This is a genomic window from Lutibacter oricola, assembly GCF_900106565.1.
In the GTDB taxonomy this organism is placed as follows: domain Bacteria; phylum Bacteroidota; class Bacteroidia; order Flavobacteriales; family Flavobacteriaceae; genus Lutibacter; species Lutibacter oricola.
The window spans coordinates 1-57671 of sequence record NZ_FNNJ01000012.1 but is presented as its reverse complement, the minus strand read 5'-3'; the positions used below and the strand labels follow the sequence as shown (position 1 = coordinate 57671).

Below are 57671 nucleotides of genomic sequence, written 5' to 3'. Positions count from 1 at the left end.
AAGTAACAAATCCTGGGCATCACGGACAAGGTAAAAAACATGGAGAATTAATACCTAAATATACCGCAAAAGATATCCGATTTACTCAAAATGGTAAATACTTATACGCTATTTGTATGGACTGGCCAGGAGAACAGGTTGAAGTTAGAACCCTGGGAAGTAAAGGGAAGTTATACCCTAATGATATTAAATCAATTAAGTTGCTAGGTTCAAAAGAAAAACTAAGTTGGAAACAAACAGAAAAAGGTTTAGTGGTTAAATTTCCAAAGAAAAAACCGTGTGAGTTTGCTTATGTTTTAAAAATTGAGAGAAATTAAAAAGTATACTTTGAGTACTAAAAAGCAAAAGGGACGTAGTTAAAAACTACGCCCCTTTTTAATATAAATATTGATTGATTTAAATACCTAATGCTTGTCCACCACCTATTTGGATAGTTTCAGCAGTTATAAAAGCAGCATCTGTGCTAGCTAAGAAAGATACAACAGAAGCAACTTCTTCTGGCTGTCCTAATCTACCTAACATAATGTTATTTGCCCAAGAAGCAAAAACTTCTGGTTTTGTAGCTTTAATTTGAGCGTGAAAAGGAGTATCAATTGTACCAGGAGATACAGCGTTAACTCTAATTCCATACTCAGCTAAATCTTTTGCCAATGCTCTTGTAATAGCGTGTACACCAGCTTTAGAAGTTCCATAAATTCCAGCTCCAGGTCCACCTGCATTCCACCCAGCATTTGACGTATAGTTAATAATTGTTGGGTTATCTCCTTTTTTAAGGAAAGGAATTGCTGCTCTTGAAGCAAAAAATACAGAATCAAGGTTTAAAGCCATAACAAATCTATAAAATTCAGTTGTCATTTCTTCAAATCTAGATCTTCCACCTAAACCACCTGCATTATTTACAAGTACATCTATTTTCCCATATTTTTCACCAATAGCTTTAATGTTTGAAGTTACTGCATCATCACTTGTTACATCAAATCCAAAGTATTCTGCAGTAATTCCTTCTGCAGTAAGTTCTTCAACTCGTTTAGCTCCTTCTTCGTCTTCAATACCGTTTAAAACTACAGCATACCCGTCTTTACCTAATCTTTTAGCTACCTGGAATCCAATTCCTCCAGTTGCTCCAGTAACTACAGCTACTTTTTTGTTTAAATTACTCATTTTTTTTTATTTTATAATTTTAATACTTTAATCTCTAAATCTTATTTATTGTTTTGGCTTAAGCGCCTCTATTTTTGGTATTAGAACCCAAACACTTGCAAATACAATAAACGCTAACGCTGCACCAATAATAAATGCTGGAGTATAATTACCACCTGCTGTTAACATAGGTACCAATGCTACTAAACCTGCTCCTGTTAATTTGGCTGCCGTACCAGCAAAACCAGAAAGTGTTCCTACTGTTTTCTTACCAAATAAATCACTTGGAAGTGTTTGTACATTACCAATTGCTGTTTGAAATCCGAAAAGTACTGCTGCCATAATTAAAACGGCTGCAATTGGAGATCCTGGATTTGATAAAGCTAATAATGCAGGAAGCATAATAATACAACCTAAAGTTATTACCATTTTACGTGTTTTATTTACATTCCAACCAGCTTTTAACCTGTTTTGAGCTAATAAACCACCAAACCAAGCACCTAACATTGCTCCTACATAAGGAACCCATCCGTAGATACCAATAGATTTAACGTCCATATTATATACTTCAGAAAGGTATAATGGAATCCAGAATACAAATAACCACCATATTGGGTCAATTGCTGCTGATGCTATAATAACACCCCAACTTTGTTTACGAGAAAGTAATTCTTTCACTGGCGGGTTATATTCATCAACATCATCAGTTTCTTCAACTTCTTCTTTTTGACCACATAATATGTAGTTCTTTTCTTCATCAGTTAACCAAGGATGACTTTTTGGTGGAGCTTTTACGATAAATAACCAAGGAACTAACCATAGTAAACCGATAAGTCCAATAATAACAAAAATCATTTGCCAACTAAAATGAACTGTTAAATACGCAATAGTTGGTATGGCAACAATTCCACCAATAGCTGCTCCAGAATTAAATAACCCTTGTGCAAAGGCTCTTTCACTTGCCGGAAACCATTCTGCATTACCTTTAGCTGCTCCAGGCCAGTTTCCTGCTTCTGAAACTCCTAAAATTGCTCTAAAAAACGCAAAACTTAATACACCTTTTGCCAACGCATGTAGCGCCGTAGAAAGAGACCAAAAACCAATTGATAAAACAAATCCAATACGAGTACCAACTTTATCAAATATTTTTCCAAAAATTGATTGTCCGAAAGCATACGAAAACATAAACACTACAGAAATTAGTGCATAGATTTCTTTTCTTTCTGTCATTGTTTTATCTGGGTATAGATCTTCAGATATACTAGGCCATAAAACTACAAGAGCTTGTCTGTCTATATAGTTAATTACGGTTGCTAAAGCTATTAAAGCAATTACCCACCATCTTAATCCTTTTATTTTCATTTATATTATTTTTAAATTATAGGTTCTCTATTAGCGTTAACTAGTTTATAGTTAACCTGTAATACGAATAAATAGTAGTTATTGGTAATATTTAAATTACACAGTAAATGCAGTTTACCGATTACTTCCCTCCTTTATTTTCTTTTTTTAATTTAATAAGGTGCAACTTATTAAACTAAAATTTAGGTATTACTTTTTACTATAACAGTATTGGTATAATACACTAAAATGAACTTTCATCATTTCTTTTGCTTTTTTAGGGTCTTGCTCTTTAATTGCTTCAAAAATATTTTCATGTTCAATAATACCTGCTCTAGCTTGACTTTTATCACATACATGATATGCTTCAAAGTTTGTAATAATTTCAGGTGTTATCATTAACATTAATGTATTTAAAGTACTGTTTCCTGCAGCTTTTGCAATTGCTAAATGAAAGAGTAAATCTTCTTCAACTGCATCTTCACTATTCAATACTTTTTCTTTATAAGCATTTAAAGCTTCTTCAAGTTGAATTAAATCATCTTCACTTCTTCTTAAAGCCGCTAATCTAGCTGTTTTTAATTCTAATAAAATTCTGGTTTCAACTAACGATTTAAAATCAGGATCTTCTAATCTTAAAATGTCATCAACCATACCATTTAAAGCAACCCCACCTATATTAGCTATAAATGTTCCGCTTTGAGGTATTGATTTTAATAAACCATAAAATTCTAATTTTTGAATTGCTTCACGAATGTTGTTTCTAGATACTTCAAACTTTTCAGAAAGCATTCTTTCAGAAGGTAGTTTATCTCCGGGTTCCAAATTTTTGAAATTAATTAGATCTCTTATTTGAGAAATGATTGAATTTTGAACTACTCTATTATCATTTTTTGTTAAAATATCTAATTTCATACTTTATAATATTGGTAAACCAGTTTAATTGGCAAAAATTAACAAATTTTATTTGTAATCAAAGTTTTTTTAAAATTTCCACCAATAATTTTACACTTATTGGCGGAAATTTTCGCTCAATTATTAACTAAACTTCTTTTCATTTTATTAATGTGTTATATTTAAATTATAATAATTTACTTTGGCAAATGCATTTTCGTCTGTTGAAACTAAATAATTACCTGCTTTAAAATAATTTTCAAAAACATTCCACTTCTCTATATGAATATCATCATATACTTTAGATTCGTTTTCATTTAATATAACCTCCATTTTTCCTTCTGAAACTTTAACCTCTAAGGTAAATTTATCATGACCTACATATGTAGGAAACGTATACCCTTCATCATCACCCCAAGCATCCGTATATAAAATTTCAGTTGGTGTTGCATCTAAATCTTTTAAAACCTTTGTTTTAACTCTTACATAACCATACGTCCAATATATTTTTAATATTGGAGGTGCATTATTATCATCTTCTCCTATTAAATCTCGCTGCTCGTTTGTTAACCTTCCATGAATTTGCATTATAATGGTTCTATGAAATTTTCCATCTTCATCTTTAGAAACTTCAGGAACAGATAGTGTTCCTTTCATATAACCTCCTTCAGCAAAAGTCCAATTGGTTGTTCCACCATCTTCAGGATTCATTAATTCTCTTAATTCAGTTCTTGAATATGATGTATTAGCAGTTGTTTCTCCTGGATAGGTATAAAAAACTAAAGCTCCATTAATAGAATCGTTATACATAAACGGCTTTAATGTTTCATTAGTTGCATATTTTAAAATCTCTGGAGGTAAAACTTCTGTTGGTTTCCCAATAGGAAGTGTTACTTTCCAATGACTTAAATCTATGTTAGGTAATTTATAAGTAATTTCCGAAGGCACATCTATTTCCTCTTCAACTTCAACAGCTATAATTTCATCCTTATCATTATCTTGACAACTTACATTTAATGTGAATAATACTAATAAGATTGCTATATGACTTCGGAAATTACTCATTTTATTAACCAAACTTTATTTTATTGTAATCTCCATATCATCTACTCTACTCTCAACTCCTTCATTTGTAATTAATATTCCAACAACACTATTAGATCCTGTATTAAATGGAATTTCAACTTTTACATATGTACTAGAACTATCTTGATTTGTTCCAACATGTGAAGCTAACGTAGCTCCATCTGCTTCATCTAAATCACTTATAGAACCACCTAATACTCTAACTGTTAAGTTACCTGTACCAGAAGTTTTCATAGTGTAATAGTATGTAAGTATATAATCTGTATCTGGAGTAGCTAAAACTTCTTGATGTCCAACTCTATCACCTGCAGAAGGAAATTTAGCTGCTTGAGTTCCACCATTTACAGGGCTACTTGTAATTTGAATTACTCCACCAAAATCATTTCTCCAAGAATCTCTACCATCACCTGTTCCATCAGGAAGCGTGTTATCTTCAAATCCTGCTTCTAAAATTTCTGGTTTAATTACTTGCTTTTCTTCAACTATAACCTCTCCTGTAACAGAACTACTAGCACCAATTTTATCAGTAGCTGTAAGCATTACTGTATAAGTTCCTATTGCATCATATGTATGAGAAGGTTCTTTATCTGTTGATGAATTACCATCTCCAAACTCCCAAACATAATCTGTTGAACTTCCTGATAGGTTTGTAAAATTAATTTTCAAATTATTCTCAGGGCTCACTTTTGATTCAAAACTTGCTGTAGGTGGTGTTAAATCTGCTATACTACCTTCTTCTGGTAAGTCAAATTCAAAATCACAAGATGTCATAACTACTGCCATCACTAAAAGTGAAGCCATAATTACCTGACTCTTTAATTGCTTTATGTTATTTTTAATTTTAATCATTTCTAAATGTTTTAATTTATTACTATTAATAAACTTAGTAACCCGGATTTTGAGTTAACACACCATTACTTAACCCAATCTCAGATTGAGGAATTGGTAATAATAAATCTGTAGCTGAAAATGAATATCCATTTGCACTTGAAAACGCTGACAATACTTCTTGAGCAACCCCAAAACGTATTAAATCAAATAAACGGTGGTTTTCAAAGGCTAATTCTACTCTTCTTTCGTCTAACAATTCTTGTTTTGTAATACTAGTTACTGTATCTGTTAATCCAGCTCTATCTCTTACTTTTTGAAAAGCTTCAATAGCACTTGCATCTAAAGTTGCATCTGCTCCTGCCATTACAGCTTCAACATACATTAACAACACATCTGCATAACGTAAAACTATCCAGTCATTTCCTGCTGAAGTTGGATCTCCTGAAGTTACAGGAATTCCTAAGTCTTCGTCTCCATTTGGTAAGTATTTTACCACTTGATGTTGTGTTACTTGTGCAGGGTCTATTCTATAAGAATACATTGCTCTATTTCCACCCATTGCATCTAATGCTGCAACAGCATCATCAGTTACGTAATTTACACCACTTGTTCTACCAACAGCGTTTAACCATTCTGCAGAAAAATTTTGGCTATTGTAAACATCACTAGCTTCATATCCAATAGCAAAAATAATTTCACTATTGCGCTCTGTATAAAATAAATCTACAAAATTATCTTGCAAAGTAAAACCACTAGACATTACAGATTCTAAAAGTGTTTTAGCATCTCCGTAATTACCTAAAGTTAAATATACTTTAGCCAATAAAGTTTGAGCAGCAGATTTTGATGCTCTATCTTTAGAACCATCAGTTAAACCACTTGCAGCAGTTTGAAGGTCAGCTACTATTAATTCATAAATAGTTGATGTTGCAACCCTTGTAAATGATGTTTCAGTATCTGCTGGGTTAATTAATTTATCAACTAAAGGAACGTCTCCAAATAAACGTACTAAATTAAAGTAAGCATATGCTCTTAAAAATTTAGCTTCAGCTTCAAATTTTACTTTTCCACTATCAGTAGCAGCATCTAAATTTTCTAAAACTGTATTTGCTCTAAAAATAATGTTATAATAACTTCTGTAATAGTTTAATACTATACCATTTGTAGACTCTAAAGTGTAGTTCTCAAATTGAGCTGCTTCACCTTCACTACTTTTTGTACGAGTATTATCACTTCTCATTTCAGTTAAATAATACTCATTTTGAACTCCATAGTTTAAACCTGAACTTGTTAGTTCTAATTGATTAACTCCTTGAACTCCATCATATATATTAACAACTGCTGTTTCAATCTCTGCGTCATTTGCATAATAGGTATCCCCATTTTCTGCAGACACTAACTCTGGCGATAAGAAATCGTCTTCACAAGAAGATATAAATACCGCTAAAATTAGTAATGTTAAAAATTTTATTTGTTTCATAATACTTTAAATTTTTAATTTTATTTATTAAAAGTCAATATTTACACCTAACGACACTGTACTATAAACTGGAGAACCAGCTCTTTGGTAACCATAAGTTGTTGCACTTGTGTCATAAATAGATTCTGGATTGAATCCTGTGTAATCATCAGCTGTTAAATACATTAAGTTTTGACCAGAAGCATACACTCTTAATTTAGTTATTCCTAAATTACTTAATGCAGACTCCTTAAAGTTATACCCAATATTTACGTTTCTTAATGCAATGTATGATGCATCTTGAACTATATCATTTGTAAATATTTTTTGTTTAATAAATTCCTGATCTGGTGTTGAAGAAATAAAATCTTGTGCACTGTTAAAGTGATTGAAAATATATTGGTCTCCCATATTTCTAACCTCAGCACCGTGACTTCCTTGGAACATAAAACTTACATCAAAATTTGAAATTTTAAAGTCATTTGTTACACTCCATACTAATTCTGGGTATGGATTACCAATTATCGTTTTATCATCATCATCAATTAAACCATCACCATTTAAATCTTTTACATATACATCCTGAGCTTCTGCTCCTACTGGATGGTAAGGATTAGAAAGGTATTCTAATGGAATATCTCTATCTACTACCCAACCATAAAATGAAGATATTGGTTGACCTTCTAAGTTAATCCATTCTGCAGCTCTTTTTGCATCTACATTTTGAATTTGACCATTAGAATCAGCAAAATCTGTTAATTCATTTTCGTTTTTAGAAGCAATTAAAGTTGTTGTCCATTTAAAGTTGTCTCTAGAAAAGTTTCTAGTACGTAATTCAACTTCAATACCTCTATTCTGAACTTCACCAATATTAACTAATGCATTGCTAAATCCTGTAGTTGTAGAAACAGGGTTATCTAATAATAATTTATCACTAGTTCTTGTATAAAAATCAATAGAACCAGAAACAACATTATCATAAAAACCAAAGTCAATACCAGGGTTAAATTCAATTGAACGTTCCCAACCTAATTCGCTATTTGCAATATTTAACGGGTTAACCGCATCAGTTACAGTACCATCTACAACTGCTGAAGTATTTACAGTAGTTAATAAAGCTAAGTAAGGGAAGTTATCTTGTAAATCTCCACCTGTCGTTTCGAAACTATTATTACCTGTTACACCATAACTTACTCTTAATTTTAAGTTACTTACAACATCACTATCAGCTAAAAAGTCTTCTTTATAAACATTCCAACCTAATGAACCTGCTAAGAAATTACCATACTTAGTATCTGGACCAAATACAGAACTACCATCACGTCTTGCACTAAATGAAGCTAAATATTTATCAGCATACGCATAATTTACCCTTCCGAAGAAAGACATTAACGTGTTTTCATACTCATATCCTGTAGACTCACTAATTTCAGCTGCTGAAGCTATAATTTGAGATGAATCATCTTCAAACTGACTACCTCTAATAGTTTCATACTCATACTTTGTTTTTTCAGCAGAAGCACCAACTACAGCACTAATATCGTGATCTCCAATATTTTTGTTATACATTAATACATTATCTAATGCTAAGTGAAAAGATCTAATGTTTGTACTATCTAATTGAGAGTTACTTGCTCCATTTCTATGAGCTAAAACACCTTGATATCTAGATTGTCTAGTGTATTGACGGTCTCCAGACGCTGTAGTCTTAAAACTTAAATCGTCGTTAATTTTGTATTTAGCAAATAAGCTACCTACTACTTTATACTTATAATCCATTCTTTTACGCTCTAAAATTTTAGCAGCTGGATTTGTATTTGAAGTATTACTAATATCTGTTCCTGAAGTTACTGGTACTCCATTTACTAAATCATAATCATCAAACATACGTTGAGTTGCATAGTCTCCTATTTTTACATCAGCATATTTTGCATTATCTCTAACTCTATTTACATATTGAATATTATCTTCATTTACATAAACTGGTAACCAAGATGGTTGACGTAAAATATCATGTGCAGAACCATCGAATCTTCTTCTTTTTGTATGTGAAGGAGTTACACTAAGTCCCATAGAAAATCTATCTGTAAACTTATATTCAACTTTAGCTTTTACACTATATTTGTGGTACTCATCTGTTAATAATACACCTTGATCATTTAAATAATTTAAAGCTGTACTAAATTTTAATTTTTCGTTTCCACCACGTGCACTAAATGAATGGTTATTAATAACACCACCGTCAAAAATTACATCTTGCCAGTTAGTTTTAGCATTTATTAATTGTTTGTAGATTGTTTTATCAGATAAAACACCGTTTGCAGCTAACTCTGCAGCAGCTGTTTCTTCTAATGTTAAGTTATAAGCATCACTTTGGTGTGCAGATTTATAACCTATATAAGTACTATAGTTAAACTTTGTTTCTCCATCTTTACCACTTTTAGTAGTAATCATAATAACTCCGTTACCCCCTCTTGATCCATAGATTGCACCAGAAGCAGCATCTTTTAATACTTCAAAAGATTCTACATCATTCATATCTAAAGACCCTAAAAAGTCAGCATCAACTACAACTCCATCCACTACAACTAATGGACTAGAATCTCCTGTAATTGAACCTGTACCTCTAATTCTAATTGTTGGTGCAGAACCAGCTTCACCTTCAGTTGCCTGAATGTTTACCCCTGATACTTGCCCAACTAAGGCATCATCTACCCTAGAAACAGCAACTTGATCTAAATCTTCATTTACTACTTTAGAGATAGCTCCTGTTAAATGAGATTTTTTTGATGTTCCATAACCAATTACAACAACCTCATCTAGCACGTTTTGAGCTTCCGCTAGTGAAATTGAAATGTTTTTTTGGTTTGTAATTGTAATTAATTTAGTTTCAAATCCTATAAATGAAACTTGTAGTACATCACCTTGCTTTACTTGCAACGCAAATACTCCGTCAAAATCTGTAGTAGTTCCCTTTGTAGTGTCTTTAATAATGATACTCGAGCCAGGAATTGGCGAATTATCAGTACTAGAAACCACGGTACCTTTTAGCAAATAGCTACTTTGAGCCATCATAGTAAAATTAAGCAATACTACTGCAATAATGGTTAACTTAAATTTTAAATTCATAATATTAATTTTTGTTCTAAGTGTTAATTTTATTAATACTTCGTGAGGTATTAATTTTAGCATAGATTTTCATCTTAAAAGCGTCTTCACTTCTCAAAAACAATAACTTTAATTAATATATTTTAATTACTATATTTGTAGTTATGAGTTTTTGAGAAATGACTCATTACGTTTTACTTCCCTCTGAAATGAAGTAAACTCTAAAAGGATAGGTGCAACTATCCTTTTTTTTTGTTATTTTTTCATCTAATTCAATAATTAAGGTTTGGTTAAAAAATTACTAATTTGTTCTTTTATTTTGGTTATCCAAACTGGTTCACCAATTTGGTTTACCAAATATATGTTAATTTGTAGTTAAAAAAAAATATTAATCAACTTATTTTCAATCTTTAACACACTTTACTAAAACGTTTTAGTAAAATCACTCAAAAAAGTGGGTTTTCTTCTCCTAAAAACCTAATCTAAGAACTAGATTAGTTTGCAATACTTAACTTAAGATTCCTTATCTCCAAAGTAAGACACTCCATCTCCACTTAAGAAATCTTCTCTTACAGGGCTAAATGTATCAATTAATTGTCCCTCTTCTAAACAAACTGCACTGTGCAATAAATTTGGTTCAATATAAACTCCATCTCCAGCTTCAACAATTTTCTTTTCTCCTTCAATATCAAATTCAAATTTACCTGAAACACAGTAAGTAGCTTGCGTATGAAAATGTTGATGTGGTGCTCCCAGCGCTCCTTTATCAAATTTTACGCTTACCATCATAATTTGGTTGTCGTAACCTAAAAATTTTCTTGATACTCCTCCACCAAGCTCTTCCCATTCCATGTCTTTTGCTATGACATATTTTTCACTAAATCGCTTCATAATTTTTATTTTATTTAATTTCTGTTAGTATAAACGAACCCTTCCAGGCGTATTCTTTATTATTAATTTCTAATTTATGTGCTGTTTCCGAACTATTATCTAGATTCGAAATAATAAATACTTTAGCTGTATTCGTATTCATCACTAGTTTTACAGCTGTATATTTTTCTGAATTGTAAACCACCTCTAATAACTTTACATTACTATAAGCATCTTCAGCTAGTTCAGTTACTGGTGAATATGTTCCGTGTGATTCTATGATTGAAACAAACAATGCATCTTTTGCATTTTTCTTTCTTAAAATTAAAGTAGGCTCATTACGTAAGTTATATGCCGGATCATTGGCTCCTATTCTTCCTAAAATAATTTCATCATTAGTACTAGTTATTGCAGAATATGAATAAAACTTATTGTTTAACAACCATGTTAATTTTATGTTTTCTCCATTTGCTAAAGCACTAGCTTCTTTATATAAATGCTGATAACCATCTGATTTACCTAAAATTTGTGGTGTGCTTAATTTATTATACTCAAAATTTGTTTGCATAATATGACCTAAATAATAAAGTGGTAAATCATATTGATTAGACTTTTCAGATGAAACTCTCATAATATCTAATATATAAGGATTCCTATAATCTTCATCCTTAATAGTTACCATAGTTCTATGAAGTTTAGTGCCAGGATATGCATTCTCTTCTTTAGCACTAGCAACTTGCACATTTTCATTATCTGAACTAAATACATATGTATTAGAATGAAATTTACTTCCTATATCATATTTCCCCTTAAATTGCGATTTTTCGTTTTGGGTAATTGTATTATGAGCAATGGTTTGTTTAGACCACGTTTTATTTTCTTTTAAATAATTACCTCCACCTTTTTGTTCAATGTTTACAAAACGACTCATTCCGTAATCTTGCACTATCTCATCTCCATCTTCAAATAAAGCAAAAGATAATTTATCAAAGTGTCCATGACTTAATCCGTGAGCAGTATATTTATAAACCAATTCTAAATCATCACTTCTTAAAATTCCAACTGCACCTTCATCTCCATCAGCACCATCAGATAATTCAATAGATTTTTTAACAAAAGGTTCTTCTTTACCAGCTTTAATACCAAGTGCTACTGCTAAACCTGCATCATCTAATGTTACTTCGCCTTGCTTTTTTGCTATACTTAACAATCCTGGATTGTTTCCACCAAAATGATAACCTATATCTACTGTAGATATTAAAGAGGAGTTATAATATGACATTCCTTTTTGAGCATCGTTCAATAAAAAGAAATCTCCATCAACATCCGATAAATTCAATAAGGCATTTACACTTTTTAAAAGAACACCATCTTTATATTCAAACACTTTTTGTTCTGGTTGTTTATTCTGAAGTGCTTGCGCAAATATTAAAAACGGATACGAAGCGTAACGTTGATAATAAGGACCTTCTGTAAAATATCCATCAGGAGAAAATGGTTCATTAACATTCGCAAAAAAACCTATTTTTTGTCCATCTTTTCTAATATAACCTCCATCATTATCTTTTTCGTTCGGGTCAAAGTTTTCAACCTTAACTCCGTTTAAAGCTCTATCTAAAAGCTCAGCATCATCCATTGCCAAAGCCATCATTCCAACTGCTGCATTACCCCAAGTTGCATGATTATGAACTCTATTAAAAAACTGAGGGCTTTCTTTTGAAATATGATCAGCAAAAGGTCTAAATAAATCAGTTTCTAAGGTACTTCTCTCTTCTTCAGTTAAATAATTATAAATACAGTCGTAAGCTTGACTTGTATACACTAACCAATTAGAATCATTTAAACATTGCCAAAACACTCTACCTCTAGCGTAAGATCTAGGTTTTGGATGAATAGGCCAAGTAGGATATTTTTTTGCATAATCGAACAACATATCCTTAACAAATTTGGCATATTTTTCATCATCTAAAATTTGGTATAACGCACCTGCTTTTTGCATTAACACATAATTTTTTTTATGTGTTTCGTGTGTATAACCTCCAGAATAATCTTTTGGAGTTGGCACATCAAAACCTTTTTCAATTTCTAAATCAACCTCTTTTTGAGTTGCGGCTAATGTTTTGTCAAAAATTGGAATACTTCCTAAATTTGCTCTAATAGCTGCAACTCCTTGTTGTGTAAGAATTAAACTAGGGTGATTATTTTCTGAAGATGTAGTATTATCAATTGAATTAGATGTTGTTTGTTTACACGAAACAAAACTTATTGCTATAAATAATACTATTAATTTAAACGTAGTTTTCATTCTTATCCTTTTTAAATTACAACAAAACTTAGGCTTTAAAAGACATCGATAACATCTAATATTGGTTAACCAGTTTGGTTTACCAAATATACGAGTATATTTTAACCTAACAATATTTTGTTAATAAAATTAACATAATAAGATGCTATATTGATAATTACATATAAAATAAGCTTAGACTAACTGTAGAAATTATGCAGTGTAAGCAACTTCAAATTATTAAAAAACAACAAACTCATCTCCTAATTTTAAAGATGATCCAGCACGTAAAATTATACCATTACTCTTTATTTTTACGCTTCCTTTTTTAGAAAACTCAACAGTATCACCACCTAAAATTTGGGCTTTAAAAACATCTTTCTCTTTTTGCAATACCAAATCTATTGGTTCAGAAAATTTAATAACACCTTTTGAAGTATTAATTTCTTCTACTAAAAATGCATACAAAGTGTTTTCTTTTGAAAGCACTATAGCATTTTTATTTAAATAAACACCCTCTATAGATTCTTGCTTCCACCCTTTTATACTTGAACTGCTATTTAACTCATCAATTCTATTTAAATAACCTGTATAAGGAAATAATACTGTTACAAAACTAAATTTATTTACCGCTTGTTTGGAAGCAACAGTCCATTGTTTTCCTCTAGCACCACTACTTTCTATAGCATCTATTTTATTCAACTGAAAAATATCTAAACCTTCGGCATTGTCAAAACTAGCTCTTAGTAAATTTGGTGTTTGTTCAGCCGTATAATGCCCTTGCCAAACTTGTTTATAAGTATGTGTATTTTTTGAAGAAAAATTATCTTTTACAATCCAAAAATCATTTTTTAAATAAATTACCTGTCTAGAATATGAGACTCCAATATTTTCAAATCCATTATGACTTCCAGAGTAGGCATCAAACATTTTTGAGGTCTTCCAAAAATTAGTTGTTGGTTGCGGCAATTGTTTAAATTTACCAAAACCACTACCTCCTTTATTAGAAGTATACTTTTTACCTTGCAACTCACTATCTACTAAAGCTACATTTTTAACCATAGAATTTTTAAACAATTCTAAATCTGGTAACGAGTACCTTACTTGGTAATTAGGCAATACTACTTTACCGTTTGCCATTGCTTGTATACCCAACATATCTCCGTGTTGATGATCTGGTTTATCTGCATCTAACCCAGCAGACAGCAACAACATTTGGTCATTAGCTTGCCATCCATTACGCATAATATAATAACCTGTTGTTGGAAACGAAACCGATTCAAATGTTGGTTGTTCTTTTTGAACCTCTTGTAACTTTAACAACTGCTCTTTACTTAAAAACCAATACATTTTACTACTCACTTTTGTAGTTGCAAAATAACCCATTGTTGGATTGTTAAATAACAAATACCCTAAAGTAAGCGCTCCTGAAATATCATTTTTTTCTGCCCAAGGTGTGTCTGTATCATCTTGCAATACAGGTGCTGTTTTATCTGGAAACGCAATTTTAGTTAAACTTGTAAATAACGATGCTAATTTTTCTTCCCAAAACTTAGAAACTGGCAAGTTACTTTTTTGAGCCAACTGAAACACATAATAGTAATTACCTATATCACTTATATGGTAATGTACAGAACGCTCAAACTGAAAACCATCGTTATTAATTTCCTTTTTTAAATGCTCTTCTAATAATTTCATTGCGTGTGCATACCACACATCAGCACCTTCAAAATCTCTTAACAATATCGAAACCATTGCCAATGCAGACAAACCTCTTGTTTGGTGATTTCCTGCATGAAAATTTTGATTTACTTCATATAAGTTTTCTGCGTGTTGTAATAACGTAGCAATTGTTTCTAATTGCTGCTCATTAGTATAAGATTCTTCACCCAAAAACATGGTGTGAATTTGCAACCAATTTAACACTCTATAACCCGCTCTAAAAGCTTCGTAAACTCCATTACCATCTTCAATTTTCTCATAAGTTCCTGAAGCCAATGCCTCATTTAACGAGTGCATTTGAGTTGTAAAATAAGCTACTGCTCCATTCTTTTTTTCTGAATTAAAATAATCAAAAGCTAAATCTACTGTTTTATGCTGACGTGCCAAATGACGCAACGCATAGGCATTTACAGGTTTTCCATTTAAATAATTAAACGGTAACACCCAATTTGTTTTTCCTGCAAACTTTTGTGTATGATCTAACCCTCGCTCTTTATGATATGCTGCTGAAGTTGGATATAACTTTTGATATTCAGTAAATCGTTGCTCAAAGTTGTGCCAATCAAAGAAATAACGTTCAGAAAATTTAGTTCTAAAATAGTCTGCTAATTTAGCATTAGAAATATCCTCACTTTTACTTAACTCTTGTTGAACTTCTTTTTTTAAATAGGTTGAAAGCTGACTAATGTCAATTACTTTTTTTGAAGGGATTTGCTGCGAATACCCCCAACTTACAACTCCTAAAAACAAACAGAAAACAACGATTTTATATTTTATCATACTTTTAAATTATCATTAATACATCAACTTCATTTTCAAGTTTTCTTCAACACGTATTACTCCAGAATTTTGAAGCTTATTATTTAATTCTGTATTGTTTTTAGCACCCCATAAAAGTGCAACTAATTTTATATTATTATTTGTAAACGTATTGTTATTAATAGCTACATTTACAATACCTCGCGTATTTAATAAAATACCATTCTTTTCTTTTGCTCCACAATTTTTAAATGTGCTATTTTTCACCATTAAATTCCCTCCAATTGTAGATTCATCATAACCACCTCTATAATAATCTATTACATTACTTTTAACATTGGTAAACACACAATTATCTATTGTTAAAAACTCTACATTGTAATCTCCTCTATCATTGGTTTCTTCAGAAAGTTCAATTCCGTTTTCACAATTTAAAATACTTGTATTAGTAAAAGCTATTTCTTCTGCAAAAGATTGTTTATAGGCTTTCAATACATAATTAAAATTATTGATTTCGCAACCAGTAACAAACAATCCAAAATGGTTAAACATATTTTCTTTTAAACTGGCAAATGCTGCTTGCTTTCCACTTCCTTCAAGCTTCACATTTTCTATAGTTAATATACCATAAGGGTTTAATTGAAACAATGGCGAGTTTAACGCTTTATCTGCAACAACAATGGCCTTTTCACCATCTTTAGATTTAATAGTAAGTTGTTTATCTATTTTTAATGAGTTTGAAATTGCGTAAGTTCCTGCATTTAATTCTAAAATATCACCCGAGTTTGCAGCAGCAATTTTAGCTTCCAAATCTCCTTTAGCAGCTGTTACTTCATGTTTTTTAGCTTCAACAGTAGCTTTATCTGCAACAAACCAACTAGCTCCATATTTTGTTTTATCTAAAATAACGGGATCTTTAATATTTTCTGAAACCAATGCTCCAATACTATTAGAATTTTCTCGCTTTACCCCAAATAAATCTGTTTTAATTGCTTCAAAACCAAAACCTGTATACGGTGTTATATCTGTTGAAATTCCAACTGGCACAAATAACTCTTCCGAAACTTTTTTCAATTCAAAATTACTAACAATAAATTTATCTTTATTTTTAAAATCAACTCCTTGATTATTTATAGCGTTTGCCATAAACGTAACTCCATCGGCTTTATCATGTTCCACTATTAAATGAGCATCACCTTCAGTATTAAAAATTACATTGTTTACCACTTCTGTTCTTAAAGCTCTTGCCGAACGTATTTCAGACAATGGCAACACTTCTTTTTGGCTTATATTAGTTCCTACTCCAAATTGCCAAGGCGACTTACAGTTTACATACGTATTATATGCTACTACCACATCGGTTACTTGGTTGTATCTATTTAAGGGCGATTTAGGTATACCATTCATTACAGCCAGAGGACTTCTAAAGTTTTCTCCAATTAAATTATAGAAATAATTATTTACAATCCAATGTCCCGTATTTATAATTCTAATTCCACCTACATTTTTATTAACTCCATCACCAATAAAATAATTTCCGTCTATCATAACGTAATTTCCGTGTCTTGTTACTACAGAACCTTCACACTTATAAAACACATTATTTTTAATTACATTAAAATTAGTTTTACTAGATATTACTTCAACCTCTCCATTACACTCTTCGAACAAATTATTTGCTATTAAAGTATTACTTGGAGACATTGATGTATAACTACTTCCTAATTGGATAGTTTCTCCACGCGCACCACCTTTTCTTGGTCTTGGTCCAAAATGATTATTCGTTATTTTATGAAAGTTTCTAATACTTTGATTTCCTTTTAAATCTACTCGAACCGTTGGTCCTCCATTTGTTTTACCTGCAATATAGCAATGGTCTAAACTATTATGTCTACCATACAATTGTACCCAAAGATCATCCTTATCTCTTTCTAATTGATTAAAATCTATAATTACACAATTTGTAACTCTACAATTTGTTGCTACTTCTTTTTCAGACAGTCTAAAAGCAATTACATTTTTAGTTGGAGAGTACCCTTTTCTAAAATACAATCCATCTATTACTAAATAAGAGCCTCCAATTTGAACATTAGAAACACCTTCTATAAATACTTTACCAGGTGTTTCGGCTCTTAAAACTATTGGAGCTTCTTTAGTACCTTCACCTTTAAACACAATATTAACATCTGTATAAGTACCGTTTGCTAATACAATTTCTGTTCCAGGTTTTACTTCTGAAATTGCTGAATACAAGGCTTCTTTAGTAGATACTAACACCTTACTATCTGTAGCCTTATTACAAGAAACTAACACTAAAAAACTAAGTGCTAATACACGGCTAAATAACTTAACTAAATTCATTTTAACTATATTTTAAATTGGTTTACCAGTTTGGTTTACCAAATATATGTATATTTGTTTGATTTTTACTTAAAGAAACCAATATTTTTTTTTAATAAAGTAATTTCTTATAGTAAAATAGCTTAAACATTCTAAAACAATCTATTATAATGAAAACCAACATTCTTATTACACTGTTTATTGTTTCAAGTTTTTGTACAAAAATGTATACACAGGCCTCTTACTCAACATTAGTAGCTACTGAAACTGAATTTACAAATGCACTTAAAAATGCAAAACCAGGTAGCGAAATTGTATTAAAAAATGGTGAATGGAAAAATGCACAACTTTTAGCCATTGCTAATGGAACTAAAGAAAGCCCAATAATAATTACAGCACAAACAGATGGGGAAGTAATTTTTACAGGAAATTCTAGCTTAACTATAGCCGGAAAACATCTTATAATTAATGGTTTATGGTTTAAAAATGGTATACCAACCTCAAAATCTGTTATTAGTTTTAGAAAAGATTCTAAAAATTTTGCTAATAATTGTAGAGTAACCAATTGCACCATAAGCAACTACAACCCTACCGATGTCACTTTCCAAACACATTGGGTAGATTTATGGGGAAAAAATAATAGAGTTGATCATTGTAATTTTACAGGTAAAACAAATATTGGTAGCACTCTAGTAGTTTGGCTAAAAGGCGACGAACATACTGAAAACAACCATCAAATAGATCATAATTTTTTTGGTTTTAGACCTGATTTAGGCGAAAATGGAGGAGAAACTATTCGAATTGGTACAAGTACCAACTCGCTAAAATCTTCTAAAACCACCGTTGCCTACAACACTTTTAAACAGTGCAACGGCGAAATTGAAATTATCTCTAACAAATCTTGTGATAATATTTTTAACAGCAATTTATTTCTAGAATCTGAAGGTACTTTAACACTTAGACATGGTAACAATGCCCTGGTTGAAAACAATGTATTTATAGGTAACAACAAACCTAGAACTGGAGGTATTCGCATCATTAACAAAGGACATATTGTTCAAAATAATTTTTTAATTGGGTTAACTGGAGATGATTATAGAGCTCCTATTGTATTTATGAACGGTGTCCCAAACTCTCCTTTAAACAGGTATCATCAAGTTGAAGATGTATTGGTGCAAAACAATACTATTATTAATTGTGGTACAATAGTTATTGGAGCAGGAAAAGACAGCGAGAAATCGTTAGCACCAATCAACTCTAGCTTTGTAAACAATTTAGTATCTAATACAAACGGAAAACAGCTATTAGATTTAAACGATGCAAACGCTAAAATTACTTTTGAAGGTAATATTGGAGAAACTACAGCTGAAATAAATTCAGATTATTTTACAAAAGCGGCTATAGAATGGCAATTATTAAAATCGTTACCAATGCCAACCGCTAACAATACAGCTTTAACCGTTTCTAACTATAACAAGCAAAGTCCTAGTACAGACATTTGTAATACAACTAGAACTAATTTAGTTGCTGGTGCTTTTAATTTAAATAACCAAAAAATACCAAGTGCAATACTTAGTAAATCAGGGCCACTTTCGTGGAAACCAACAGTAGCAATACCAACCAATAATAAACCAACAACCAACATTGCTACTGTTAAACCTGGTGTAGGCACCTTAGAAAAAGCCATTAAAAATGCGGCTGCTGGTAGTACCTTAACTTTAGAATCTGGTACTTATTTCTTAAAAAATTCTGTACAGTTAAAAAAATCAATCCATATTATTGGTGTACATAAAGACAGCGTGTTTATCAAAGCAAACGCCAAGTTAGAAAAACCTTTGAGCTATTTATTTAGAGTGCAAGAAAACTGCAATTTTAACTTAGAAAATGTAACACTTAGCGGACAACATAACAAATTGGTTAAATACGCTATTGTATCACCAAACGAGAACGAAAAAGCACCATACACATTAACAATTTCTAATTGCATTTTTCGAAATTTTAAAAACAAAAATGGTGGTAGCATTTTTAAAGCTTATGTAGGTACGTTTGCTAATGAAATTACTATTAAAAATAGTCTTTTTGAAGATAGTTACAGAGGCCTAAACCTATCGTATGAAAAAGGAACAACAGGAAACTACAATGCAGGTAGCGTTTCACTCGAGTACTGTGTTTTTAAAAATATGGAACAATTTGCTGTAAGCTACACCAAAGCTGGAAACTACTTTGTAAATAAAGGCGGAAAACTAAGTATTAACCACTGTATTTTTAGTAAAGTATACGATACTGAAAAAGGATACATTCTAAAAAATTCAGGAATAGATACCGTAGAAATTACCAATTCTATTTTCGAAAAAAGCTACAACCTTAAAACTCCTTTTAAACTAGCTGCTGCAAACCATAGCGTTAAAAACACGTTGATTTATACCTGCGGAACTCCAAAAATAAGCGGAATGGCTTCCAAAGCACACATTTACACTAAAAATCCTAAATGGGAAGATGCAAAGCATTATATCCCAAATAAAAAATCTATTTTATTAAAAGCTAATAATGGAATTGAAAATATTGGGGTGTATTTGGGGAGTGAGTAGGTTGTTGGTATTTGGTTGTTGGTGTTTGGTTGTTAGTGTTTGGTTGTTGGTTGCTGGTATTTGGTTGCTGATCATTTCGACTCCGCTCAATGACCACGTTTGTCTACTCAACTGGAACAGCGCATTTTTTTACAATTGAAGCGTGAGATTCTTCAGTTCCGCTGCGCTGCATTTAGAATGACAAGTGAGAACATTATTTCGACTCTGCTTAATGAGCATATTGGTGTGAGAAGACAGAAGTGAGAAGTGAGAAATGAGAAGTGAGAAGTGAGAAATGAGAAGTGAGAAGTGAGAAGTGGGAGTCTAAAGTAACCTCGCTTCATTTCGACTGTAATGGACGTATTTTTACAATAAAAACGTGAGATTCTTCAATTCCGCTTCGCTGCTCTCAGAATGACAAGTAGAGACTATCATTTCGACTCCGCTCAATGACCTAAAAAAGAGAAGAGCGTCCTATGAAATTTTCAGTAGAAAATACATCCGAAGAAAAAGAAACAGGCGGTGGTGTTTGAGCGCAGCGAGTTCAGCGCATGTCTTTTTTAAGGAACTGTATTTTAATGAAAATATCATCAGACTAGATTTTTGGTTCTTTTCATCAATGGAAAAGAACAAAAGTAAACTAATTAGTAAAACTTATAATGGATTCCTGCCTGCGTAGGAATGACAGTTGCAATGTTTTAAGTCAGCAGTCTAAAGTAACCTCATTGTCATTTCGACTGTAATGGGACGTATTTTTACAATAAAAACGTGAGATTCTTCAGTTCCGCTTCGCTGCATTCAGAATGACAAGTTGAGACTATTATTTCGACTCTGCTTAATGATCTAGTATAAAAGTATGCTTCTAAGCTAAACTCATAATGGATTCCTGCCTGCGTAGGAATGACAGTTGAATTGTTGAAACGTAAGATTCTTCAATTCCACTGCGTTGCATTCAGAATGACAATTAGAAATTCACTTCTCACTCCAGACTTCAAACTTCAAACTCCAAACTTCAAACTCCAGACTTCAGACTCCAGACTCCAAACTCCAGACTCCAGACTTCTCATTTAAAATATTTACCTTTACCAAAACAAAACCACCAATAAATGCTATCACTTTTTAAACGCTCTAGAACAGCACTTACTGCTAGCTTTCCAGAGAACTTTGTAGATATTCACTCTCATATACTACCCGGTATAGATGATGGTGCAAAAACACTTGAAGATTCCATTAAGTTGATAAAAAAAATGCATAGCTACGGTATTTCAAACTTTAGAGCTACTCCGCACATTATGGAAGATGTTTGGGAAAACACGCCAGAAATTATTCAACAAAAACTACAAGAAGTTAAAACAGCTATTCTTAAAGAACAACTTACAGGCATTACTATAAAAGCTGCAGCTGAATATATGCTAGACGCTAATTTTGAAAAATTACTAAATGAAAAAAAATTACTCACTCTAAAAGATAATTATTTACTTATTGAGATGTCGTATTTAAATCCTCCTGTTAACCTATACGATATCTTATTCAAAATTCAGGTAGCAGGTTACCAACCAATATTGGCACATCCTGAACGTTATAATTTTTTACATTCAAACTTTAACGAGTACCATAAACTTAAAAACGCGGGATGTTTATTTCAATTAAACCTCCTTTCGCTATCTAATTACTATGGCAAAAGCGTTCACCATATTGCTATACAACTTCTAGAACAACAATTAATAGATTTTGTAGGTACAGATACACACCATCAAAGACATTTAGAACAGTTAGAAAAAATTAACAAAAAAAAGGTGCTACGCTTGGTAACACCTCTTTTAAAAAACAATAGTAAATTGCTTTAATATTTTAGTTTCTCCATAGTTTTTTCCACCAACTTTTAGCAGAATCTTCTCCATAACCATAGCCGTATCCGTAACCATAGCCGTATCCATAACTACGTTCAAAATCCGAACCATTGATTAGTACAGCCATATTTGGCAATCGTTTTTCTGCATATAATTTTTTTGGTATTTCTAACAAACGCTTGTCTAAATAATTAGCTCTCACTACATATACAAACATATCGGCTTTTTCACTTAACAATAAAGTATCGGTAACCATTTGTATAGGTGCTGTATCTACAATTACATAATCGTAATGCTCTTTACCATAGGCTAACACCTCTTCAAAACGCCCATTCATTAATAATTCCGAAGGATTTGGCGCTAACACACCCGAATGTAAAATATCAAATTTAGTTTCTGTATTTTTATCAATCACCTCCTGAGGTAGTAGCGTATCATCCATTAAAAAATGTGTCAACCCTTTTGAAGTAGATACATTTAAATATTCCGAAATTTTCGGTTTTCTTATATCCGCTCCAACTAACAATACTTTTTTATTAGTTAATGCCAATACAGAAGCCATATTAATAGCTATAAACGTTTTTCCTTCACCACTCATAGTAGAAGTAACAAACACTACGTTCCCTCTATCTTTTACGCCTGAGAGCATAAAATTTAAATTGGTACGTAACAATCTAAACGACTCCGCTGTACTATTACGCTCATTGTCTGAAACCACCATTTTCTTTTCTACCATAGATTTAGGAATATCTCCTAAAATAGGCGCTTTTAAAACAGTTTCAACATCTTTTCTAGTATGCACTAAATTGTCTAATAAATTACGTATGTACAAATAAGCAAAAGGAATAATTACACCTAATAACAACGCAGCTAAGTAAATAATTTTTCGCTTAGGCGCTACAGGAATATCACTTCCATAAGCTTTATCAATAATTTTAGCATTGGGTAAAGTAACTGCTAATGTAATGGCGTTTTCTTCTCTCTTTTGAAGCAGGTATAAATATAAGGCTTCAATAATTTGTTGTTCTCGTTGTATAACTCTATACTCTCTTTCTTGCTTCGGTACTTTGGCTATTTTAGAATCCAACTTATACTCCTGTTGTTGCACTTGACTTAATGAAATAGCTAATGAGCTTTCTAAATTTGCCAAGCTTTGCGTAATACTGCTTCTTAAATTTTTAATTTGCTCGTTTAAATTTATAATTACAGGATTTAAAGCACTTGAACTTTTTAAAATTCGATTGCGTTCTAATAACAACTCATTGTATTGAGCACTACTTGTATTTAAATCTTCTTCGGTTAAGCCTAAGTTTGCAGGTAATAATTGATTGCTATTAGATTGCAAATGCTCACTAATAAAACCAACTAGTTTTTTTTGTGTACTTAGCTCAATAATTCTTTTTTCAATTTCAGATTTAGATCCTAATACTAATGTAGCTTCAGAAGCAATATCTGTCAATCTATTTTTTGTTTTAAAAGCTTCTGCTCCTGCTTCCACCCCTAACAAATCTTTATTAATAATTTCCAATCTATCTTCAATAAAGGCATTGGTATTTTTAGCTATTAAACTTTTATACTCAACAGCATCTTTATTGTATTGTGTTACTAACTTATTTAAAATATCTTTCGCTTTTTCTTTAATTGGATCTTTTAAAGATAATTGAATAACACTTGAATTTTTATTAACAGGTTGAACTTGAATACGCTTTCTATACGAAGCTACCACATTTTTTAACGGTGTAATATGCACGGTAACTGCAGTATTTTCTCCTTTAAATTTAGCTGTTGGTGTAATGGTCATAGCTCCTACACTGGTTTCTATATTTTCACCAAAATCATGTGTACTTGTTTGTCCACTATCACTTTCCAACTTAAAACTAGTTGCCGAAGTAACGCGAACAACAAAAGAAGAATCTGTTCTATAGAAAATAGAATCTTTTTTAAAAAACTGTATTTTAATTGGTAGGCTTTTAGCATATGCCTCTGTTGTTTTTACTCGTCCTTTTACAAAATAACCTACATTTATACCTAAACTCTTTACAACCGTTTCGGCCAATGTTCTAGATTTTAACAACTCTATTTCATTATCAATAGAGTTTTGCTCTCCAAACAAGCCCAAATCTTCAAAAGCCGATAACTCAGAACTCATTCCTCCTTTTTTCTCATCGTCTATTAAAATAGTGGTTGAAACTTGGTATTGATTGGTGGCATAACGTAGGTACAAAAATGCCCCTACTACAGCAATTAGCACGCTTAACACAAACCATTTCCAATGGTAGGTATATTTTTCAATTTCTTCTCTTAAATGAATGCTATCTTCATTAAATTCAAAATTATTTAAAGGTTCTTGCGTTTGCATAAAGAATTATTTTAATAGAATTGAAATTAGAGATAATAAAATGGATATAGATGAAATAATTACCCCTGTATTGGTTCCTACTGCAGAAGAGTTTACCTTTGTTTTGTTAGGCGTAACATAAATTACATCGTTTTGAGCTAAGTAGAAATAAGGCGATTCAAATATTTTTTTAGAAGTTAAATCTAAGGTTACAAATTTTCGTTCACCGTTTTGCTCTCGAATTAGTTGTATTTCTTTTCTTTTACCATGAATGGTTAAATCTCCTGCTAAGCCCAAAGCCTCAACTACAGAAATTCGCTCATTAGCAACCTGAAACGTTCCTGGTTTTTTTACTTCACCTAAAACCGTAACTCTAAAATTAGTTAACCGTATATTTACAATTGGTTTTTTTATATAATCTTTCAATAAATTGGTTAAGTAAGCTGTGTTTTCTTTAATAGTTTTACCACCTACTTGCACACTACCAATTACAGGAAATTGAATAACGCCACTTGCATCTACAATATATGTCAATGGCTTGGCATTACTACTCATAACCCCTACAGTTGGAGGTGTTTCGTACAAATTAAAAGGCACTGCCGCTTCTGCATCAATTGCCGACACATTGATTGTTAAAATATCACCTACTTGCAATTGCGGTTCGTAATTTACCAATGCTGTTTGTGCTTTTAAATTTTCTATATCTTGAAAATAAACTACTTTTTCTGGCGAAGCACAATTTTGAAAAATGGCTGCTAACAGTAGTATTAAACCATAAGTAATTTTATTATTTGTCATGTATGTTTCGTCTCTTTTGTAGGGTTACTTTTTAAAAATGTAAACTTACACATTTTTAGATTCTTATTTATATTAAATATACAGGTTCAAAAGTTAGTGTTGTACCAAAAGGCTTTTAAGCTATTCTAGAGTCTTTATAATTTGTATCTAAGGTTTCATATTCAGAATTGTTAGATACAAACTCAGGCACTAATTTTTTTATAATAGCTACAATTTCATATCGGGAATATGTTTTCAAATTTTCCGATAAATCTTTTAAACAATCTTCTACATCTTCGCAATCTATAGTTCTTACTTTTGCTATCATTATTTTAGGGTGGTAGGTTGCCACAGTATTTTCTCCATCAGCTAACAACTCTTCGTAAATTTTTTCACCAGGGCGTAAGCCTGTAATTTCAATATCAATATCGTTTGGATAACTTAAACCAGATAATCGAATCATATTTTTAGCCAGGTCAAAAATACGTACAGATGCTCCCATATCAAACACAAATATCTCACCTCCTTTTCCCATAACACCTGCTTCTAACACTAAACTACAAGCCTCTGGTATGGTCATAAAATAACGTGTAATTTCTTTATGGGTTACTGTTAAAGGCCCTCCATTTTCTAACTGCCTTTTAAACAACGGAATTACAGAACCATTAGACCCCAATACATTTCCAAAGCGCGTGGTAATAAATTTTGTGGTGCCTTTGTCTTTTAAAGAGCTTACCATTAACTCTGCCAAACGCTTGCTTGCCCCCATAACATTAGTTGGGTTTACTGCCTTATCTGTAGACACCATTACAAATTTTTCTACTTTGTAAGCAACCGCTAATTTTGCCAATATACGTGTTCCTAACACATTTACATTTACAGCCTCGTATGGATTTTTTTCCATTAAGGGTACGTGTTTGTACGCTGCCGCATGAAACACCATTTGAGGTTTAAAATGTTTAAATATAGCCAACATTCGCTTTTCACCTCTCACATCTCCCACAATGGCTTCAAAATTGGTAACTCCCTGCCGTATAAATTCTTGTTCTAAATCGTATAAAGGAGATTCTGCTTGGTCTAGTAACAGTAAGGTTGCTGGTTGGTATTTTTGTAGTTGCCTTGCCAACTCACTTCCAATAGATCCTGCTGCTCCAGTTACTAACACTACTTTACCTTTAATTTCTTCCTGCAATTCAACCGTTAATATTTCTATAGGTTTTCTACCTAATAAATCTTCAATTTTAACCTGTTTAATTTGTTTGGATTGAAATTCTCCATCTACCCAAGTGGTTGCTGGTGGTACTATTTTTACTTCAACCCCTAAAAAAGACAACCTATTGGTAATTTCCATAAAATCTTTAGGGTTCTCTTTATGAAATGCAATTATAATCTCAGTAATTCCTCTACTTTCTACAAATTTACGAGTAACTCTGTTAGGGCTATATACATGCAAGCCCATTATTTTTACCCCCCACTTTCGCTTATTATCATCAACAAAACCTACTACCTGAATCTTATTCTCTTTTACCTCTCGCAATACAGACTGGGTTAACAGTCCTGTTTCTCCTGCTCCATAAATTAAAACTTTTTGAATTGCTTTTTTTTCTTTAAACAGTAAGTAGTATAACTCTTTTAATACATATCTTGAAGTTACCATAACCATTACATTTAATAAAAAATGAATGATGATAATTGATATTGGAATGGTAAATCTTGTTTCAATATTTAATAACCGTTTTACAAAAACAATAGTAGCCAATATACCTGAGATTAATATATTGGTAAAAATTACATATACTGCATCCCTAACTCCTGTATGCCTTATAATTCCTTTATAAGAACCTGTAACCAACATACACAAAAAAGCGACTAAAACAACCAAAGGTATTTGCCACGCTAAAGCAGCCGTATCAAAATCTAATCTAAAATTAAATCGGATAAAATAAGCGACAATAAATAGGTTAGCAACTATATAAATGTCAATTAATAATACCAACCATCTAGGTGCGTTTCTTTTAACTGCCTTTTTAATTGCTGTTTCAACCATTGCATTTTTCTTTTTTCTTTTTCTTTCAAGACTAGTTTTAACCTAACAGATCCTCAACCAATTATATGCTTAAAACTATATATTATTACAAATATAATCTTTTTGAATTTATTTGCTCTTTTTTATTGTTGGTTGTTGGTTGTTGGTTGTTGGTTGTTGGTTGTTGGTTGTTGGTTGTTGGTTGTTGGTTGTTGGTTGTTGGTTGTTGGTTGTTGGTTGTTGGTTGTTGGTTGTTGGTTGTTGGTTGTTGGTTGTTGGTTGTTGGTTGTTGGTCATTTCGACTTCGCTCAATGACCACGTTTGTCTACTCAACTGGAACAGCGCATTTTTTTACAATTGAAACGTGAGATTCTTCAGTTCCGCTGCATTGCATTTAAAATGACAATAAAAATAAGAAAAGCGTCCTATGAAATTTTCAGTAGAAAATACATCCGAAGAAAAAGAAACAGGCGGTGGTGTTTGAGCGCAGCGAGTTCAGCGCATGTCTTTTTTAAGGAATAGTATTTTAATGAAAATATCATCAGACTAGATTTTTGGTTCTTTTCATCAATGGAAAAGAACAAAAGTAAACTTATTAGTAAAACTCATAATGGATTCCTGCCTACGAGGGAATGACATACTAGTATTGTTGAAGCGTGAGATTCTTCAGTTCCGCTGCGCTGCATTCAGAATGACAAGCGAGAACATTATTTCGACTCTGCTTAAGGAGCATATTGGTGTGGGAAGACAGGAGTCAGAAGTCAGAAGTGAGAAGTGAGAAGTGAGAAGTGAGAAGTGAGAAGTGAGAAGTGAGAAGTGAGAAGTGGGAGTCTAAAGTAACCGCGCTTCATTTCGACTGTAATGGACGTATTTTTACAATAAAAACGTGAGATTCTTCAGTTCCGCTACGCTACTCTCAGAGTGATAAGTAAAGAATATCATTTCGACTCCGCTCAATGACCTAAAAAATAAGAAAAGCGTCCTATGAAATTTTCAGTAGAAAATACATCCGAAGAAAAAGAAACAGGCGGTGGTGTTTGAGCGCAGCGAGTTCAGCGCATGTCTTTTTTAAGGAATAGTATTTTAATGAAAATATCATCAGACTAGATTTTTGGTTCTTTTCATCAATGGAAAAGAACAAAAGTAAACTTATTAGTAAAACTCATAATGGATTCCTGCCTACGAGGGAATGACATACTAGTATTGTTGAAGCGTGAGATTCTTCAGTTCCGCTGCGCTGCATTCAGAATGACAAGCTAGAACATTATTTCGACTCTGCTTAATGACCATATTGGTGTGAGAAGTGAGAAGTGAGAAGACAGGAGTCAGAAGTGAGAAGTGAGAAGTGAGAAGTGAGAAGTGAGAAGTGAGAAGTAGGAGTCTAAAGTAACCTCGCTTCATTTCGACTGTAATGGACGTATTTTCACAATAAAAACGTGAGATTCTTCAGTTCCGCTGCGCTGCATTCAGAATGACAAGCGAGAACATTATTTCGACTCTGCTTAAGGAGCATATTGGTGGGAGAAGTGGGAAGTCTGAAGTCAGAAGTGAGAAGTGAGAAGTGAGAAGTGAGAAGTGAGAAGTGAGAGTCTTCAATTCCGCTGCGCTGCACTCAAAATGACACGTAAAAATTCGCTTAAAACTATTGACTCTCAACTTCAAATTCCTGATTTCTAACAACTCAATCCAAACGCTGTTTTATAACTTCAACTACTTTTTGTAAATTATCTAAAGTTAAATTAGAACCACTAGGTAAACACAAACCTCTATTGAATAAATCTTCAGACACGCCATTGGCAAACGATCTACAAGTAGCAAATACTGGTTGTAAATGCATAGGCTTCCATAATGGTCTAGACTCTATCTGTTCTTCTGCTAAAGCCAAACGTAGCTGTTCTCTAATTTTAAATGATGGCGTTAACACACAACTCAACCACCTGTTAGAAAAACTTCCGCTAGACTCTTCTAAAAACTGCAATTGTGCATACCCAGCTAATGCTGTTTTATAAAACTCAAAATTAGCTCTTCGTTGTGCTACTCGCTGGTCTAATACTTCTAATTGCCCTCTTCCTATACCAGCTACTATATTGCTCATTCTATAGTTATACCCAACATGCGTATGCTGGTAATGTGGTGCTGTATCTCGGGCTTGTGTGGCTAAAAATATGGCGTGTTCTTTTTCTGTTGCCGAATTACACAACAAAGCACCTCCTCCAGAAGTTGTGATTATTTTATTGCCGTTAAACGACCACACACCATAAGTTCCATAACTTCCGCAGGCTTTATTTTTATACGTACTTCCTAAAGCACTCGCCGCATCTTCTAATATTGGAATTTGATATGTTGAAGCAATTTGATGTATTTCTGAAATCTTATAAGGCATTCCATACGCGTGCATTGCTATAATAGCCTTTGGTTTTTTTCCGTTTGAAATTCTGCTTTTTATTGCTTCTTCTAATAATTTCGGACACATATTCCACGTATCAGCTTCACTATCAATAAAAACAGGTGTTGCCCCTACATAGGTTATAGGGTTTGCCGTTGCCGAAAAAGTAAAACTCTGGCAAAGCACTTCATCTCCTATCCCTACTCCTAACTGAATCAATGCCAAATGAATGGCTGCTGTTCCTGAGTTTAATGCCACCACTTTTTGAGAGGTTTGTAAATAACATTCCAATTCTTTTTCAAAAGTATCAAGTTGTGCTCCCATTGGCGCAACCCAATTAGATTCAAATGCTTCTTGTACATACTTTTGCTCGTTTCCTCCCATATGTGGCGAAGACAGCCAAATTTTATCTTTCATACTACATGTTAAACAGTGGTTAAAAATACATTTTTTTTATGAAGACTGATTGGTTTTTTTGGTTTTGGTGGTTGCTGGTTGCTGGTTGCTGGTTGCTGGTTGCTGGTTGCTGGTTGCTGGTTGCTGGTTGCTGGTTGCTGGTTGCTGGTTGCTGGTCATTTCGACTTCGCTCAATGACCACGTTTGTCTACTCAACTGGAACAGAGCATTTTTTTACAATTGAAACGTGAGATTCTTCAATTCCACTGCGTTGCATTCAGAATGACAAGCGAGGACATTATTTCGACTCTGCTTAATGAGCATATTGGTATGAGAAGACAGAAGTGGGAAGTGAGGAGACAGAAGTGAGAAGTGAGATTCTTCAGTTCCGCTGCATTGCATTTAAAATGACAATAAAAATAAGAAAAGCGTCCTATGAAATTTTCAGTAGAAAATACATCCGAAGAAAAAGAAACAGGCGGTGGTGTTTGAGCGCAGCGAGTTCAGCGCATGTCTTTTTTAAGGAATAGTATTTTAATGAAAATATCATCAGACTAGATTTTTGGTTCTTTTCATCAATGGAAAAGAACAAAAGCAAACTAATTAGTAAAGCTCATAATGGATTCCTGCCTACGAGGGAATGACATACTAGTATTGTTGAAACGTGAGATTCTTCAATTCCGCTGCTCTGCATTCAGAATAACAAGTTGAGACTATCATTTCGACTTCGCTCAATGACCACGTTTGTCTACTCAACTGGAACAGCGTATTTTTTTACAATAAAAACGTGAGATTCTTCAATTCCGCTGCATTGCATTTAAAATGACAATAAAAATAAGAAAACCGTCCTATGAAATTTTCAGTAGAAAATACATCCGAAGAAAAAGAAACAGGCGGTGGTGTTTGAGCGCAGCGAGTTCAGCGCATGTCTTTTTTAAGGAATAGTATTTTAATGAAAATATCATCAGACTAGATTTTTGGTTCTTTTCATCAATGGAAAAGAACAAAAGTAAACTAATTAGTAAAACTTATAGTGGATTCCTGCCTACGAGGGAATGACATACTAGCATTGTTGAAACGTGAGATTCTTCAATTCCGCTGCGCTGCATTCAGAATGACAAGCAGAGACTATCATTTCGACTCCGCTCAATGACCATATTGGTGTGAGAAGACAGAAGTGAGAAGTGAGAAGTGAGAAGTGAGAAGTGAGAAGTGAGAGTCTAAAGTAACCGCGCTTCATTTCGACTGTAATGGACGTATTTTTACAATAAAAACGTGAGATTCTTCAATTCCGCTACGCTGCATTTAAAATGACAATAAAAATAAGAAAAGCGTCCTATGAAATTTTCAGTAGAAAATACATCCGAAGAAAAAGAAACAGGCGGTGGTGTTTGAGCGCAGCGAGTTCAGCGCATGTCTTTTTTAAGGAATAGTATTTTAATGAAAATATCATCAGACTAGATTTTTGGTTCTTTTCATCAATGGAAAAGAACAAAAGTAAACTTATTAGTAAAACTCATAATGGATTCCTGCCTACGAGGGAATGACATACTAGTATTGTTGAAACGTGAGATTCTTCAGTTCCGCTGCGCTGCACTTAGAATAACAAGTTGAGACTATCATTTCGACTCCGCTCAATGACCACGTTTGTCTACTCAACTGGAACAGCGTGTTTTTTTTACAATAAAAACGTGAGATTCTTCAATTCCGCTGCGCTGCACTTAGAATAACAAGTTGAGACGAGCATATAGATTCTGAACAATAAAAACACAACAAAAGAACAGTTTTAAACTAAATTTGACGTTTTTACGCATTTTAAAACAACTGTTTTCAACAAAAAACAGTAAAATAAAGGTTCATTTTAAAAAAAGTACGATTTTAATAAGCAAAACGCTTAAGATTCAACCTATTGAGAGTCAGTAGGTTTAAGTTTGGATTTTTGCAAAAATACATTTATTTTTTGATATAAACAAACATTTAATCTATTTTTTTATTTAAAGATGTAAAATGTATTGTTAAATTAATTATATTTGGTATCAAGAAAGTCAAACAAAATTGCTGATTAAAAGTATTGATTTTTTATGAACTCATAAAAGTAGCTAGTTCTACTTTTTAACAAATAGTGTGTATATGCTCTTTGTAGAAACAACAAAGTCCTAAAGTTGGCGCTTTAGAACTTGGTATTGTGTAACGCTAAAAGAAGCGTGTTTATTTTTTTCAATAAAACAAATTTACACTTCTTCTTCTAGCTTACCAAATTTTTTGAAACAAAAAAATAATTCCTATTTAAATGATAGGTTCATGGTAAGAAGTATGACTTAATTTTTTAACGCATTACGCCTTTTACGGTGTAATTGAATGCTCTAAAACCGCTGGAGCTTCACTTTTAGAACAAAGTGTGTACTCAAAAAAAGCGTAAAGGCTCGCCAAACCGTAGGCCTTTTAAAAGAATAACGGTTCTATAGAGTGTTTACACCGTGCTCTTTATCTATACAACGGTATATTTTTTAATTTTTATAATATGGCATTACATATCAAAGCTTTAAGTAGTAAAAATCCTCAGAATTTAACTGAAGATTCAAAATATATTGCAAAATCTATTTCCACTGGTTTAATAGACTTTGAACGATTGGCTTATTTGGTTTCTAACCAATGTACCGTTCGTGAATCTGATTGCTACGCGGTTTTACTGGCTTTAGAACACAATATGCTAGATGAATTGCAACAGGGTAAAACAGTGAATTTTGGAAGAATTGGGAATTTTAAAATTGGTGTAAAATCTAATAGAGAAGATACACCAGAAGAGGTTACCGTAACTACCATTAAAAGTGCTCACTTGAACTTTAGAGCAAGTAGTAAATTAAGAAAAAAATTGAAATCGTTAGATTACTCAATTAAAACCCAAACCGGTTCTTAAGTTACTTCTAGTATTATTTACAAAGAGGCTGTTTTAAAAAAACAGCCTCTTTTTTTTGTACGTACTCAAATAGCAAGCGCATGAGCCCTTTATTTCTTGCGCTTGTTTTGTTAATAATATGCGCAGCAAACCGCCGTAACTTGTGCATGTTACGTTTATAACTCTTCTGCTTACGCTTGTCTCTAGCGCTTCTTACTTTTTATAGACGTTATTAGGTGTTTTTTATTGTAATTTAAAAAAACGCCCCCTTATTTATACTACGCTCAATAATCTAGAACAAAAGTATACTAATTAGTAAAACTCATAATGGATTCCTGCCTGCGAAGGAATGACAGTTGCAATGTTTTAAGTGAGAGGTGAGAGTCTAAAGTAACCTCGCTTCATTTCGACTGTAATGGACGTATTTTTACTATTGAAGCGTGAGATTCTTCAGTTCCGCTGCGCTGCATTCAGAATGACAAGTTGAGACGATTATTTCGACTTTGCTCAATAATCTAGAACAAAAGTATACTAATTAGTAAAACTTAAAATGGATTCCTGCCTGCGCAGGAATGACAGTAGTAGTATTGTTGAAACGTGAGATTTTTCGACTTCACTTCGTTGCGCTCAAAATGACAAGTACTGTCATCTCGACCTTAGTGGAGAGATCTCACTCTATACTTCTAACTTTTTTACAGTAGCTTTAAAACCTACTACATACAATACAGCCAACATTACTAAACCTGCAACAACAACTCCAACTTGTGCCAATATCGAAAATTTATAGGTTAGCAACACCACTACTACTGCTGCCAATTGCAAACTCATATACACCGCCGATACTTTTAAGTGCGACCATTGCCAAACGTCTACCAATTTCTGATACAAATGGTGCCTGTGTGCTTGCATTAGCTGTTCTTTTAAATAAAATCTATATAAAATAGTGAGTCCGCCATCTATACCATATACGGCTACCAATAATATAAGTACTGGCGCTTGTAACTCCAACCCTATAGCTAGTAATACATACAGTATAACAACGGCTAATGAAATACTACCAACATCACCGGCAAACATTCTTGCTTTTTTTCTAAAATTATAATAGCCAAATACCACTACTGCTGCCAATACATAGCTTAACAATTGCGTGTACGCTAATTGTTCTATGGTATTTAAGGCTAACAAACCACCCAATACTGCCAAACTATACAAGCCTGTAATACCATTGATACCATCCATAAAATTAAACACATTTACAAAGGCAACACCAACAATGGCTGCACTTGTAAGCACATACCAAGGCATATTAAATACATGCAACTGAAACAACACCAAGCCTACCGCTAAAAACTGAAAAGGCAACCGCAGTTTTGCTGATAGCGTAAGTATATCGTCTAAAAAACTAATTAGTGCAATAGCACTAAGCCCCAACACAAAATAAGGAGCTTTAAAATTGCTAACTACAAAATAACAAAGTACCGCTATAAAAAATAAAATACCGCCACCTCTAATGGTAGGTATGGTATGCGAACTTCTAAAATTAGGATTGTCTACAATATTATATTTTTGCGCTAGTTTTAGATATATAATTGAAGAAATTACAATAATAAAAACCACTAAAGCATTAATTAGTACTGGTAACATCATTAATTGCATTTTTATAATGGTTAATAATAATATTTATATCAAACGTATTAATTGCTCTTTTACGCGCATTTACACCCATAATAGACCTTTCTTTATCACTTGCAAGCAACATTTTTTCCATTTTAAGCTCTAAATCTTTACTATCTTTAACCTTGCACAAAAAACCTGTTACATTATCTACTACAACATCTCTACAACCTGGTACATTTGTAGTAATTATAGGTACACCTATACTAGATGCTTCTATTAAAACTTTAGACAATCCTTCTCTATAAGATGGTAACACTACACAATTTGTTACTTGCATAAACTCTTTTACATTATCAGTTTCACCTAAGTAATTTACTACGGAATTCTCTACCCAAGCATCTAAAGTTTCTTTAGTTACTGCTGTAGCATTTTTAGCATATAACGGGCCTAGAATATTAAAAACAGCATTAGGATAGCGTTTTTTTATATTTTTTGCTGCCGTAACATATTCTCTAATTCCTTTGTCATATAGCAATCTACCTATAAATAAAAACTCAAAATTATTGGAATTTTTAGAAACACCTTCTTTTGATATAAAAACCGTAGTATCTACACCTGAACCAGGGATTATTCTACATTTTTCTTTTTTAACAATGTTTGAAGTAGTAAACAGATTAAAATCATCTGAGTTTTGAAAAAACACCAATGAAGCTTTTTTCTGTGATATTTTATATAAAACCTTTGCCAAATAGGTTGAAAAACTTTTTTTAATAAATAAAGTACCCAAGCCTGAAATATTATTAACTGTAGGTATTTTTAACAAACCTGCAGCAATTGTACCATATATATTGGGTTTTATAGCATTGTGGCAAATTACATCTGGTTTAATTTTTTTATACAATTTATAATATGCTGCAATTGTTTTTAAATCTTCTAAAGGATTGGTTGCATTGTTATTTATATTAATTTCATAAAAATTGAAGCCTTCTTCAATTAGTTTTGAAGCATAGGCATCTTTAAAGGCTACTGTACTAATTTTATGACCCTCTGCTTTTAACGATTTTAACAATGGTGTTCTAAAATTATAAATACTCCACGAAATATTTGACGAAAAAACAATGTGCATTTTAATTTAACTTTACAATATTAATAGAATTTAAACTTACTTTTTATTTTTTTAATTAACACTTTTAATTGACACTTTTAAATCTTCATGTGCCAATTTTAATTTTGATTCACTTAAGTCTAAATTCCTATTTTTTATTAATAAATTTTCAATTTTAAAAACACTAAATAATCTATAAACAAAATATTTTAAAATACGCTTAACAGCTGTATACAACCAAAAAAAACCACTTCTATATTTTTTTTGTTTAATATGATTTACAACTAAATTTAACATCGATAAAATTCCTATTAAATATTTATTATGATAACTACCTCCAAATTCTCTATAAAACAACAAAGGAGTATTTAAACAGTAAAAATTCGACACCTCTTTTGTTCTAAACCAAAGCTCTTTATCTTCAAATCTTAACGCATTTAGATTATAATTATTATTAATAAACCATTCTGTTTTCCCTATTATTGTAGGGTGAATAAATGACCCAACCGATACTATTTCATTATTAATCATATTTCTAACACCCTCAATATTATCATTTTCATCTATAGAATAAGCATTTGTACCTAATACATCTATATTAAGTTCTTTCTTTAAAATATCCATTTGAATTTTAATTCTATCAACATGCATTATATCATCGGCATCCATTCTCGCTAAATATGTAGTCTTAGTTTCACGTGCCATTTGATTCAATCTATACGGAAGACCTTTATTACAACCGTCATTTAATAACCTTATTCTAGAATCTTTAAAAGATTTAATAATATTTAGAGAAGAATCTGTAGAACCATCATTAATTATCAATAATTCAAAATCTTTAAAACTTTGATTAAGAATAGACATTATAGCATGCTTTAAAAACTTTTCTGCATTATATACAGGTAAACCTATTGTTACAAGAATTTCATTCATACTTATTTAATTTTTCCGAGTAAAATATAGGCTAAAAATTTATTTTTATAAAAAAAGCCCTCGATAAGTATAGAGATTACACATATTAGGACACAACTAATTATTAAACTTAATGTATAGTAATTTGAAATAAATAAATGTTTTAGAAAAGGGGTAAAATAAGAGTTCAATATATAAATTATAAGTGTATGAGTACCTAAAGTTTCTAATACATTTAATTTCATTGTTAAGAAAAGGCCATAAAACCAAAAAATAGCTAAAAATGCTACCCAATATTTATAAATATACATAGAAATTGAATTAAAACTAATAGAAAAAAAATTAATATTTGTTCTATGCCAACTCCAAGCAAAAAATAAAAATAATAAACCAAACAGAAACTTGTATTTAATACATATTACTTTTATTTTCATGTCATTGAAAAATACAAATCTACCTAAATAAAAATACGGAGTATAAATAACTATTGCTTTTAACCCAAAAATATTACCATTTCCAATAAAGTAGCTTAACAAGCTAAGCATTATAATTATTATTATAACATAAACTAAAGATGTTTTAAACTCAATCCAAGTTAATATATGTAAACCAAAAAGAATATATAAATACCACAAACCGTTATCAGGAAAGATTAAAGTTTTAATAAAACCAGTATAAATAAAGTCATAAGTTCCCCCACTAATATTTAATGAATAAATTTGAGATATCAGAGCCCAAACTATAAAAGGAATAATTAACCCTACAAAATATTTTTTTATACTTTTGATAGTCACTTCTTTTTTAGAAACAAAACCGCTCAAAAAGAAAAATAAAGGCATATGAAAACTATATATTAATCTAAAAAATAAATTTTCGTCAAAATTTGGATACGTAGCTTGTATAATATGGCCTATAACCACAAGAAGGATTGCAAAACCTTTCAATGAATCAATAGTCTTGTTTCTCATAAATTTATAATTTTATCCAATGATCTAAAGCTAATGATTTTTCGCTAGTCAATGTCCATTTTTTTGGTACTATAACAGTTTTTGAAGAATTCATATTTAAATATGCAGCCCACCAACTAAAAGAACTATTAGATATTATATTACTTTTACATAAAGACATTAAATAAATATACCAATAGCTGTTAATTTTAAAATTATTTACAATTATACTATTACATGGTAAACTTAAATTATTCTTAACCCAATCAATATCATCTGTAAAAACAAAATACTTTAGGTTTTTTGGATAATTTTTTTTTATCTCAAAAAAAGCTTTTTGATAATAACCCTTTGTGCAAACCCCATAAGTTTTAATGTTTTTGGGTACAAAATAGTCTCCTCTTCTAACATGAACACTTACAGAATTACTCTTTTTTATTTCCCTTACAATATCTTTTAATTGTAGAGGAACAATTTCTTTTAATTTTAAATTGTTACCTAGTATTAATTTTCTTTTAGAAAAAACATCTTTATTTTGCCAATAACCATTAAAATAATAAATATCATTAGGTTTTATATCATCAAGTTTATTAAAAGAATCATCTGTTATATAATGGTTTTTTTTATTTAATTTAAATAAAAAAACAGATAATTTTGCTTTTAATTTAAAATTACGTGAAAATTTAAACCTATTTCCATTGTATATTCTCATATTAGGAAATAACAATTGCAACTCTAATGAACGTTCTTTATTTACCGTTTCAAAAGCAATAACATCATAAAAAACTGGTTGTTTATATTTACTCTCTAAATATTGTCCAAATAAGTATTGAAATAACTGATTTCCCACGCCGCCAATAACCCGAACCACTATCATAGGTTTTTGTTTTTTTTATTATTCAACATTAAACTCATAAACGGATATAAAATAAAGTGTCTAACTGTATATTTGAATATATTTTGAGTTACTTTTAATTGACTCGAATGATTAGATCTTGCCGCAAATATTGCTTGACCCAACCAGGATTTAGATTCGAAATTTTCCCATTCATAAGCAATTTTCATTGTAGTTTCTCTATAAGCCAATTGAGTTAGTAATGATTGATCATGTCTATGCTCTCTAAAAGATTTTATTTGTTCATTAAATTCTTCTTCTCTCACATCATATAATAATTCAGGATAATTAACCATTATATTTTTCCATTTTTTTAAAAAGTTAATACTTTCTTTATTTTTTTTTAAAAATAAAATACCCCCTGCAACTAAATATTTTCTATTTAAATTCCCATTTTTGAAAACTTCAAAAAAATCAAGAACCGATTTTTTTGTCCAATTAATCACTTTATTAGGTATATTAAACAAAACCATATCATGATTTTCTAATTTACTAAATAAATAGTCCCATTCTTTATCTTTATACAGGTAACAACCTGCATCTACATATGCTAACATATCATTTTCCTCCATTGTTTCAAAAGCTTTTAAAATAACATCTGGCTTCCAAGACCAATATCCAAAACCTCGTTCAGCTTTTAACAAACCACATTCCTTTAATTCATCACTTAATATTTCTTCTCCAAATGAAAAGCAATTTTCAAAAAAATCTAACTCTTCAGCTTCCTTAGTTATTCTCTTTCTCGCTATATCAAAATTTAAATTAGAAAATGTAACAAAATATCTTTTCATAGCTTTTTATTTCAATCTAATAAATTGTTTTGATACATTTTTTATATTGTAATTGTCTATATTTTCAAAAATAAATTGATTACTATAGTCACCAGTTAAAAAAGAATTTAAAATTGTGATATCTGGCTTTTGTGAAACTGAAAGAATTGGTCTTGATGCAATTGTATAATCAATTAGTTTGCTGGGTGATTGTGAAGCTGTACCGTTCTCAAAATTAACTAAAAAATCCATCTGACTTAATACAGATAATAGCTCATCCCTAGGAACTAACTCTCTAATCTCAATTTTCCCTTTAAACTTTTCTATGTATGGATATAGAGCTTCCCATTTTGGTGTATATAAAACAAATAAAAAATCTAAATCTATTGTTAATAATAAATCTAAAAAAGGCCTAGGATCTCTATTTCCTTTATAAAACATACCTGCATAAGCAAAAGTCGGAACAGGATTCTCTTTAACTTTATTATATTCGTTTTTTGAAAAATTAAAGCCTTGCGGTATTACTTTTATTTTACTTCTAAACTCAGGATAATAACTGTTTATAGCTTTTTCAATAGGAACGGTAATATAATTAGCTCTTTTACAAAATGATTTTTCTAAAAATTTAAACCAAAATGGATTAGGGAAAATTTCAACTTTACTCCCCATAAATGGATCTCCACAGTCTGCAATCCATTTTTTTGCTAAAAACTCATTCCTTCGAATTAATTTATCAACCCCCCAATGAATACTATATGGCGCACCTATAGATATTAAAAGGTCATATCCTTTTTCGTTTTGTAAAGTTTTATAAATTTGTGGTATATATTTAATCTTAGGGTATTGAAATAAAATATTCATTAACCTATAAAACTTACCTGCTATTTTAGAACTTGAAAAAAGCCTTTTTTCCACATCAGATTTTCCAAAAAATAAAATTTTAACCCCAAATTCCATTTCAAAACAAGAATAGTCATAATCAACCCAAGGTAAGTAAATAGTCACATCATTTCCTTGCCTTGCTAATTCAACCGCTAATTCAGTTGTTCTAAAAGCTCTCGGTGTTATATTTGGTTTAAAATACCCTGAAACTATTAATATTTTCATAAATTAATATATTAAATAACTTTTTTCTGTTAATATTGAAAATAATGTACCCGTTACTATTTCTGAACTAAATAAGTCAACACTTAAGTCAAATGCTTGGTAGGTACTTACTAAAATAGTTGGTAAAGCCAAATAATTTAGATTTTTCATTAAAGTTGTTCTATTTAGTGTAAAAACTCTCATCATGTAGTTTAATGTTAATAACATTACAATACTATTAAACCTGTGCATTGATGGCAAATCTCCAAATATATTTATAAAGCTAAACATTAAAATTAAAATACAGAATAAATTATTTATTTCCTCATTAAACTCATATCTTAAAAAATTTAACCTCGTTATAAATACCGTTATAAACATATACCATATTTGATAATTATTTAAAATTAAAAAAACTTTAGATACTTCACCCTTACCTTCTATTACACTACTAGCATAATTAGAAATTGTGTAATTATTTAATTTATCTAAAAAAATATTTGAAAGAAAAGAAGAACCAATATCAATAAATACTGATATAAAGTTATTTATTAATAAAGTGATAATAAAGAACACTAAATAAATCTTAGGTTTTTTACCTACAAAGTAAAATACTAATATAAATATTACTGGCAAAACAAAACTAAAATGAATAAAAACTGTTGAAGCTACTAATAAAAGATATTTTGAATCCTTTTTCTTTGAAAAAAGAAATAATGCATACACAAAATAAAATGATGCTGTCCAAAATCTAAAACCATTTAAATTTACAAAAGGTATTACCAAAGTGAATACTAAAAGCATATAGTAATGTATAAACTCTTTTTTAGTATTCCCTATAAAAAACTCTACACATTTTATAAATAAATATCCATAAACAAGAGCTACAACTCCAAATAAAAATTTAGGACTTTTGGTAAAACAACTTAAAATAGCATATAAAAATGTTTTATATAAATCTGTGGTTTCCCCTTTCAAATAGCTGCTTTTAAAAAAATCTATAAAGGATAATTCTCTTATTTCCAAAAACTGAACTCCATAAGAGTATGAATCTGCTTCTGTTAATTTGAAGGTTATAGAATACCCTAACAAAAAGAAAAAAGGTACTACATAATATTTAAAATCTTTTATTTGTACAGTTAATAAAGCAATACATAACCCAAAAAAAGGCCATAGAAAAAATAGCAAAGCTAGAAGGACATATAAACCAAACCTATTTTGAGCTGTTTTGTATAACATCTTTTATAAAAAAACAATTAATATATACTCTACCTATTTAAACAAAATTAATATCTCATCAATAATTCTTTCAGCTGTTTTACCATCCCATAATTCAGGTATCCCACCTTTTTTCCATTTTCCTGCAAATAATTTATCTAAACCAGGTTTTATTTTTTTAGGATTTGTACCTATTAATTCATTTGTACCTAAAGTTATTGTTTCAGGTCTTTCTGTATTATCTCTCAATGTTAAGCAAGGTATCCCCATCACTGTTGTCTCCTCTGTTATGCCTCCAGAATCTGTTATTACAGCTTTTGAATGTTGTACCAAATAATTAAATTCTAAATACCCTAGAGGGTCTACTATAATTAAGTTTGATGCGTTTAAATTTAATTCTTTAATTATTTTAGCAGTTCTAGGATGGATTGGAAATAATACAGGTAGTTGATGTACGTTGTTGACAATTTCAAACATCATTTGTCTAAATTTTTCAATTTCATCTACATTTGCTGGTCTATGCATTGTCAAAACAAAGTATTCTTTTTCTTTTAATTGTAATTCATCAAAGAATAAAGGCTTCTTGAAATTAGGTTTGTTAGCTAATAATGTATCGATCATTACATTCCCTACAAAATACACATTTTTCTCATTAACACCGCTTTTAACTAGGTTTTCATTAGCATTCGTTGAAGTTGTAAAGAAATAATCAGTAATACTATCCGTAACCATTCTGTTTATTTCTTCAGGCATTGTTAAGTCAAACGAACGTATACCCGCTTCAACATGAGTTACTTTTGTATTTAACTTTTTTGCTACAATTGCACATGCCATCGTAGAAGTTACGTCACCAACAACTAATACTAAATCTGTAGGATTAGCAATCAATTCTTTTTCAAAAGCTATTAATATAGAGGCTGTTTGTTCTGCTTGCGAACCACCACCACATCCAAGATTTGTATTTGGATGAGGAATATTTAATTCTTCAAAAAAAGTAGCACTCATTTTTTTATCATAATGTTGACCTGTGTGTACAAGTCTACAATCTATGTTTTCTCCTAGTTCTTTTGCTTTATGTATTGCATGTATGATAGGTGCAATCTTAATAAAGTTGGGTCTTGCCCCTGCTATTAATGTAATATGCATATTTTATTTTTTTATTCGTTGAATAAGTGGTTTTATAATACTTATATAATCTAATTTGAAAAATTTACTTGTAATTAATAGGAATATAGCGTATAACAAAGAACAAACAATCATTTGTAAAAACAATGGCAAGTTCACTGACAAATAAACTTGAAAAGCTTTAACAATTGTTACCATAATTATTCCATGCATCAAAATTACACCAAAACTTTTTAATGGAAATAAATCTAAAAATTTAACTTTTAATAAATCTGAAGATAAATAAACAAAAAAGATAATTTTAACAATATTTAATATTGTTGAATTTAAAGCAATTGCAATTGGTGAATAAAATATTTGAATTAATATGTAATCAAAACTCCAAATAATAATAGCTAATACCATATGAACTATTGCGTATAACTTTGTTTTTCCCATTGCTAAAAATAAAGGAGCAAAAATTATTATATTGAAAAAATTTAAAAACATATTTATTCTAAAGTAAATACTTGATTGTTCATAGCGTTCTGAATATAAAACTACCATTATTTCATTAGCAAAAACAATAAAAAATATAACTAAAGGAAAAATTAATTTTGATGATTTATTCAAAACATTTTGCCAAGTACCTACTAATTTATCAACACCTTTATTTTCATAAAAAACTTTTGAAAACATAGGCATCAAAACTACCGAAGTACTTCCGGTTATCATAGACACAAAAGGTAACTCTATAAACCCATTTGAAAACTCAGCAAAAACTTCCCTACCAAAATATCTGCTAATATAGAATTGATCAGCTCCTTTTATTGCAATCCCCCATATACTTGCCGTTACTAGAGGAATACTATAAGCAAAAATTTCTTTATATCTAAGAGATGTATTTACTTTTTTAATTTTTTTAAAAGGAATCCTTTTAAAAAAATAGGCCATTACAAATGTTATTATTGAAACGATTAACCATCCATAAATTGCAGAAATATAATTCCCTTTAAATATAACTACTGGTCCTACAATAAAAAGAAGCATTAATAATCTTGATAAAGTATTATAAATAGCAATATAAATTGTTCGTTTATATGTTGAAAATATTCCTTCAACACCTAAAGTAGGTAATAAAAATAATGGAATCGGTGAAAAAATTTTCAATCCATAAGACAAATCTGGATTCTTCAAAACATCAGCAATAACACTTGAAAAAAAGAACAAAAAAATAGAAAAAATTAGTCCTGCTAAAAACAAAACTTTATTTACTTTTCTAACGATAGCCTTCCCTTCTTCTATACTATACCTTGGTAAAAAAAAGGAAAAAACACGTGGTAACCCTGCAGAAAACACAATCAACAAAGTAGTATAAACATATACTATCTGCTTATATGTTCCATAATCGTTTTTATCAAAATATCTAGATAAAATAGCTGCACTTAAAATTGACAAAGCAATTGAACTCATACTTCCCATTGCTACCCAAAAAACTTGTACTGTATTATTTGTTTTTGAATTGTTCAATTTAATTTAAAATTAAAGCTACTGTTATATTATTATAAACTTCTATCGGATTCTAATAAAACCCCTTTCACATCGTAAATTATACCATTTTTAACTAACAATGTATTTAACTCTAAGGTTAAAAATTGGTTATGGGCTACGGTTAGTACAATGGTATCGTGCTTAGTTGTTGGTTGTTCGTTACTTGTTTCTAATCCGTATTCGTGCATTACTTCAGCAGGATTTGCCCAAGGGTCGTAAATAGTTACGTTAGTACCATATTGTTTTAACTCTTGTATAACATCTACCGCTTTGGTATTACGTACATCAGGGCAGTTTTCTTTAAACGTAATACCCAATACTAGAATGTTTGCGCCTTTTACCTTAATATCTTTTTGTATCATTAGTTTTACTACTTCAGAAGCTACATAGCTCCCCATAGAATCGTTCATTCGTCGGCCTGCTAAAATAATTTCAGGATGATACCCAACTTCTTGTGCTTTTTGCGCCAAGTAATAAGGATCTACACCTATACAATGCCCCCCAACCAAACCTGGTTTAAATGGTAAGAAATTCCATTTAGTACCTGCAGCTTCTAATACAGCATGCGTATCTATGTTTAACAAATTAAATATTTTTGCCAACTCGTTTACAAACGCAATATTAATATCGCGTTGTGAGTTTTCAATTACTTTGGCTGCTTCTGCTACTTTTATACAAGGTGCTAAATGTGTACCTGCAGTAATTACGGCATTGTACAAGGCATCTATTTCTTTTCCTATTTGCGGTGTAGAACCTGCAGTAACTTTTAATATTTTTTCAACCGTATGCTCCTTGTCTCCGGGGTTGATACGTTCTGGTGAGTAACCGGCAAAGAAATCTGTATTAAAAACCAGCCCTGAAGCTTTTTCCAATACTGGTATACACACTTCTTCTGTTGCTCCTGGGTATACAGTAGATTCATACACTACCACATCTCCTTTTTTTAATACTTTGGCCACGGTTTCACTCGCTTTTACCAAGGGTGTTAAATCGGGCTTGTTATTTTTATCTACAGGTGTTGGTACAGTTACTATATAGTAGTTACAAGCTGCAATATCTTGTATATTGGTACTGCAAAAAAGACCGTTTTTATGGGTAGGCGTTTCAACTAAAACACTTTGTAAAGTTTTATTATCAATTTCTAATGTGCTATCTGTACCTTGCATTAATTCAGCAACACGCTCTGTATTGATATCAAATCCTACGGTTGGAAACTTAGTAGCAAACAAACGTGCTAAAGGCAAACCTACGTAGCCTAAACCTATAATTCCTATTTTAATTTCTTTTTTCATTCCTGTTTATTTGATAATTTACTATTTTCTTCTAACTCTGTTCTCTACACATTTTATTTCAAAAAAAACCACTCGAACTGACAGTTTTTTCTTTGTCGTCATTTTCAATCTAAAGACCTCTAGTCAAGCTGAAGGTGACGTAATTTTACCTTATCTAAATACATATCGACAAGCTCAATGTGTCAATCTTAAATTTACAGAACGTACTTTATTGTTTTCAAGCCTTTCAATTACAGTGCTCACTATTCACTTCTTACTTTTTCAAATTCTCCCAATACCATTTCACTGCTTCTTTTAAGCCAGCTTCTATAGAATACTTTGGTTGATACCCCAACAAACTTTTTGCTTTATCTATAGACGCCAATGAATGTGGAATATCTCCTGCTCTATTAGGACCGTATTTTATGTTTACCTCTTTAATTTTTGGATCGAATTTTCCTAATTCATTTTGTAAGGCTACAATCAATTGGTTTAAAGTAGTTCTTTCACCAAAAGCTGTATTGTATACATTATTTAACGCTGCTGTATTTGTAGTACTTAGCGCCAATAAATTCATTTGAATAACATTATCTATATAAGTAAAATCTCTTGAATACTCTCCATCTCCATTAATTACTGGCGATTCATAATTCATAAATTGAATTACAAATTTTGGTATTACAGCTGCATAAGCTCCATTTGGATCTTGCTTTCTTCCAAACACATTAAAATATCGCAAACCCACAGTATCTAAATTGTATGTTTTTTTAAAAATATCTGCATACAACTCGTTAACATATTTTGTAATTGCATATGGAGATAATGGTTTTCCAATAACATCTTCTACTTTAGGCAAACCTTTAGAATCTCCGTAAGTAGAAGAACTTGCCGCATAAACAAATCGTTTAACCTTTGCATCTCTTGCTGCCGATAGCATATTTAGAAAACCTGATATGTTTACATCATTAGTAGTAATAGGGTCTTTAATAGACCTGGGTACAGAACCCAATGCTGCTTGATGCAGTACATAATCTACGCCTGTACACGCTTTGTTACAGTCTTCAGTGTTTCGAATGTCTCCACCAATTAAAGTAAAATTTGGATGCTCCATTAAATGGTTTATGTTTTCCATTTTACCAGTGGCAAAATTATCTAAACAAACAACTTTATTATCTAATGCAATTAATTCTTCACAAAGGTTAGAGCCTATAAACCCTGCGCCTCCTGTTACTAATACAGTACTATTTTTCATCTATTTCTTTTTCTTTCTTTTCTTAATAAATTTAAAACCTTAAAGGTAACATCTTTCTATATTTAAAAATATAGGTGTCGAACTGTTTATCTTACTGCAAACAAGACACTTACAACAACTACTTATTACTTTTTTAAACCCTAAAATATGAAATATTGAATTCTGGTTAGAACTCAAAAAAAAGTACAGTACAAAACAATATGTTACTTAATTAAGTATTACATATTGCTTAACCTGTTAACAAGGCTTTGCCACTGTTTTTCTTTTCTTACTTTGAGGGTACAAAATACCAGTAATTAGCAATTTAGGTATTTATTTGCAATTTACTTATATTTTCGTTTTTGTTTAGGGGGTTTTTACCCTTTTATTAGTTTTAAAGTAATTTAGAATTGTTTTAAATAGTGGTAATTGGTGGTGCAAGATCTCTCCACTGCAGTTGAGATAACAAACGAGGTAGTCTATTACTGTCATTCCTGCGTAGGCAGGAATCCATTATGAGTTTTACTAATTAGTTTGCTTTTGTTCTTTTCCATTGAGCAGAGTCGAAATAAACGTCTCAACTTGTCATTCTGAGAGCAGCGTAGCGGAACTGAAGAATCTCACGTTTCAACAATAGTGCTACTGTCATTCCTACGCAGGCAGGAATCCATTATGAGTTTTACTAATAAGTATACTTTGTTCTTTTCCATTGATGAAAAGAACCAAAAATCTAGTCTGATGATATTTTCTTTAAAATACTATTCCTTAAAAAAGACATGCGCTGAACTCGCTGCGCTCAAACACCACCGCCTGTTTCTTTTTCTTCGGATGTATTTTCTACTGAAAATTTCATAGGACCCTCTTCATTTTTTTAGGTCATTGAGCGGAGTCGAAATGACCAGCAACCAATAACCAATAACCAAACACCAAACACCAAACACCACCGCCTGTTTCTTTTTCTTCGGATGTATTTTCTACTGAAAATTTCATAGGACGCTCTTCTCTTTTTTAGGTCATTGAGCGGAGTCGAAATGATAGTCTCTACTTGTCATTCTATATGCAGCGCAGCGAAAGCGAAGAATCTCACGTTACAACAATACTAGTACTTTCATTCCGGCACAGGCAGGAATCCACTATAAATTTTACTAATTAGTTTACTTTTGTTCTTTTCCATTGATGAAAAGAACCAAAAATCTAGTCTGATGATATTTTCTTTAAAATACTATTCCTTAAAAAAGACATGCGCTGAACTCGCTGCGCTCAAACACCACCGCCTGTTTCTTTTTCTTCGGATGTATTTTCTACTGAAAATTTCATAGGACGCTTTTCTTTTTTTTAGGTCATTGAGCGGAGTCGAAATGACCAACAACCAGCAACCAACAACTACCCCTTCTGCTTATGCCCCCAAACAGCGAAATACAATATAATGCAATAACAAGGAATTAAAATCCAATAGCTAGAATTACTAGCAACAGCCAATGCCGTTGTTTCTTCTATACCTGAAGCAATTAAAGTAGCCTTAGAACTATCTACCAAATACCCATACAATGGTGGAATTAATGCCCCTCCAGCAATGGCCATAATTAACAATGCTGATGCTGTTTTGGTAAACTTGCCCAAACCTTGTAAAGTTAAAGGCCAAACTGCTGGCCAAACCAAAGCATTTGCAATACCTAAAGCTGCAACAAATAACACGGATGTAAACCCAGTTGTTAAAATAATACATACACTAAATACAATACCCAATACAGCACTTACTTTTAAGGCAGTACCTTGACTTATAATTTTTGGTATTAACACTACGCCTAACGCATACGTTACAACCATTGCTAACAACGTGTATGTTGTAAAATATTTGGCTTCTTCCGCAGAAAAACCAGTTGAAATACCATAGGCTATTATAGAATCTCCTGCAATAACTTCTGCCCCTACATAAACAAATAAGGTTAATACACCCAACCATAAGTGTGGAAATTGAAAAATGTTGGTTTTACCCGTTATCTCTTTTTCATTTTTAGTAGCCTCTTCTATAGGTGAAGCCTCTACATGAGGTAATGGTGCCTTACGTATTAAAACACCCAATATAAATAATACTGCTGCCATTACTAAATAAGGTGTTATTACGCTATTTGCCATGGTATTTAATAAAGCCTCCTTTTCGGATAGTGAAACTTCTGCAATTTGATCATTAACTTTATCAATACCTGCTAATAATAGCGCTCCAAAAATTAACGAACCTAGTGCTCCTGCTACTTTATTAGCAATTCCCATAATTGCAATACGTTTTGCTCCACTTTCTATAGGGCCTAAAATAGTAATATATGGATTCGAGGCTGTTTGTAAAATAGTCATTCCAGTACCTTGTATAAAAATACCCAATAAAAATAACCAATAGGTACGTGCATTAGCTGCAGGAATAAATACCAAAGCACCAATAGCCATTACAAACAACCCTACAGACATGCCTTTTCTATATCCTATTTTTCCTAATAAATAGGATGCTGGTAGCGCCATTAAAAAAAATGAAACATAAGATGCTGATGCCACATAAAAAGATTGCTGATCTGTTAACTGATTGATGGTTTTCATAAAAGGAATTAACGCTCCGTTAATCCAAGTTACAAATCCAAATATAAAAAATAGTCCTGCTATAATTAAAATAGGTCCTAATGTATTTGCTTTTGTATTCATATAGTAATTTATGTTCTAGGTATGGTAAATGTAAAGGTACTTCCTTTTCCTAACTTGCTTTCAACTCCTATTTCTCCTCCGTGTTTTTCAACAAATTCTTTACATAAAATTAAGCCTAACCCACTTCCCTGTTCTGTTGAAGCACTTCCAATAACTGTTTTCTTTTTATCTATTAAAAATAAATTTTTCACCACTTCTTTACTCATTCCTGCTCCATTGTCTTTTACAGAAATATGAATAAACTTTTTCTTCTTTTTAGCAGTTATTTCAATAACACCAAAATTATTGGTAAATTTAATGGCATTAGATAATAAATTTCTAATAATGGTATCTAACATATTGCTATCTGCAGTTACAGTAGTGCCATATTCTATAAGGTTTAAAATATTAATATCTTTATTAATAGCCTGTATTTCTAACAACGTAATAACCTCGCTTGCCAAATCGAATAATTCTATTTTTTTAGGTTCGTAAGCTAATTTACCCGATTGTGAATTTGCCCAAATTAATAAGTTATTTAATAAGTTAGATGCCCTTGTTGAAGAGCCTTTAATTATTTTTAAAAATTTTAACTGTTTTTCGTAATCATACTCCCCAATGTTTTCAATCATTAACTCTGTAAAACCAATAATAGAACTAAATGGGTTTTTTAAATCGTGTGCTATTATAGAGAAAAAACGATCTTTATCTATATTTAACTGCACTAAATTATCGCGTTGTTCTTGAATTTCATAATTCATTTTTTCAATTTGATAATTTTTAAACGACAGTAAATTATAGGCCTTTTTCTTAGATGTTTGCTGGGTAATTACTATAAATAATAAAATGGCAAACACGGTCATAGAACCAACTAAAAAATTAATTATTTTTTTTTCGGTAGCATATTTAACCTCCGTAATTTTGTTTTTATCTTCTAAACTTTTTATTTGATATTCTGATGCTTCAATTTGATGATAGGCATTAAACAATTTTACTTTTTTTAACTTATCTTTTGCCAACAAACTATCATTTAACACTCTATACCTATTTAGGTATTTTAATGCCAAATCTTTATTTCCAATACTCTGGTACGATTTGGCTAATGTTTTACAATTTTCTAATGAATAATCTACATTTCCTATTTTTTCTGAAATAGTTAAACTGGTAATTGCATTTTTAATAGCCTTTTTATAGTTTTTTGAATGCACTTCAGCATCGGCAATATTTAAATAAATTATTGATTTTAAATCTTCATCATTTATTTCTTGCACTAGAACCAACGCTTTTTCAAAATAGCTTATCGCCTTTTTATACTGTTTTAATTGAATATAACAATCTCCTATATTGTTAAAATTAATTGCTAGTCCTTCTACATCATTTATTTTTTGTTGAATTTCAATAGATTTTCTAAAATATTCCAATCCTTTTAAACAATCTCCATTGTCAGATACTGCGTTTCCTAAATTTGTATATGCTCCAGAAATTCCTGCTTCATCATTTAACTCTTTATAAATTTCTAAAGCTTCTGTATATTTTTTTATGGCAAATTCGTAGTTTTCATAATCGTAATACAAACTAGCAATATCAGTTAGGTTTACAGCTATGCCATCTAAATTACCTAAACTTTTATATAAAGCCATAGATTCTAAATAATAACCAATTGCTTTATCTTCATCATACAAATGCATATACCCATAACCAATATTGTTATTAATTTGAGCTAAACTTAAAGTATCTGCTGTTTTTTGGTAAAAATGAGAGGCTTCGATATAATATTCAAGCGCTTTTTTATTGTTATTATTAACCTCAAACTTATAGCCTAAATTGTGAAGTATACTACCTTTTAATAAATCGTTATTGGTATGCTCTATTAATTTATATGATTTGTAATAATAATAAGTGGCAGAATCATTAGGTTCATCTATATAATGTCCTCCTAAATAAAAGCCTAATAAAGCTTTAATACTGTCTGTTGGTTCGTTTAAGTATTGTAATTTTAACTCTTCTTTAGATAATTCTTCTACTTGAGACCAGCCTACAGTTATGGTAAAAAAAAATAGTAAAATAAACTTAACCTTCATGCATTCTTTTTGTGGGGTTTCAAAAAAACAACAGTTTTGCTTGTTGATTTCTAACAAATTAACTTCAAAAATAAGATTTATTTATTAATTAGTGAAATTTTCTACTATTTAAGTAATGGATTAATGTCTAAGACCTGATGTATTTTGTAATTTGAAAGAAATTTTTCAGATAATTTAGTGCCTCCTTTCAGTGTACTTGACTTATATACCGAAGCCAAATCTAACTTTAAAAACTGCTGCAACATAGGCTTAGCTAATGGCAAATAGCTATAATGCCAAGGCTCATATTTAAAACCTTTTCGATTGGGTAAGTTTGTATACACTAAATAAAAGCCATAAAAATTCGCGTTCGCATCCATCCATTGTTTCAGCTTACTATACACACCATTGTTTTCATAATTTTTTTCGAGCAATAAACTAGCTGGTCTTTTTTTTGAACCATCTATAATATCAATATCTGTTCCCCAATGATGGCGAGAGGTTCCAGGCAGTGTAGAATATTCAATTATTTTTTCAACCGTTTTATCGTGTGATAATCCACTTGCTGCATACTTTTTATATTTTCGATTCCAAATATATTGCTGACGGTTAAAACTTCTATATGCTGAAACAATTTCTAACTGAATTCCATCTTTTTTGGCCGCTAACTGCATGGCAGTAAATGCAGTTTTTGTTTCTTGCTGAAGTTTATGTGTATTACCAACCAATGGCAAACCACCCATACCCATTAAAGCTGCTTTACTATATTCTTTTTGAGAATAGCTTTGTGCTACACTACAAACGATGATTAGAATTATATAAATTTTTTTCATACTAAATATTGGTACATTACATAATGCGGACCTATATACTCAATATCAAAAGTAGTACCAACTGTTTTAAAACCTTGTTTTTTATAAAAATTTACCGCAATAATTCTAGCATTACACCATAAACAGTCTATTTTTAAGGTTCTACACTGTTTAATAGCCTTGGTTAACATTTTTTTGCCTGCTCCTTTACCTTGGCAATGTGGCAATGTAGCCATACCACGTAATTGATATTGTTCTCCTTTAAAATTATGGTTTGCTACTTTCATATAACTAGAAACAGCTATTAATTGCTCGTTTTCAAAAGCTCCCAAATGAAAGGTGTCTTTAGCTTCGTCTCCTTCAAACTTAACAGGTTTTGGTACTCCTTTTCGCAATACTTCTTTACGAATAGCATATGTTTCTTTAGCTGAAATATTTCTAACTTCAATCATTTACTATACTTTTTTAGATGCTAGTAACAACCAATCTATTTATTAACTAGCTCGAATTGACGCTCTAACGGAACACCATACCAACCCTCTAATTCTGATTTTATTCTCTTAAAAAACTTTGTGTCTGGTGGCATGCTTAAATTTTTCCAGAAATCTTCATGATATTCTAAATCTATAGAACCCATATCTGTTTGACCTCCGTAATTTCTAACTTTTATTTTCTTTTTATCTGTTTCTACATTTAATACAAAAGCCTCTAAACGATAGGTCATTTTTTCTGCTTCGGTGTTCCAATATTGTTTTGGAATCATACTTCTACCAAACCCCCACTCTTTAGAATGGTAATTTAAATGTAGTTTTCCACTTTTATGTTTTTTATATACATATAATGATTTACCAGATTCTATTCTATAAATACCATAATTATCTAAACCAATATAAAAGGTTATAAATCCCCATCCTTTTTCTGGTGTTCCTTTAACAATTACAACATCTTCACCATCGTAAGAACTATCTCCTATTTTTTTCCATTTGTATTTTTTTAGGTTTGGTTTTTTATCCGATGGTCTTAACGGATTACCACTAGCCATATAATTAATAGAGTGTGTCCATTGTGTTCGTTTCCATATTCTATAATCTGCAGATTTTCTGGCTTCAGCAATTTCAACAGTACCTAAACCATAAGCAGGACCTCTATCTCTTATTTTTATATAATTTTCTACAAAAAATTTAGATTTTCCTCCTTCAGTTGCTGCACGCCTGTACAAAATTTCTAATTTATGCGATGTACTTAATGTGTTTTCTTTTAACTTTTTTATAGCATTTTGAACAATTTCAGCAGGCTTTAAAATAACAACCTCTGTCATTTTTACCACACTTTGCTTTAAAACAATTTTTTGCTCTGATTGATTTAAATAATCTTGAACTTTTATTTTGTAAGGGTTAAAACCCAATGAAGATACCGTTAAACTATCTTGAAGTTCATTTTTAGTAATTTGAATCGAAAACTCACCATCTTCCGTACTTGAAGTTCCTATACTTTTTTCAATAATACTAACTGCAACATATGGTAATGTTATATTTGTTTCATCAAAAATAGTTCCTTTTACTTCAATTTTCTTTTGTTGCGCTGTAACGGTTAGTGTAAACATAAAGGTTATAACTCCTAAACTTAGCACTAAAAATTTTAAACTTCTTTTTCTGTACATTTAGTATTGCTATTTAAATTACTTGTAAACAAATATAACTATTTAAAACACATGTTATAATAACCGTTGGCAACAAGCGATGAAATTCGTTATCATAAGAAATACAATAACTAAATTGAAAATTTTGTATCTTTGATTAAAAGTTTATTAATATGAATTTGGAAGCTCGAAAATTATCATTTATTCAAGAAATTCTTAAAATACAAAATGAGAAAACCATTTCTCGTCTTGAAACCATTTTGAGAAAGGAAAAAACTGTGTTTGAAATTGATGATATTCAGCCAATGACTATGAAAAAATTTAATCAACGAATTGACAAATCTTTGGAAGACTCTAAACAAGGAAAATTAACAGAGATAAATGAATTAATTTCGGAGATTGATAAATGGAACTAAAAATTTATTGGACTGATTTTTCTAAAAAAGAGCTTCAATACATTTTTGAATACTACAAAGAAAATGCAAGTATAAAAGTTGCAAAGAATTTGACTATTGGAATTGCAAAAGAAACATTTAAACTAAAAAAACAACCTGAAATTGGTCAGATTGAGGAGTTACTCATTGATAGACCTAATGAATTCTGATATTTAGTTTATAAGAATTATAAAATAATTTATTGGATTAATAAAAACGAAAACAGAATTGAAATTAATGATGTATTTGATTCTAGACAAAATCCAATTAAGATTAAACGAACTGATTAAAAGCCAGTTGCTAAATTAATTGCTTAAAAATAGCTACAAAGCATACCAAAAACCGTTCTACTTAGTGCTATCCCTATTAAATATTAATTTATTTTCATACTATTGCTATACTATTTGCAAATATCCTTACTTAATGAAAAACCTAGAAATAAAAATAATTACTGCTGAACATATTTTAGATGCACTACCGCTATTAAAAGAACTAAACGAATTTACTGATTCTGAAATTTTAAAAGATAGATTAATTTCTATGTCTAAGCAACATTACGAATGTTTAGGCGTCTATTTTAAACAAGATTTAATTGGTATTTGTGGTTTGTGGCACTTAACTAGACATTACTGCGGAAAAACTTTAGAACCAGATCACGTAATAATTTCTAAGCCATATAGAAGTAAAGGTATTGGTAAAATACTGTTTGAATGGATATACAATTACGCTCAAAGTATTGGTTATGAAAGTATTGAATTAAACACTTATATAAGCAATTTAAAATCTCATGCTTTTTATGAAAACGAAGGTTTTGAAAAGCTAGGTTTTCATTATCTAAAAAAAATATAATTTTATTAAAAAACGTTTGCTATAATGTAAAAGTGGTGTATATTTGCGCAAGTATTGCGAGAGTAGCTCAGTTGGTAGAGCTTCAGCCTTCCAAGCTGACTGTCGCCGGTTCGAGCCCGGTCTCTCGCTCAAAAAAATAAAAACCAAACGTTTTGTTTGGTTTTTATTTGAAATAATTATCACCAACGTATTGCGAGAGTAGCTCAGTTGGTAGAGCTTCAGCCTTCCAAGCTGACTGTCGCCGGTTCGAGCCCGGTCTCTCGCTCAAAAAAAAAGCCTAACTAAAGTTAGGCTTTTTTTATTGCTTTTATTTTAATTTATGTCCAAACAGTAGTAATAACACTATTGGAATTCCTAATAACAAAACTGTATTCATATGCTGCGTAAAAACTGCTGGGTTTACCAATAACATTAAAGCATAACCACCAATTGCCCCTCCTATATGTGCTGCGTGACCTACATTGCCTAATTGCTTTTTCATACCATAAATTGAATACAGTAAATATCCCAATCCAAATATATAGCCAGGAATTGGAATTGGTAGTGGAAACATATATAAAGTCATAGAAGGATGCAATAAAATTGCTCCGTAAATAACACCTGCTACAGCTCCTGAAGCTCCAACTGCACTATAATATAATTCATTTTTATGATAGCTTAGTGTTAAAACACTTCCTGCAAATAAACTTCCGAAGTAAATAATTAAAAATTTAACAATTCCTAATGAACCTATAATAATGGGAGCAAAAATATATAACACATACATATTTAACCCTAAATGAATATAATCTGCATGTAAAAAACCTGAGGTTAACATACGTAACTTTTCGCCTCTGTTTATAGCTCCTATTTGAAATTTATATTTATCAAAAAACAAGCGATCGTTAAATCCCTTTATCGAAAACAATACGTTAACTCCTATTAATATTAATAGTACTTTATCTATATTCATAACTCTAATTATTTATTAAAACGAATGTATAAAATTTTGATGACATTGATTTTAAAAAATTAATCGATATTTGCAGCATATTTATGAATTTACTTGTTTACATTTTAGTATACCCACTTATTTGGTTAATTTCAATTTTACCTTTTAAGTTGCTTTATCTTTTTTCAGATTTCCTTTACACCATACTTTATTATGTTGTTGGATACAGAAAAAAAGTTGTATTAGATAATTTAAAAATGGTTTTTCCAGAAAAAGAAGAAAAAGAACTTCTTATTATTAGAAAACAATTCTACCACCATTTTATAGACATTTTTATGGAAATGATAAAATCTTTTACCATTTCAGAAAAAGAAATGTGCAAACATTATCAATTTCCAAACCTTGAAGTGTTTCATAAGTTGTATAAAAACGGAAAAAGCACCATTTTAGTTGGTGCTCACTATGCTAACTGGGAATGGATTATGTGTTTAAATAATCAAGTAACCTATAAGGGGTATGCTGCTTACACTAAGATTGGAAACCCCTATCTAAATAACTCCATATTAAAATCTAGAAGTAAGTTTGGTGTAACACTAAAACAAACTTCAAAAATTATTAGAGAAATTGAACATAATGATACTAACAACATACAAGCCATGTATGGTTTACTTAGCGATCAATCTCCACAATTAAAAAAGACTCATTATTGGGCTGATTTTTTCGGAGTGAAGGTTCCCATCCATACTGGAGCAGAAATGCTTACCAAAAAGTATGATATGAATTTAGTTTTTATGAATTCAAAAAAAATAAAAAGAGGATATTACGAAACTACTTTTGAGGTAATTACTGAAAACCCAAGAGATTTTAAAGATTATGAACTTACCGACATTTTTTTAGATAAAGTTGAAAAACAAGTTAAAAGTAATCCAGCTTACTATTTTTGGACACATAAACGTTTTAAACACAAAGATAAAGCTCCTAAAGGAAGTATATAGTTGTTGACCGATTTTCAGGTATTACTAATTAAAGTCTAAATAATGGCCACTACTTGTTATTCTAGGTTAAGTTAGAAGTGTGGAGTGAGAAGTGAGAAGCGAGAAGTGAGAAGTGAGAAGTGAGAGGTGAGAAGTGAGAAGCGAGATGTGAGATGTGAGATGTGAGAAGTGAGAAGTGAGATGTGAATTTCTACTTGTCATTCTGAGAGCAGCTTAGCGGAAGCGAAGAATCTCACGTTTCAACAATACAAGTATGTCATTCCTGCACAGGTAGGAATCTATTTTAAGTTTTACTAAGAAGTATACTTTTGTTCTTTTCCATTGATGAAAAGAACCAAAAATCTAGTCTGATGATATTTTCATTAAAATACAGCTCCTTAAAAAAGACATGCGCTGAACTCGCTGCGCTCAAACACCACCGCCTGTTTCTTTTTTTTCGGATGTATTTTCTACTGAAAATTTCATAGGACCCTCTTCATTTTTTTAGGTCATTGAGCGGAGTCG

Annotated in this window: 42 protein-coding genes and 2 tRNA genes (1 of these 44 running past the window's edge); 10 read left to right on the top strand and 34 right to left on the bottom strand. The window is 31.1% G+C overall.

The features are described from left to right. Positions 1-317, top strand: partial view of an alpha-L-fucosidase gene (locus BLU40_RS15705; RefSeq protein ID WP_090125851.1) — the 3' portion only. Its footprint begins 1186 nt before the window's first position; 317 of the gene's 1503 nt are visible here — the last part of the coding sequence; its start codon lies beyond the left edge, outside the window; the stop codon is at positions 315-317. 79 nt (positions 318-396) lie between these two features. Here the strand turns inward: BLU40_RS15705 and BLU40_RS15700 are convergent, their stop codons facing one another. The 11 genes from BLU40_RS15700 to BLU40_RS15650 form a co-directional block, all read right to left on the bottom strand. Further along, positions 397-1161 (bottom strand): SDR family NAD(P)-dependent oxidoreductase, encoded by a 765-nt coding sequence (locus BLU40_RS15700; RefSeq protein ID WP_090125850.1) that lies wholly within the window; start codon positions 1159-1161, stop codon positions 397-399. A gap of 45 nt (positions 1162-1206) precedes the next feature. Continuing rightward, complete coding sequence (locus BLU40_RS15695) at positions 1207-2502, bottom strand: MFS transporter (protein WP_090125847.1); 1296 nt, start codon at positions 2500-2502, stop codon at positions 1207-1209. A gap of 189 nt (positions 2503-2691) precedes the next feature. Next, the gene (locus tag BLU40_RS15690) at positions 2692-3396 is read right to left on the bottom strand and encodes a FadR/GntR family transcriptional regulator (protein ID WP_090125844.1); all 705 of its coding nucleotides are present in this window, start codon (positions 3394-3396) and stop codon (positions 2692-2694) included. 147 nt (positions 3397-3543) lie between these two features. Beyond that, entirely contained in the window at positions 3544-4440 is an 897-nt protein-coding gene (locus BLU40_RS15685; protein WP_090125841.1) for a polysaccharide lyase family 7 protein, read from the bottom strand. 15 nt (positions 4441-4455) lie between these two features. Continuing rightward, a complete protein-coding gene (locus BLU40_RS15680) occupies positions 4456-5310 on the bottom strand; it encodes a PKD domain-containing protein (protein WP_090125834.1) in 855 nt (284 codons plus the stop codon). 34 nt (positions 5311-5344) lie between these two features. Further along, positions 5345-6772, bottom strand: coding sequence for a RagB/SusD family nutrient uptake outer membrane protein (locus BLU40_RS15675; RefSeq protein WP_090125832.1), 1428 nt, complete (start codon positions 6770-6772; stop codon positions 5345-5347). Positions 6773-6799: 27 nt separating this feature from the next. Further along, positions 6800-9880 carry a SusC/RagA family TonB-linked outer membrane protein gene (locus BLU40_RS15670; RefSeq protein ID WP_090125925.1) on the bottom strand — a complete coding sequence of 1027 codons (3081 nt, stop codon included), beginning with the start codon at positions 9878-9880 and terminating at the stop codon, positions 6800-6802. A 492-nt stretch (positions 9881-10372) separates the two neighbouring features. Then, positions 10373-10750, bottom strand: coding sequence for a cupin domain-containing protein (locus tag BLU40_RS15665; protein ID WP_090125829.1), 378 nt, complete (start codon positions 10748-10750; stop codon positions 10373-10375). A 10-nt stretch (positions 10751-10760) separates the two neighbouring features. Further along, the gene (locus BLU40_RS15660) at positions 10761-13034 is read right to left on the bottom strand and encodes an alginate lyase family protein (RefSeq protein WP_090125826.1); all 2274 of its coding nucleotides are present in this window, start codon (positions 13032-13034) and stop codon (positions 10761-10763) included. A gap of 219 nt (positions 13035-13253) precedes the next feature. Continuing rightward, positions 13254-15515 carry a heparinase II/III family protein gene (locus BLU40_RS15655; RefSeq protein ID WP_090125823.1) on the bottom strand — a complete coding sequence of 754 codons (2262 nt, stop codon included), beginning with the start codon at positions 15513-15515 and terminating at the stop codon, positions 13254-13256. A gap of 15 nt (positions 15516-15530) precedes the next feature. Next, positions 15531-17855: a chondroitinase-B domain-containing protein gene (locus BLU40_RS15650; RefSeq protein WP_090125820.1), complete on the bottom strand. Its 2325-nt coding sequence runs from the start codon at positions 17853-17855 to the stop codon at positions 15531-15533. A 149-nt stretch (positions 17856-18004) separates the two neighbouring features. Between BLU40_RS15650 and BLU40_RS15645 the strand changes: the two genes are divergently transcribed. Then, positions 18005-20422 (top strand): polysaccharide lyase 6 family protein, encoded by a 2418-nt coding sequence (locus BLU40_RS15645; protein ID WP_090125817.1) that lies wholly within the window; start codon positions 18005-18007, stop codon positions 20420-20422. A 1085-nt stretch (positions 20423-21507) separates the two neighbouring features. Continuing rightward, a complete protein-coding gene (locus BLU40_RS15640) occupies positions 21508-22248 on the top strand; it encodes a tyrosine-protein phosphatase (protein WP_090125814.1) in 741 nt (246 codons plus the stop codon). 4 nt (positions 22249-22252) lie between these two features. On the opposite strand, the gene BLU40_RS15635 is transcribed toward BLU40_RS15640, so the two are convergent. From BLU40_RS15635 to BLU40_RS15615, 5 genes are all read right to left on the bottom strand, one after another. After that, the gene (locus BLU40_RS15635; RefSeq protein ID WP_090125812.1) at positions 22253-24610 is read right to left on the bottom strand and encodes a GumC family protein; all 2358 of its coding nucleotides are present in this window, start codon (positions 24608-24610) and stop codon (positions 22253-22255) included. Between the two features lie 6 nt (positions 24611-24616). Further along, positions 24617-25387, bottom strand: a complete 771-nt coding sequence (locus BLU40_RS15630; RefSeq protein WP_090125810.1) for a polysaccharide biosynthesis/export family protein — start codon at positions 25385-25387, stop codon at positions 24617-24619. Positions 25388-25502: 115 nt separating this feature from the next. After that, positions 25503-27413: a polysaccharide biosynthesis protein gene (locus BLU40_RS15625; RefSeq protein WP_090125807.1), complete on the bottom strand. Its 1911-nt coding sequence runs from the start codon at positions 27411-27413 to the stop codon at positions 25503-25505. A gap of 108 nt (positions 27414-27521) precedes the next feature. After that, positions 27522-27704, bottom strand: coding sequence for a hypothetical protein (locus BLU40_RS17655; protein WP_175454814.1), 183 nt, complete (start codon positions 27702-27704; stop codon positions 27522-27524). A 1369-nt stretch (positions 27705-29073) separates the two neighbouring features. Then, a complete protein-coding gene (locus BLU40_RS15615; protein WP_090125801.1) occupies positions 29074-30195 on the bottom strand; it encodes a DegT/DnrJ/EryC1/StrS family aminotransferase in 1122 nt (373 codons plus the stop codon). Positions 30196-32695: 2500 nt separating this feature from the next. Between BLU40_RS15615 and BLU40_RS15610 the strand changes: the two genes are divergently transcribed. Continuing rightward, entirely contained in the window at positions 32696-33091 is a 396-nt protein-coding gene (locus BLU40_RS15610) for an HU family DNA-binding protein (protein ID WP_090125798.1), read from the top strand. Positions 33092-33745: 654 nt separating this feature from the next. Here the strand turns inward: BLU40_RS15610 and BLU40_RS15605 are convergent. The 17 genes from BLU40_RS15605 to BLU40_RS15525 all read right to left on the bottom strand — a co-directional run bounded on the left by BLU40_RS15605 (position 33746) and on the right by BLU40_RS15525 (position 53979). Continuing rightward, positions 33746-34717, bottom strand: a complete 972-nt coding sequence (locus tag BLU40_RS15605; RefSeq protein WP_175454813.1) for an MraY family glycosyltransferase — start codon at positions 34715-34717, stop codon at positions 33746-33748. After that, complete coding sequence (locus BLU40_RS15600; protein WP_090125793.1) at positions 34695-35813, bottom strand: glycosyltransferase family 4 protein; 1119 nt, start codon at positions 35811-35813, stop codon at positions 34695-34697. Before BLU40_RS15600 ends, BLU40_RS15605 begins: the two co-directional genes overlap by 23 nt. A gap of 51 nt (positions 35814-35864) precedes the next feature. Then, positions 35865-36725, bottom strand: coding sequence for a glycosyltransferase family 2 protein (locus BLU40_RS15595; protein ID WP_245729962.1), 861 nt, complete (start codon positions 36723-36725; stop codon positions 35865-35867). Positions 36726-36727: 2 nt separating this feature from the next. Then, the gene (locus BLU40_RS17890; protein WP_090125788.1) at positions 36728-37672 is read right to left on the bottom strand and encodes an acyltransferase family protein; all 945 of its coding nucleotides are present in this window, start codon (positions 37670-37672) and stop codon (positions 36728-36730) included. A 4-nt stretch (positions 37673-37676) separates the two neighbouring features. After that, entirely contained in the window at positions 37677-38528 is an 852-nt protein-coding gene (locus BLU40_RS15585; RefSeq protein WP_090125785.1) for an alpha-1,2-fucosyltransferase, read from the bottom strand. Continuing rightward, the gene (locus BLU40_RS15580; RefSeq protein ID WP_090125782.1) at positions 38525-39337 is read right to left on the bottom strand and encodes a hypothetical protein; all 813 of its coding nucleotides are present in this window, start codon (positions 39335-39337) and stop codon (positions 38525-38527) included. The genes BLU40_RS15585 and BLU40_RS15580 overlap by 4 nt, the downstream gene beginning before the upstream one ends. A gap of 6 nt (positions 39338-39343) precedes the next feature. Continuing rightward, the gene (locus BLU40_RS15575; protein WP_090125780.1) at positions 39344-40423 is read right to left on the bottom strand and encodes a glycosyltransferase family protein; all 1080 of its coding nucleotides are present in this window, start codon (positions 40421-40423) and stop codon (positions 39344-39346) included. Between the two features lie 3 nt (positions 40424-40426). Next, positions 40427-41641: an EpsG family protein gene (locus tag BLU40_RS15570; protein WP_090125778.1), complete on the bottom strand. Its 1215-nt coding sequence runs from the start codon at positions 41639-41641 to the stop codon at positions 40427-40429. Between the two features lie 33 nt (positions 41642-41674). After that, the gene (wecB, locus tag BLU40_RS15565) at positions 41675-42766 is read right to left on the bottom strand and encodes a non-hydrolyzing UDP-N-acetylglucosamine 2-epimerase (RefSeq protein ID WP_090125775.1); all 1092 of its coding nucleotides are present in this window, start codon (positions 42764-42766) and stop codon (positions 41675-41677) included. A 3-nt stretch (positions 42767-42769) separates the two neighbouring features. Continuing rightward, on the bottom strand, positions 42770-44254 hold the full coding sequence (locus tag BLU40_RS15560) for an oligosaccharide flippase family protein (RefSeq protein WP_090125772.1): 1485 nt from the start codon (positions 44252-44254) through the stop codon (positions 42770-42772). 32 nt (positions 44255-44286) lie between these two features. Beyond that, entirely contained in the window at positions 44287-45567 is a 1281-nt protein-coding gene (locus BLU40_RS15555; RefSeq protein WP_090125765.1) for a nucleotide sugar dehydrogenase, read from the bottom strand. Between the two features lie 253 nt (positions 45568-45820). Then, positions 45821-46798 (bottom strand): SDR family oxidoreductase, encoded by a 978-nt coding sequence (locus BLU40_RS15550; RefSeq protein ID WP_090125762.1) that lies wholly within the window; start codon positions 46796-46798, stop codon positions 45821-45823. Positions 46799-48160: 1362 nt separating this feature from the next. Next, a complete protein-coding gene (locus tag BLU40_RS15545) occupies positions 48161-49468 on the bottom strand; it encodes a sugar MFS transporter (protein ID WP_090125759.1) in 1308 nt (435 codons plus the stop codon). Between the two features lie 8 nt (positions 49469-49476). Continuing rightward, positions 49477-51528 (bottom strand): tetratricopeptide repeat-containing sensor histidine kinase, encoded by a 2052-nt coding sequence (locus tag BLU40_RS15540; protein ID WP_090125757.1) that lies wholly within the window; start codon positions 51526-51528, stop codon positions 49477-49479. A 104-nt stretch (positions 51529-51632) separates the two neighbouring features. Beyond that, on the bottom strand, positions 51633-52340 hold the full coding sequence (locus BLU40_RS15535; protein WP_090125754.1) for a M15 family metallopeptidase: 708 nt from the start codon (positions 52338-52340) through the stop codon (positions 51633-51635). After that, positions 52337-52771: a GNAT family N-acetyltransferase gene (locus BLU40_RS15530; protein ID WP_090125751.1), complete on the bottom strand. Its 435-nt coding sequence runs from the start codon at positions 52769-52771 to the stop codon at positions 52337-52339. The genes BLU40_RS15535 and BLU40_RS15530 overlap by 4 nt, the downstream gene beginning before the upstream one ends. Positions 52772-52806: 35 nt before the next feature. Further along, complete coding sequence (locus BLU40_RS15525; RefSeq protein WP_090125748.1) at positions 52807-53979, bottom strand: carboxypeptidase-like regulatory domain-containing protein; 1173 nt, start codon at positions 53977-53979, stop codon at positions 52807-52809. 152 nt (positions 53980-54131) lie between these two features. On the opposite strand from BLU40_RS15525, the gene BLU40_RS15520 reads away from it, so the two are divergent. The 5 genes from BLU40_RS15520 to BLU40_RS15500 all read left to right on the top strand — a co-directional run bounded on the left by BLU40_RS15520 (position 54132) and on the right by BLU40_RS15500 (position 55506). Then, complete coding sequence (locus BLU40_RS15520; protein WP_090125745.1) at positions 54132-54374, top strand: hypothetical protein; 243 nt, start codon at positions 54132-54134, stop codon at positions 54372-54374. Further along, positions 54365-54562: a type II toxin-antitoxin system RelE/ParE family toxin gene (locus tag BLU40_RS17805; protein WP_245729961.1), complete on the top strand. Its 198-nt coding sequence runs from the start codon at positions 54365-54367 to the stop codon at positions 54560-54562. Before BLU40_RS15520 ends, BLU40_RS17805 begins: the two co-directional genes overlap by 10 nt. Positions 54563-54815: 253 nt before the next feature. Then, positions 54816-55241 (top strand): GNAT family N-acetyltransferase, encoded by a 426-nt coding sequence (locus tag BLU40_RS15510; RefSeq protein WP_090125742.1) that lies wholly within the window; start codon positions 54816-54818, stop codon positions 55239-55241. A 56-nt stretch (positions 55242-55297) separates the two neighbouring features. Further along, positions 55298-55370 (top strand) — tRNA-Gly (locus BLU40_RS15505). A gap of 63 nt (positions 55371-55433) precedes the next feature. Next, positions 55434-55506, top strand: a tRNA-Gly gene (locus BLU40_RS15500). Between the two features lie 42 nt (positions 55507-55548). On the opposite strand, the gene BLU40_RS15495 is transcribed toward BLU40_RS15500, so the two are convergent. Next, positions 55549-56193, bottom strand: coding sequence for a rhomboid family intramembrane serine protease (locus tag BLU40_RS15495; protein ID WP_090125740.1), 645 nt, complete (start codon positions 56191-56193; stop codon positions 55549-55551). Between the two features lie 83 nt (positions 56194-56276). On the opposite strand from BLU40_RS15495, the gene BLU40_RS15490 reads away from it, so the two are divergent. Then, positions 56277-57167 (top strand): lysophospholipid acyltransferase family protein, encoded by an 891-nt coding sequence (locus tag BLU40_RS15490; RefSeq protein WP_090125738.1) that lies wholly within the window; start codon positions 56277-56279, stop codon positions 57165-57167. The last annotated feature ends 504 nt before the right edge of the window (positions 57168-57671 follow it).

Bases quoted from the DNA above. Each gene is read 5' to 3' on its own strand.
- BLU40_RS15700 (WP_090125850.1), bottom strand. From the start codon at position 1,161: ATGAGTAATTTAAACAAAAAAGTAGCTGTAGTTACTGGAGCAACTGGA.
- BLU40_RS15695 (WP_090125847.1), bottom strand. From the start codon at position 2,502: ATGAAAATAAAAGGATTAAGATGGTGGGTAATTGCTTTAATAGCTTTA.
- BLU40_RS15690 (WP_090125844.1), bottom strand. From the start codon at position 3,396: ATGAAATTAGATATTTTAACAAAAAATGATAATAGAGTAGTTCAAAAT.
- BLU40_RS15685 (WP_090125841.1), bottom strand. From the start codon at position 4,440: ATGAGTAATTTCCGAAGTCATATAGCAATCTTATTAGTATTATTCACA.
- BLU40_RS15680 (WP_090125834.1), bottom strand. From the start codon at position 5,310: ATGATTAAAATTAAAAATAACATAAAGCAATTAAAGAGTCAGGTAATT.
- BLU40_RS15675 (WP_090125832.1), bottom strand. From the start codon at position 6,772: ATGAAACAAATAAAATTTTTAACATTACTAATTTTAGCGGTATTTATA.
- BLU40_RS15670 (WP_090125925.1), bottom strand. From the start codon at position 9,880: ATGAATTTAAAATTTAAGTTAACCATTATTGCAGTAGTATTGCTTAAT.
- BLU40_RS15665 (WP_090125829.1), bottom strand. From the start codon at position 10,750: ATGAAGCGATTTAGTGAAAAATATGTCATAGCAAAAGACATGGAATGG.
- BLU40_RS15660 (WP_090125826.1), bottom strand. From the start codon at position 13,034: ATGAAAACTACGTTTAAATTAATAGTATTATTTATAGCAATAAGTTTT.
- BLU40_RS15655 (WP_090125823.1), bottom strand. From the start codon at position 15,515: ATGATAAAATATAAAATCGTTGTTTTCTGTTTGTTTTTAGGAGTTGTA.
- BLU40_RS15650 (WP_090125820.1), bottom strand. From the start codon at position 17,855: ATGAATTTAGTTAAGTTATTTAGCCGTGTATTAGCACTTAGTTTTTTA.
- BLU40_RS15645 (WP_090125817.1), top strand. From the start codon at position 18,005: ATGAAAACCAACATTCTTATTACACTGTTTATTGTTTCAAGTTTTTGT.
- BLU40_RS15640 (WP_090125814.1), top strand. From the start codon at position 21,508: ATGCTATCACTTTTTAAACGCTCTAGAACAGCACTTACTGCTAGCTTT.
- BLU40_RS15635 (WP_090125812.1), bottom strand. From the start codon at position 24,610: ATGCAAACGCAAGAACCTTTAAATAATTTTGAATTTAATGAAGATAGC.
- BLU40_RS15630 (WP_090125810.1), bottom strand. From the start codon at position 25,387: ATGACAAATAATAAAATTACTTATGGTTTAATACTACTGTTAGCAGCC.
- BLU40_RS15625 (WP_090125807.1), bottom strand. From the start codon at position 27,413: ATGGTTGAAACAGCAATTAAAAAGGCAGTTAAAAGAAACGCACCTAGA.
- BLU40_RS15615 (WP_090125801.1), bottom strand. From the start codon at position 30,195: ATGAAAGATAAAATTTGGCTGTCTTCGCCACATATGGGAGGAAACGAG.
- BLU40_RS15610 (WP_090125798.1), top strand. From the start codon at position 32,696: ATGGCATTACATATCAAAGCTTTAAGTAGTAAAAATCCTCAGAATTTA.
- BLU40_RS15605 (WP_175454813.1), bottom strand. From the start codon at position 34,717: ATGATGTTACCAGTACTAATTAATGCTTTAGTGGTTTTTATTATTGTA.
- BLU40_RS15600 (WP_090125793.1), bottom strand. From the start codon at position 35,813: ATGCACATTGTTTTTTCGTCAAATATTTCGTGGAGTATTTATAATTTT.
- BLU40_RS15595 (WP_245729962.1), bottom strand. From the start codon at position 36,725: ATGAATGAAATTCTTGTAACAATAGGTTTACCTGTATATAATGCAGAA.
- BLU40_RS17890 (WP_090125788.1), bottom strand. From the start codon at position 37,672: ATGAGAAACAAGACTATTGATTCATTGAAAGGTTTTGCAATCCTTCTT.
- BLU40_RS15585 (WP_090125785.1), bottom strand. From the start codon at position 38,528: ATGATAGTGGTTCGGGTTATTGGCGGCGTGGGAAATCAGTTATTTCAA.
- BLU40_RS15580 (WP_090125782.1), bottom strand. From the start codon at position 39,337: ATGAAAAGATATTTTGTTACATTTTCTAATTTAAATTTTGATATAGCG.
- BLU40_RS15575 (WP_090125780.1), bottom strand. From the start codon at position 40,423: ATGAAAATATTAATAGTTTCAGGGTATTTTAAACCAAATATAACACCG.
- BLU40_RS15570 (WP_090125778.1), bottom strand. From the start codon at position 41,641: ATGTTATACAAAACAGCTCAAAATAGGTTTGGTTTATATGTCCTTCTA.
- wecB (WP_090125775.1), bottom strand. From the start codon at position 42,766: ATGCATATTACATTAATAGCAGGGGCAAGACCCAACTTTATTAAGATT.
- BLU40_RS15555 (WP_090125765.1), bottom strand. From the start codon at position 45,567: ATGAAAAAAGAAATTAAAATAGGAATTATAGGTTTAGGCTACGTAGGT.
- BLU40_RS15550 (WP_090125762.1), bottom strand. From the start codon at position 46,798: ATGAAAAATAGTACTGTATTAGTAACAGGAGGCGCAGGGTTTATAGGC.
- BLU40_RS15545 (WP_090125759.1), bottom strand. From the start codon at position 49,468: ATGAATACAAAAGCAAATACATTAGGACCTATTTTAATTATAGCAGGA.
- BLU40_RS15540 (WP_090125757.1), bottom strand. From the start codon at position 51,528: ATGAAGGTTAAGTTTATTTTACTATTTTTTTTTACCATAACTGTAGGC.
- BLU40_RS15535 (WP_090125754.1), bottom strand. From the start codon at position 52,340: ATGAAAAAAATTTATATAATTCTAATCATCGTTTGTAGTGTAGCACAA.
- BLU40_RS15530 (WP_090125751.1), bottom strand. From the start codon at position 52,771: ATGATTGAAGTTAGAAATATTTCAGCTAAAGAAACATATGCTATTCGT.
- BLU40_RS15525 (WP_090125748.1), bottom strand. From the start codon at position 53,979: ATGTACAGAAAAAGAAGTTTAAAATTTTTAGTGCTAAGTTTAGGAGTT.
- BLU40_RS15520 (WP_090125745.1), top strand. From the start codon at position 54,132: ATGAATTTGGAAGCTCGAAAATTATCATTTATTCAAGAAATTCTTAAA.
- BLU40_RS17805 (WP_245729961.1), top strand. From the start codon at position 54,365: ATGGAACTAAAAATTTATTGGACTGATTTTTCTAAAAAAGAGCTTCAA.
- BLU40_RS15510 (WP_090125742.1), top strand. From the start codon at position 54,816: ATGAAAAACCTAGAAATAAAAATAATTACTGCTGAACATATTTTAGAT.
- BLU40_RS15495 (WP_090125740.1), bottom strand. From the start codon at position 56,193: ATGAATATAGATAAAGTACTATTAATATTAATAGGAGTTAACGTATTG.
- BLU40_RS15490 (WP_090125738.1), top strand. From the start codon at position 56,277: ATGAATTTACTTGTTTACATTTTAGTATACCCACTTATTTGGTTAATT.